Annotated in this window: 42 protein-coding genes and 1 riboswitch (2 of these 43 only partly in view); of the genes, 15 read left to right on the top strand and 27 right to left on the bottom strand. The window is 60.1% G+C overall.

The genetic code is table 11. From position 1 onward, the window contains the following. The 3 genes from cpdA to AC4LFW_RS21445 all read right to left on the bottom strand — a co-directional run. Positions 1-548 carry the 5' portion of a 3',5'-cyclic-AMP phosphodiesterase gene (gene cpdA / locus AC4LFW_RS21455; protein ID WP_491821959.1) on the bottom strand. Its footprint begins 268 nt before the window's first position, so 548 of the gene's 816 nt are visible here — the first part of the coding sequence; its start codon is at positions 546-548; the stop codon falls past the left edge of the window. 155 nt (positions 549-703) lie between these two features. Further along, on the bottom strand, positions 704-1,150 hold the full coding sequence (locus AC4LFW_RS21450) for a DUF1249 domain-containing protein (protein ID WP_491821957.1): 447 nt from the start codon (positions 1,148-1,150) through the stop codon (positions 704-706). Beyond that, complete coding sequence (locus tag AC4LFW_RS21445; protein ID WP_491821955.1) at positions 1,147-1,764, bottom strand: NUDIX domain-containing protein; 618 nt, start codon at positions 1,762-1,764, stop codon at positions 1,147-1,149. The genes AC4LFW_RS21450 and AC4LFW_RS21445 overlap by 4 nt, the downstream gene beginning before the upstream one ends. Positions 1,765-1,986: 222 nt before the next feature. Here AC4LFW_RS21445 and AC4LFW_RS21440 point away from each other — a divergent pair, with 222 nt between their 5' ends. Continuing rightward, complete coding sequence (locus AC4LFW_RS21440; protein ID WP_491821953.1) at positions 1,987-2,712, top strand: RsiV family protein; 726 nt, start codon at positions 1,987-1,989, stop codon at positions 2,710-2,712. Between the two features lies 1 nt (position 2,713). On the opposite strand, the gene AC4LFW_RS21435 is transcribed toward AC4LFW_RS21440, so the two are convergent. From AC4LFW_RS21435 to AC4LFW_RS21425, 3 genes are all read right to left on the bottom strand, one after another. Further along, positions 2,714-4,726 carry a polysaccharide biosynthesis protein gene (locus AC4LFW_RS21435; RefSeq protein ID WP_491821951.1) on the bottom strand — a complete coding sequence of 671 codons (2,013 nt, stop codon included), beginning with the start codon at positions 4,724-4,726 and terminating at the stop codon, positions 2,714-2,716. A gap of 648 nt (positions 4,727-5,374) precedes the next feature. Beyond that, a complete protein-coding gene (locus AC4LFW_RS21430) occupies positions 5,375-6,397 on the bottom strand; it encodes an MraY family glycosyltransferase (protein WP_491821949.1) in 1,023 nt (340 codons plus the stop codon). Then, entirely contained in the window at positions 6,394-7,359 is a 966-nt protein-coding gene (locus tag AC4LFW_RS21425; protein ID WP_491821947.1) for a UDP-glucose 4-epimerase family protein, read from the bottom strand. Before AC4LFW_RS21425 ends, AC4LFW_RS21430 begins: the two co-directional genes overlap by 4 nt. 251 nt (positions 7,360-7,610) lie before the next feature. Between AC4LFW_RS21425 and AC4LFW_RS21420 the strand changes: the two genes are divergently transcribed. Next, positions 7,611-7,934 carry a hypothetical protein gene (locus tag AC4LFW_RS21420; RefSeq protein WP_491821945.1) on the top strand — a complete coding sequence of 108 codons (324 nt, stop codon included), beginning with the start codon at positions 7,611-7,613 and terminating at the stop codon, positions 7,932-7,934. Positions 7,935-8,056: 122 nt separating this feature from the next. Here AC4LFW_RS21420 and AC4LFW_RS21415 read toward each other — a convergent pair whose 3' ends face one another. Next, positions 8,057-9,475 (bottom strand): mannose-1-phosphate guanylyltransferase/mannose-6-phosphate isomerase, encoded by a 1,419-nt coding sequence (locus AC4LFW_RS21415; RefSeq protein ID WP_491821943.1) that lies wholly within the window; start codon positions 9,473-9,475, stop codon positions 8,057-8,059. A gap of 189 nt (positions 9,476-9,664) precedes the next feature. Here AC4LFW_RS21415 and AC4LFW_RS21410 point away from each other — a divergent pair, with 189 nt between their 5' ends. Genes AC4LFW_RS21410 through AC4LFW_RS21390 form a run of 5 tightly spaced genes read left to right on the top strand, consistent with a single transcriptional unit; the run spans position 9,665 to position 15,563 of the window. Then, a complete protein-coding gene (locus AC4LFW_RS21410; protein WP_491821941.1) occupies positions 9,665-10,897 on the top strand; it encodes an ABC transporter ATP-binding protein in 1,233 nt (410 codons plus the stop codon). Continuing rightward, entirely contained in the window at positions 10,884-12,323 is a 1,440-nt protein-coding gene (locus AC4LFW_RS21405) for a class I SAM-dependent methyltransferase (protein WP_491821939.1), read from the top strand. The genes AC4LFW_RS21410 and AC4LFW_RS21405 overlap by 14 nt, the downstream gene beginning before the upstream one ends. Continuing rightward, on the top strand, positions 12,320-13,420 hold the full coding sequence (locus AC4LFW_RS21400; protein ID WP_491821937.1) for a glycosyltransferase: 1,101 nt from the start codon (positions 12,320-12,322) through the stop codon (positions 13,418-13,420). The genes AC4LFW_RS21405 and AC4LFW_RS21400 overlap by 4 nt, the downstream gene beginning before the upstream one ends. A gap of 14 nt (positions 13,421-13,434) precedes the next feature. After that, on the top strand, positions 13,435-14,373 hold the full coding sequence (locus tag AC4LFW_RS21395; RefSeq protein WP_491822225.1) for a GDP-mannose 4,6-dehydratase: 939 nt from the start codon (positions 13,435-13,437) through the stop codon (positions 14,371-14,373). Beyond that, the gene (locus AC4LFW_RS21390; protein WP_491821935.1) at positions 14,370-15,563 is read left to right on the top strand and encodes a glycosyltransferase family 4 protein; all 1,194 of its coding nucleotides are present in this window, start codon (positions 14,370-14,372) and stop codon (positions 15,561-15,563) included. The genes AC4LFW_RS21395 and AC4LFW_RS21390 overlap by 4 nt, the downstream gene beginning before the upstream one ends. Positions 15,564-15,598: 35 nt before the next feature. Here the strand turns inward: AC4LFW_RS21390 and AC4LFW_RS21385 are convergent, their stop codons facing one another. The 7 genes from AC4LFW_RS21385 to AC4LFW_RS21355 all read right to left on the bottom strand — a co-directional run bounded on the left by AC4LFW_RS21385 (position 15,599) and on the right by AC4LFW_RS21355 (position 23,587). Further along, complete coding sequence (locus AC4LFW_RS21385) at positions 15,599-16,405, bottom strand: hypothetical protein (protein ID WP_491821933.1); 807 nt, start codon at positions 16,403-16,405, stop codon at positions 15,599-15,601. A gap of 197 nt (positions 16,406-16,602) precedes the next feature. Next, positions 16,603-17,745: an MBOAT family O-acyltransferase gene (locus AC4LFW_RS21380; protein ID WP_491821931.1), complete on the bottom strand. Its 1,143-nt coding sequence runs from the start codon at positions 17,743-17,745 to the stop codon at positions 16,603-16,605. 367 nt (positions 17,746-18,112) lie between these two features. Then, the gene (locus AC4LFW_RS21375; protein ID WP_491821929.1) at positions 18,113-18,889 is read right to left on the bottom strand and encodes an ABC transporter permease; all 777 of its coding nucleotides are present in this window, start codon (positions 18,887-18,889) and stop codon (positions 18,113-18,115) included. Positions 18,890-19,085: 196 nt separating this feature from the next. Further along, positions 19,086-20,378, bottom strand: coding sequence for a DUF4214 domain-containing protein (locus AC4LFW_RS21370; RefSeq protein WP_491821927.1), 1,293 nt, complete (start codon positions 20,376-20,378; stop codon positions 19,086-19,088). 214 nt (positions 20,379-20,592) lie between these two features. After that, positions 20,593-22,275, bottom strand: a complete 1,683-nt coding sequence (locus AC4LFW_RS21365; RefSeq protein WP_491821925.1) for a DUF6311 domain-containing protein — start codon at positions 22,273-22,275, stop codon at positions 20,593-20,595. Between the two features lie 56 nt (positions 22,276-22,331). Beyond that, entirely contained in the window at positions 22,332-22,670 is a 339-nt protein-coding gene (locus tag AC4LFW_RS21360; protein ID WP_491821923.1) for a DMT family transporter, read from the bottom strand. After that, complete coding sequence (locus AC4LFW_RS21355; RefSeq protein ID WP_491821921.1) at positions 22,649-23,587, bottom strand: glycosyltransferase family 2 protein; 939 nt, start codon at positions 23,585-23,587, stop codon at positions 22,649-22,651. Before AC4LFW_RS21355 ends, AC4LFW_RS21360 begins: the two co-directional genes overlap by 22 nt. A gap of 522 nt (positions 23,588-24,109) precedes the next feature. Here AC4LFW_RS21355 and AC4LFW_RS21350 point away from each other — a divergent pair. Then, positions 24,110-24,886, top strand: a complete 777-nt coding sequence (locus AC4LFW_RS21350) for a SapC family protein (protein WP_491821919.1) — start codon at positions 24,110-24,112, stop codon at positions 24,884-24,886. A 474-nt stretch (positions 24,887-25,360) separates the two neighbouring features. After that, positions 25,361-26,059, top strand: coding sequence for a transposase (locus AC4LFW_RS21345; RefSeq protein ID WP_491821917.1), 699 nt, complete (start codon positions 25,361-25,363; stop codon positions 26,057-26,059). Positions 26,060-27,274: 1,215 nt separating this feature from the next. On the opposite strand, the gene AC4LFW_RS21340 is transcribed toward AC4LFW_RS21345, so the two are convergent. The 7 genes from AC4LFW_RS21340 to AC4LFW_RS21310 all read right to left on the bottom strand — a co-directional run bounded on the left by AC4LFW_RS21340 (position 27,275) and on the right by AC4LFW_RS21310 (position 41,126). Then, the gene (locus tag AC4LFW_RS21340) at positions 27,275-29,161 is read right to left on the bottom strand and encodes a DUF4214 domain-containing protein (RefSeq protein ID WP_491821915.1); all 1,887 of its coding nucleotides are present in this window, start codon (positions 29,159-29,161) and stop codon (positions 27,275-27,277) included. Positions 29,162-29,728: 567 nt separating this feature from the next. Continuing rightward, positions 29,729-31,357: a hypothetical protein gene (locus AC4LFW_RS21335; protein ID WP_491821913.1), complete on the bottom strand. Its 1,629-nt coding sequence runs from the start codon at positions 31,355-31,357 to the stop codon at positions 29,729-29,731. 655 nt (positions 31,358-32,012) lie between these two features. Then, positions 32,013-35,369, bottom strand: a complete 3,357-nt coding sequence (locus tag AC4LFW_RS21330) for a glycosyltransferase family 4 protein (RefSeq protein WP_491821911.1) — start codon at positions 35,367-35,369, stop codon at positions 32,013-32,015. Between the two features lie 258 nt (positions 35,370-35,627). Beyond that, a complete protein-coding gene (gene gmd, locus AC4LFW_RS21325; protein ID WP_491821909.1) occupies positions 35,628-36,674 on the bottom strand; it encodes a GDP-mannose 4,6-dehydratase in 1,047 nt (348 codons plus the stop codon). After that, positions 36,671-38,044, bottom strand: coding sequence for a TolC family outer membrane protein (locus AC4LFW_RS21320; RefSeq protein ID WP_491822223.1), 1,374 nt, complete (start codon positions 38,042-38,044; stop codon positions 36,671-36,673). The genes gmd and AC4LFW_RS21320 overlap by 4 nt, the downstream gene beginning before the upstream one ends. Before the next feature lie 12 nt (positions 38,045-38,056). Further along, entirely contained in the window at positions 38,057-39,379 is a 1,323-nt protein-coding gene (locus AC4LFW_RS21315) for an HlyD family type I secretion periplasmic adaptor subunit (protein WP_491821907.1), read from the bottom strand. A gap of 13 nt (positions 39,380-39,392) precedes the next feature. Next, entirely contained in the window at positions 39,393-41,126 is a 1,734-nt protein-coding gene (locus AC4LFW_RS21310; protein WP_491821905.1) for a type I secretion system permease/ATPase, read from the bottom strand. A gap of 238 nt (positions 41,127-41,364) precedes the next feature. On the opposite strand from AC4LFW_RS21310, the gene AC4LFW_RS21305 reads away from it, so the two are divergent. After that, positions 41,365-42,504: a glycosyltransferase family 4 protein gene (locus tag AC4LFW_RS21305; RefSeq protein ID WP_491821903.1), complete on the top strand. Its 1,140-nt coding sequence runs from the start codon at positions 41,365-41,367 to the stop codon at positions 42,502-42,504. A gap of 578 nt (positions 42,505-43,082) precedes the next feature. Here AC4LFW_RS21305 and AC4LFW_RS21300 read toward each other — a convergent pair. The 4 genes from AC4LFW_RS21300 to thiC all read right to left on the bottom strand — a co-directional run bounded on the left by AC4LFW_RS21300 (position 43,083) and on the right by thiC (position 49,347). After that, positions 43,083-43,541, bottom strand: a complete 459-nt coding sequence (locus AC4LFW_RS21300; RefSeq protein WP_491821901.1) for an REP-associated tyrosine transposase — start codon at positions 43,539-43,541, stop codon at positions 43,083-43,085. A 321-nt stretch (positions 43,542-43,862) separates the two neighbouring features. Beyond that, the gene (locus AC4LFW_RS21295) at positions 43,863-45,287 is read right to left on the bottom strand and encodes an MBL fold metallo-hydrolase (RefSeq protein ID WP_491821899.1); all 1,425 of its coding nucleotides are present in this window, start codon (positions 45,285-45,287) and stop codon (positions 43,863-43,865) included. A gap of 641 nt (positions 45,288-45,928) precedes the next feature. Next, positions 45,929-47,224, bottom strand: a complete 1,296-nt coding sequence (gene cytX / locus AC4LFW_RS21290) for a putative hydroxymethylpyrimidine transporter CytX (protein WP_491821897.1) — start codon at positions 47,222-47,224, stop codon at positions 45,929-45,931. A 242-nt stretch (positions 47,225-47,466) separates the two neighbouring features. Further along, complete coding sequence (gene thiC / locus AC4LFW_RS21285; protein WP_491821895.1) at positions 47,467-49,347, bottom strand: phosphomethylpyrimidine synthase ThiC; 1,881 nt, start codon at positions 49,345-49,347, stop codon at positions 47,467-47,469. Between the two features lie 103 nt (positions 49,348-49,450). Next, positions 49,451-49,556, bottom strand: a riboswitch (TPP riboswitch). A 194-nt stretch (positions 49,557-49,750) separates the two neighbouring features. Between thiC and AC4LFW_RS21280 the strand changes: the two genes are divergently transcribed. After that, a complete protein-coding gene (locus tag AC4LFW_RS21280) occupies positions 49,751-51,202 on the top strand; it encodes a TolC family outer membrane protein (protein ID WP_491821893.1) in 1,452 nt (483 codons plus the stop codon). 750 nt (positions 51,203-51,952) lie between these two features. Here AC4LFW_RS21280 and waaA read toward each other — a convergent pair. Beyond that, positions 51,953-53,224 (bottom strand): lipid IV(A) 3-deoxy-D-manno-octulosonic acid transferase, encoded by a 1,272-nt coding sequence (gene waaA, locus AC4LFW_RS21275; RefSeq protein ID WP_491821891.1) that lies wholly within the window; start codon positions 53,222-53,224, stop codon positions 51,953-51,955. 144 nt (positions 53,225-53,368) lie between these two features. On the opposite strand from waaA, the gene AC4LFW_RS21270 reads away from it, so the two are divergent. The 4 genes from AC4LFW_RS21270 (at position 53,369) to AC4LFW_RS21255 (ending at position 56,679) form a co-directional block, all read left to right on the top strand. Then, positions 53,369-53,701 (top strand): DMT family transporter, encoded by a 333-nt coding sequence (locus tag AC4LFW_RS21270; protein WP_491821889.1) that lies wholly within the window; start codon positions 53,369-53,371, stop codon positions 53,699-53,701. A 67-nt stretch (positions 53,702-53,768) separates the two neighbouring features. Then, positions 53,769-54,941, top strand: coding sequence for an NAD(P)/FAD-dependent oxidoreductase (locus tag AC4LFW_RS21265; RefSeq protein ID WP_491821887.1), 1,173 nt, complete (start codon positions 53,769-53,771; stop codon positions 54,939-54,941). Beyond that, entirely contained in the window at positions 54,941-55,753 is an 813-nt protein-coding gene (locus tag AC4LFW_RS21260; protein WP_491821886.1) for an aldo/keto reductase, read from the top strand. Before AC4LFW_RS21265 ends, AC4LFW_RS21260 begins: the two co-directional genes overlap by 1 nt. Positions 55,754-55,791: 38 nt before the next feature. Continuing rightward, positions 55,792-56,679 carry a metal ABC transporter ATPase gene (locus AC4LFW_RS21255; protein WP_491821884.1) on the top strand — a complete coding sequence of 296 codons (888 nt, stop codon included), beginning with the start codon at positions 55,792-55,794 and terminating at the stop codon, positions 56,677-56,679. 53 nt (positions 56,680-56,732) lie between these two features. Here the strand turns inward: AC4LFW_RS21255 and hldE are convergent, their stop codons facing one another. Beyond that, a protein-coding gene (gene hldE, locus AC4LFW_RS21250) for a bifunctional D-glycero-beta-D-manno-heptose-7-phosphate kinase/D-glycero-beta-D-manno-heptose 1-phosphate adenylyltransferase HldE (protein WP_491821882.1) crosses the window boundary here: on the bottom strand, positions 56,733-57,671 show its 3' portion. The gene runs 483 nt beyond the window's last position; 939 of the gene's 1,422 nt are visible here — the last part of the coding sequence; its start codon lies off the right edge, out of view; the stop codon is at positions 56,733-56,735.

The raw sequence follows: 57,671 nt of genomic DNA, 5'->3' as shown, positions 1-57,671 counted from the left end.
AAAAGCTCATCGCGATTGCGCAGCCCGATACCATCCATCCAGCGGCTGCCAATCGTGACAGGGTGATGGTGCAGGCAGATCAGATGGTGACGCTCAGGCGCTTCAAGCAGGGCGCGCTCCAACAGCTGCAGCTGATCCTGGCGCAGCATGCCGAACACCGAACCAGGTACCAGCGTATCGAGCATGACGACCCGCCATGCGCCGATATCCAGAACTGGTGACATCAGTGCGGTTTCACGGGTGGCCTCCTGCATGGCCGCCAGCTCATCATGGTTGCCTGGGCACCAGCGAACCGGCGCCTCGATACGCTCGGACAGCTGTCGAAAGCGTTCGTAGGACCTGAGCGAACCATCTTGGGAAAGGTCACCTGTGGCCAACACCAGGTCGATGCGAGGCTGCTCGTCAAGAACCAGGTCGACCACCCGCTGCAGGCTCCCGGCCGTATCCATGCCCAGCAGCTTTCCGCCCGCCTCGGCAAACAGATGGCTATCAGTCAGCTGTACGAGCAGGACCGAGTCGTTTTCAGCAGTGAAGGGCGCAGCAGCCAAGACCCGTCTCCTTTGGCGAAATCGCGCGGCAATTATGGTGGCTGGCCCATGCAGGGGTAAACCGCGCGATGCGGGCCTGCATCACAGAACAAAGCGGCTAGCCTACTGGCGCGCATCGGGTCTAATGCGACTGCTTGAAGCAGAGGAGCGTGGTCCTACAGAACCGACTCCAGCTCGTACCCGCAGGCGAGACAGTGCCCGAGCCATTCTCCGAGAAACAGGTTGAGCTGGTTCTTCTCGTCAGGCTGGTGCATCTGCGCGTTGGGGTAGCTGTAGATGCCACGGATGCGCCGCGCATTCTCAGCGCTGATTACTTCGGCCATCCGGGCATCGTGGTACACACGAACGTCCATCTTCGGCACCGGCAACCAGGGCAGGCAATGTTCCTGCCGGACCTGCACCGTCGTGGTGTAGGGGCAGCTCTCGGTCACAGTCAGCACCAGCACACCCAGCAACCGATCGCCCTGGCTCATGGCGATGCGGCGCGTATCGGGATCGTTGCGCATGTCAGGCAGCAGACGCATCAGCCGTACGTAGTTCGCCTCGCAGGCCGCCTGCAATTCCAGCAGATCGACACGATATCGTTCGCGGACTCGCCTCATGTCCATGCCTCCCTGATTTCGTCACGGTTCAAGGCCAGCCACTGCAACGCAATGATGGTAGCTGCATTGTCGATTCGACCGTCGCGCAACGCCTGCAGTGCGTCGCCCAGTGACCACACCGCCGCGCGAATATCCTCACCCTCCTCTTCCAGTCCGAATACGCCACCGGCGTTGAGGCTGCTGCAACGCCCTACATAAAGATGGATGCGCTCGGTGCTGCCGCCAGGCGAGGGGTAATAGGCCGATACGGGCCACAGCTCGCCAAGTTCGAGGCCAGCCTCCTCGACCGATTCACGGCGGGCAACCTCCTCGGGCTGCTCGTCCTTGTCGATCAACCCGGCCACCGTTTCCACCAGCCAGGGGTTATCACCCCGCGCCATGGCGCCCACACGAAACTGCTCGACCAATACCACCTCGTCACGTTGCGGGTCGTACGGCAACACGCAGACGGCATCATGGCGCACAAACAGCTCGCGCTCGATCTCAGCCCCCATGCCACCCCTGAACAGGCGATGACGAAGACGGAAACGGTCAAGGTTGTAGAACCCACTAAAGCAGCGCTCGCGCTGGATGATCTCGACATCGCCTGCGCCGGCTTTGAAAATATCGTTCATGAACACAACTCACATCTGGTTTGTCCCGCACCTGCCGGCCACGGGTAAGGCTGCAACCGTCACAGTGTGAGCGGTTTCTCTGTTGCCATCCTAGCGCGCCATTTGTTCAGGCGCAGCCCTTTGCAGACCACTCGCATGGGGAACTGTCTGTGGGACGACGCTCGAACTTCGTCCGGCTCACATACTCGAACCCGCACCAAGCGACCACAGGAGCGCCATGCATTGACGTCGATCCGCAACGCCATCGCCTTAGCAGCATTCACTCTGCTGATTGCCGGCTGCCAACACTTCGGCAGCGAGCGGCCTGTGGAGGTTCGACAGATTCTCAGTGAGCAACGCCAGGCAGGCTGCCCTGCACTGGACGATAGCTGCCCACTGGTGAATATCGATACTCAGCTGTTCGAAAACGAGCCCGCCCTGAACGCACTGATCGACAGGCGACTACGCGAGATGACGGTCAACAGCCCGGATGCGCAGATTCCGGCAGCCCTCGAGAACTATCAGCAGAGGTTCCTGCAGGACGCAGAACCCGGATGGACCAGCTACCTGCAGGCCAAGCTGCGCGAACAGCACGGGCCGCTGCTGGTGGTCGAGCTGTCGAGCTACCTTTACACCGGTGGCGCACACGGCATGCCCGGGCGCGGCTTCATCAACTATGACCGTGAGCACGACCGTGAGCTGAAGCTCGCCGACGTGCTGTTGCCGGGCAAGGAAGGCGCCTTCTGGCGCGCCGCAGCCAAAGCACATCAACAATGGCTGCTGGACAACGAGCATGACGCCAGTTTCAGCCGACAGTGGCCATTCCAACGGACCTCCAACATAGCCTTCCTGCGCGACAAGGTCCTGCTCAAATATGACGTCTACAGCATCGCGCCCTACTCGAGCGGCCACCCGGAGCTGGTGATCCCTTACGAAAAACTGGACAGCATCCTGTCGATACAGGACTGACTCAGTGAGCCCCCTGCCCCTCATCAGGCATCGGCTTGCCTTCACGCTGGCGGTATAACCAGTCGACGATATCCTCACGCGGGGCGTAGCCATCGACGGTCGCCCGCAAAATTCGCCGGATCTGCTCAAAGTCTTCGTCCCGCAGCGCCTGCATGAGACTGGCCATGACCACGCGGAAATCATCCCACGGCAGATGGTGTTCATCTGCCGACATGATCATCGGGTGTTCAGTCGGTGTAACGTTATCGCCGATCAGCAATTCTTCGTAGAGCTTTTCGCCTGGCCGTAAACCGGTGAACTCGATGGCGACATCTCCTTTCGGATTTTTTTCGCTGCGAACCGAAAAGCCGGACAGATGAATCATCTTCTCGGCCAGCTCGACGATCTGCACGGGGGCACCCATGTCCAGCACAAAGACGTCGCCACCCTGCCCCATCGAACCTGCCTGCAGTACAAGCTGCGCCGCTTCGGGAATGGTCATGAAATAGCGGGTGATCTTCGGGTGCGTGACCGTCACCGGCCCGCCCCGACGAATCTGTTCGCGAAACAGCGGTATGACCGAGCCCGACGACCCCAGGACATTACCGAAGCGCACCATGGTGAAACGGGTCTTGTTGAGCTGATTGACCGCATCCGGATGGCCATAGAGTACCGGGGCAGCTTCCCGACTGAGCGCTTGGAGGGCCATCTCGGCGAGTCGCTTGGTGCTGCCCATCACATTGGTAGGACGTACGGCCTTGTCGGTCGAAATCAGCACGAAGTGCCTTACGCCCGCCTGGATGGCCGCCTGGGCACAGTTCAGTGTGCCCAGCACGTTGTTCTCCACCCCTTCGGCGATATTGTGCTCGACCATGGGCACATGCTTGTAGGCAGCTGCGTGATACACCGTGCTGACATTCCATGTATTCATCACCGCCAGCAGGCGGTCCGGATTGCGGACGGACCCCAGGATCGGAACCAGATCGAGCGACAGGGAACGCTCGCTGACGCGCTGTTCCAGTTCGCCATGTATGGCGTAAAGACCGTACTCGCTATGATCGAACAGGATCAGGGTTTTCGGACCGAGGGCCAGTATCTGGCGGCTGAGCTCCGAGCCAATCGATCCTGCCGCTCCCGTCACGAGCACCACATTGCCGCGAATGCAATGCTCGAGCAAGTCATCGCGCGGTGCCACGCTATCGCGGCCTAGCAGGTCGGCAATGTCGACTTCCTGTATGTCTTCGACCTTGACGCGGCCACTCGCCAGGTCCATGAAACCGGGGACTGACCGGATATGCAGGGGGAAATGCTCGAGCGCAGCCAGTATTTCCCGCCGCCTGGCGCGACTGGCCGAAGGGATCGCCAGCAACACCTCGGCCGCACCGGTTTCCTCGATCATCTTGGCGATGTGCCTGGGCTTGTAGACCTTCAGACCGGATATGACCCGATTGGCAATGTCGCCATCGTCGTCGATAAACGCCACCGGCCGCATCGATCGCCCCATTCGGAGGGCTGCGGCCAACTGGTTCCCCGCAGCGCCCGCACCGTAGATGGCAACCCTCGGCAGCCCATCATCACGCGCGAACGGGTTGGTCAACCCGACGCTGTACCAGTCACCCAGCACATACTGGCGAAGCAGCAGGCGCAGGCCGCCCAGCAGGATCAGGCTAAGCCACCAGTAATTGAACACCATCGAGCGGGGGACTAGCGCCGGAGCGTCGCGGTACCAGTACACCGCCAGCGCCAGCAGCAACGAAGACAGGGTTACCGCCTTGGCGATCGTGATCAGCGCGTCGTTACCCAGGTAACGCATGACCGCACGGTACATGCCAATGCGTATAAACAGCGGGATGGCCAACAACGGCGCTGCGGCAAACAGCCAGGCGTGCCCCCCCAGAGGATCGACCGGCTCGTAGGAACCAAGCCGCACGACAAATGCCAGCCACAGGGCCAGCCACACCAATACCACATCGGCCAATACCTGCAGCAACCGCTTGTACCGCCTCGGCAGCCCTAACAGATAATCACGTAGCATCCATCAACCTGCCTGATCGTTTAATTCATCCATAGAAACGGGCCCGCCCGCAGGGTAAAAATCTGCCATCCTCCGCGGGCGTGGCCCGCTCCTACAAACCCGTCCCACCGTAGGAGCGGGCCATGCCCGCGAACATTGCAGGACTTCACACCACCTTCGCGGGCGTGGCCCGCTCCTACAAAACCCACCCACCGTAGGAGCGGGCCATGCCCGCGGACATCGCACGGCCTCACATCCACCTTCGCGGGCGCGGCCCGCTCCTACAAAACCCACCCACCGTAGGAGCGGGCCATGCCCGCGAACACTGCAGGACTTCACATCACCTTTGCGGGCGCGGCCCGCTCCTACAAAACCCACCTACCGTAGGAGCGGGCCATGCCGGCGAACATTGCAGGACTTCACATCACCTTCGCGGGCGCGGCCCGCTCCTACAAAGCACCATCCGCCGTAGGAGCGGGCCATGCCCGCGAACACTGCAGGACTTCACATCACCTTCGCGGGCGCGGCCCGCTCCTACAAAGCACCACCCACCGTAGGAGCGGGCCATGCCCGCGAACATTGCAGGACTTCACACTACCTTCGCGGGCGCGGCCCGCTCCTACAAAGCACCATCCGCCGTAGGAGCGGGCCATGCCCGCGAAAAGCGCCTCAAACACGCTCCGCCGCACCTGCCCGGAGCCAGAGGCACAACCCCATCAATGGCAGATAGGAGATTAACAACGCCACGGCCCCATCGACCCGACCGGCTGCCACCCCCAGCGCCCAGGGCAAGAGCCAGCACAGGTCGATAAGCGCGACCGACGAGGTCACCGGAACGTGCCGCCCGAACCGACGCGCAGCGGCCTGATACGCATGGCTGCGATGTGCCTGATAAACTGCTTCGCCACGCAGCAGACGACGCAGCAAGGTGAAAGTTGCATCTACGACAAACACACCGAGCAGAATCAGCCAGCACCAGAGCAAACGGGGCTCATCAAGCGCAGCATTGAGCGCGAGAATACCGATGACGATTCCAAGAAACCCACTGCCGGCATCCCCCATGAATATCCGCGCCCGAGGGAAGTTCCAGCACAAAAAGCCGACCACCGCGCAAGCCAGCAGCACTTCGGGGGCTCCACCTGCGGCCGAGAGATCGCCGGACACGACCGCATAACAGAGCACGCTGCCCAGGCACGCACAGATGGCTTGAACCGCTGCAATGCCATCAATGCCATCCATGAAATTGTAGAGGTTGAGCAGCCAGACCAGAAACAGCAGCGCCAGGGCATCTCCAGGCCATCCCAGGTCGAACGCCACACCAAATACAACGACACCAGGCAGCCCGCCGAGCCAGAACAGTGCCCAGGCTGCCGCGACAAAGTGACCAAGCAAGCGCCAGCGCGCAGCAATGTGACCATGGTCATCAGCGAACCCGAGCGCCGCTACGCCGCCCCCCGCGCCAAGCAGGGCGATCGCCATGACCTCGCCCACCGCCCCCCACCAGCACATGGCAAGGAGCAAGCCCAGAAACACAGCGACAATCGCCATGCCGCCTCCCCTTGGGGTAGGCACCGTATGCGAACTGCGACTATTGGGCGTATCGAGCAAGCTGCGCTTCAGCGCATAGCCACGCAAAGCGCCGGTCAATACAAAGGAAGACAAGGCGGCAAGCGCAAACGTCAGCCAGATCACGGAACCTGCCGCCGTTGGTAGTCCGTTGCGGTAACGCGCAAAGCTTCATCCACGCCAACCGGCGGGCACCACCCCAGCAACCTGCGCGTCTTGCCGATATCGACCTGAAGCGAACCACAAAGACGCGCAAAGGCGGCACGCTTGCCAAGCAACCCGGCGCCTCTTTCCAGAACGGCGAGAGGCACAGGCAGTAGCCGCACGGGCTTGCCCAGCGCCGAAGCCAGGCGACGCAGGAGATCGGAGGTAGAGAGATCCTCGCCATCACCGGCGAGCAAGACTTCGTTCGCGGCAGCCGGGTGGTCGATACAGGTCACGATAAGGTCGACCAGATTATCCAGCGCAACGAGACTCCGCTGATTGTCTACAGCACCAAGTGGCAACGGGATACCGGCGGCTAACCAGCGCATCATCTCGAGGAAATTGCCCTTCACTCCAGGCCCGTACACCAGCGGCGTGCGAATGATGACGACCTGCAGCCCAGTCTCGTCAGCAAGCGCCCGCAACCCGATTTCAGCCTCAAGTTTGGTTAATGCATAGGGGTCAGCGGGCTGCGGCGTATCGTCGGCGGTGAACGGTCTGCCAGGCGTTGTGGATTCGCCGTTGACCTTTATCGAACTGATGAAGATGAACCGCCGCGCACCGGAAGCGACGGCACTGCGTGCCAGCGCCAGCGTCCCCTCGACATTGACCTTGCGAAACTCCGCGAGAGGATCTGCAGCCTTGTCCGTCATGACGTGTACCCGCGCGGCACAATGAATGACGGTGTCGACACCCTCGATCTGCGTGCCCGCCGCAAAGGTTCGATTGAGCGAAACGGGTACGGGCACCACGCCGACCGGCAGAATCGAGTCCACACGACGTATCCAGGCCAGAACCTGCAGATCAGGGCGGGTAACGAGACGCTTCAGCAACGCACCCCCTACGAAGCCGGTCCCGCCAGTGACAAGAATCTTCTGTTTCACGCTCAAGTCTCTTCGACATACGCAGCTGTCCATAGCTGCCTGGCGGCGAATTCTACGCATTACCAACCCGGCGTGCTCGGTTTCGATCGCACGACACCAGCTTTCGGCGCCGGGACTGCCATGGCAATCCGATCAGGAATGCTTCAAGGCCAACCGATGCGACAGCCCGACGCAATCAAATTGCCATCACTACCTTTTCAGCCAAGGCACCGTCATTCAAACTGTTTCCTTTCCATGGAAGGCACTCCCTCATGACCCAGGAATCAAGCGAAAGGCGCCAGCTTTACGCCCTTCGTTCGCATATCGACACCTTGCTAGCAGCTGGCGCATCACTCGAAGGGCGCGACCCGGTTCGCCTGTCCCTTGACGGCCAGATCCTGATCGTTCGCCACGGCATGCTGGTCAGCGAAAACAGCTATTTGGACATCATCGAGACCCTTTCAAACACAGAATGGCCCAGCGAAAACCAGCGCAACCAGGCCATCGAAATGTGCCTTCATCACCTGGTTCAAGCGATCGACCAAGCCGAACTGACGCTACGCTGCTGGGAGCGCGAGGAGGCGCTGGCCGACTGATCACGCCTGCAACGACGGCACGTCATGCCGTCGGCGGACCAGCCCATTTTTTTTCAGACCCTGCTGGAGGGAGGCCCGCCGGAACACTGCGAGAGGCCTCCTGACTGCTCATCAGGCCGCGATCACGGCTTCACCCGCCCATAACGGTCCTCGAAGCGGACGATGTCATCTTCCCCAAGATACGCCCCGGACTGAACCTCGATAAGCTCCAGCGGCACCTTGCCGGGGTTGGAAAGCGAATGCCTGGTTCCAAGCGGGATGTACGTGGACTGGTTTTCTGAAAGGATCAGTTCCTTGTCACCGCATACAACCCTGGCTGTCCCGGACACCACGATCCAGTGCTCGGCCCGATGGTAGTGCAGCTGCAGCGACAAGCACTCGCCAGGCAGCACCGTGATGCGCTTGACCTGATAGCGATCACCCTTGTCTACCGTGTCGTAATGACCCCAAGGCCTGCTGACGAGAGGATGAGCGACGAACTCGTCACGCTGCTCGGCCTGCAAGCGCTGGACTATCTTCTTGACCTGCTGGCACTGGTCCTTACGCGTCACCAGCACCGCATCCTTGGTTTCGATAACCACCAGCCCCTCGACACCCACCGTCGTGACCAGGCGGTGATGCGACTGTACGAGACTGTTGTGGGTATCGACGGTCATGACATCACCCTGAAGGCTGTTGCCATCCTGGTCCTGCTCGCTCACATCAAGAATCGCGGCCCAGCTACCCAGATCGTTCCAGCCCGCATCCAGCGGCACCACCACTCCAGCATCGGTGTGCTCCATGACCGCATAGTCGACTGACTCGTCAGCGCAAAGTGCGAATTGCTCGGCCGGAACATGCAAGAAGTAGTGGTCTTCCTGCGCGTGCTTCAATGCAACGCGGCATGCCTCGAGAATATCGGGGCGCAACCGCTGCAGCTCCTCAAGAAACCTGGAAGCGCGAAACATGAACATGCCGCTGTTCCAGAGATAGCGGCCGGACTCAAGATATTCATGCGCCAGTTCGGCAGAGGGCTTCTCCTTGAATGCGGCAATGGCGCTACCCGTTTCGCCCAATGGCTCGCCGCACTGGATATAGCCGAAACCGGTCTCCGGGTGAGTCGGCGTAATTCCGAAAGTAACAAGCCGTCCTGCATCTGCATGGACAGCTGCCGAGACGACTGCCGCCTGGAACGCGCACTGATCTGGAATGTGATGATCAGCAGCCAGAATCAGCAGCGTTGGGTCGCCGCCATCCCGTGTCGCCTCGATAGTGGCGAGGGCGATTGCCGGCGCGGTATTCCGTGCCAGCGGCTCGAGAATGATGCGGCCGCTCGGCCGTTTGGCTGCGCGCAGCTGCTCAGCCACCAGAAAACGGTGCTGCTCATTGCTCACTACGATCGGCAAGGCATGGTCCAGACCATCCAGGCGGGCCAAGGTCGTCTGAAACGTGCTTCCCCTGGTTTCGCCATCCAGTGCGAGGAACTGCTTGGGAAAAGCCTGCCGCGACAGTGGCCAAAGTCGCGACCCACTTCCACCAGCCAAGATTACGGGGGTAAACATTCAATTCTCCGAAATGAACCACAGCAAAGCCGCATTTTATCCGAAGCTGCGCGACACGAATCAAACAACAGCTGGAAACGCAGAGAGGAAAAAGGACGGCAGTCGCCCTACAACGCCGCATGACACGACTCACCAATGCTGCATACGCTGTAGAATCGCTCATCTATCGCGCTATGCCAGAGCAACGCTATGCTTCAAGTGGAAAATGTTTTCAAAGAATTCAAGCTCTACAATCGTCCGTGGCACCGCCTCAAGGAGATCGCATTCAGACGCAGCTTCCACCGTCGTCACGTTGCTCTGAATGACATCTCCTTCAGTGTAGCCAGCGGTGAGACAGTGGGAATCCTGGGTCGCAATGGTGCAGGCAAGTCCACGCTGCTGAAAATGCTCAACGGCGTACTTTTGCCTGACGCCGGCAGCATTAAGATCACCGGCAGGGTGACGGGCCTGTTAGAGCTGGGCACCGGCTTCGACCCCAACCTCACCGGGGCACAGAACATTGTCGGCAATGGGCTGTTGCTGGGCATGACCCGCCAGCAGATCGAGGAGCGGCGAGAAGCAATCGTCACGTTTTCCGAGCTGGGACAGTTCATTAACGAGCCCATTCGAACCTATTCGTCCGGGATGACCATGCGCCTTGCCTTCGCAATCGCAATCCATGCCGACCCCGACCTGTTTCTTATTGACGAAGCCCTATCCGTGGGCGATGGACACTTCCAGCAGAAATGCATGAGGAGGATAAAGGAGTTCAGAGCTAAAGGGGGTTCGATCGTATTCGTCTCGCATGATTTGAACGCAGTCAAAATGATTTGCGATCGCGCAGTAGTACTCAGCGAGGGTCGCGTAGTTGCCGATACGGAACCTGAGAGCGCGGTGAACATCTACAACCAGCTACTCGCCGGAGATGATGGGGACGACGCCTACACGGCGCGCCCGGACGCATCCGGTTATGGAAACCGTGACGCAAGCATCGAACATATCGAGTTTGGTGGCGAAAACTCACGCAGCGCAATTCTTGCCAGCGGCGACATCGCCTGCATGGAGGTGATAATTAGCGCCAAACGAGAGTTGACTGATGTTTCCCTCGGCCTGATGATCCGCGACCGATTTGGTCAGGACATCTTCGGCACCAATAGCCATTACCTCGGCCTGCCGATTGCACTAAGGGCCGGCGAGCGCAAGCAGATGCGGTACCGCTTTCCCATGCGCCTGGCACCAGGGAAGTACACCGTTACGGTGGCCTTGCATGAAGGGGCCGATCATACAGCTATGTGCTATCACTGGCGCGATAATGCCGTTGGTTTCGAGGTCGCCGGGATCCATGGTGCATTTTTTGGTGGCATCTGTGACCTTTCCCCCTCGATCGAGAACATCCAGCTACCGCCCGCGGTAATTGACGGACCTAACAATGCTCATTCCTAACAACCCAGACATCGACTTCGGCGAACTCAACCGACGCATCGAAGCCGAAGTGCAGCGCTATCAGTCGGATAGCGAAGGGCGCACGCTCCCTCCGTTCAACCCCGCCCCGCCCAACGCTTACAATCAGCCGTATACATGGTCGAATCTGGTCCAGCTTGACGACGAAGCCTTGGTCAAGGCAGCGTTCCCATCGCTGCTGGGACGCCAGGCAAAAGCTTCCGAGGCAGCGGCTTGGCTGGTGCAGCTACGCTCTGGCACGGACCGATTCGAATTTCTTGCCACGTTGCGATATTCAGCCGAAGGCAAGCGCCAAAACGTTCCGGTGCATGGCTTGCGGCGCGCACGGATAAAGAGCGCACTACGGCGTACGCCGGTTCTCGGCAAGTTGTTGGGCAATGCGTATGGCTGGTTAGCAACCGATGCACGCCATCGTTTTTACATGGCCCGCTTCGACCTTCAATCACGTCAGCTAGAACAGCAGAGCAAGTCATTATCGGCAAGCGAAGCTGCGCTTCAGGCGATTATCCGCAGCGCGCAGAAGACCATCGAAACCCAACAGACATCGATCGCTGAGCTCAATGAACTATTGGAAAAGCAGAATAGACGCCAGCTGGAACAGCAAACGGAGCTGCAACGCTACCAGCTAGTCCAACAAGAGCTGCGTGGTCGACTTGCCTATCTGGAGCGCAACAGCAAGCCCGCTAACGTTTCCTCGGATGTTGCTGCCAACGCCTGCGCTGGAAACCCGCCTGATACTGGCGTTCCGGATAGCTTTTACCTCGCTTTCGAGAATCGCTTCCGGGGAGATGCCGAAACGATTCGTTCAAGGCTGGCGTATTACCTGCCGATTGTTGACGATATCGCCGCGCTTGCTGAGCGGTTGCCCCTGGTAGACATCGGCTGTGGCCGAGGCGAGTGGTTGAAGATGCTGCCGGATAGCTGCAAGCGGATCGGCATCGACCTCAACAGCATGAACGTACAAGCCTGCCAAGATCAGGGGCTTGAGGCAGAGGTGGCAGACGGCCTCGCCTGGTTGAGACGCCAGCCAGACGACAGCATCGCTGCCATTACCGCGTTCCACGTAATCGAGCATCTGAGCTTCGAGCAGTTCAATACCCTGCTTGATGAATGCTTGCGGGCGCTGACCCCTGGCGGGCTGATCATTTTCGAAACACCCAATCCCGAAAACCTGGTATCGGCGGCCACTCACTTCTACACAGACCCAACCCATATCCACCCTTTGCCGCCAGCGTTTTCTGAATTCATGCTTGAGTTCAAAGGGTTTACCGCCGTTCAGGTCCACCGACTCAATCCGATACCCAACGAATATGCCTTGATCGAAGACAGCGAAGTTGCTCGCCGCTGCAACGCCCTGTTCTATGGCGCCCAAGACTACGCCGTAACTGCACAGAAGAGTGCAACATGAATAGTGGGCGCATCGATCAGTTTGCTGCATCGGTCGCAGTCGGGGATGGTGTAACCAATAGCCTGACGTTTACCCGCGAGCTTCTGCGCGAGCTTGGCTATGCCTCGGATATATTCAGCTATTGCGTCCCTGACCAGCTCAAAGGGGACATTCTGCCAGCCCAAGCCCTACATGGCAGCGAGACCACCTTGCTGCTATATCACCATTCCATGGGCCATGATTATGGTCAATGGCTGCTATCGCAGCGATGCCCTAAAGCACTCGTCTACCACAACATCACGCCAGCAGAATTCTTTCCCGCCGAAAGCGGCCTGCGGCAATACGCTCAGCTGGGCAGACAACAGCTAGTCGATTGGCGCGACGAGTTCATTGGCGCGATTGCGGTCTCACCGCTCAACCAACGCGAGCTGGAATCTGCAGGCTACGAGGGGGTGAAGACACTCCCGCTATTGGTCGACAGCCGCCGCCTGGAAGGCGAAACCGCTGCGCCTATGTTTATCGAAACGGGTAACGATACCGCCTATTATCTGTGCGTTGGCCGGTTAGCTGAAAACAAGCGACAGCATCTGTTGATCGAGGCGTTCTACCACTTGGTTAAGCTGCAGCAGGCTGAACCGGGCAGATCATTACGGTTATTGTTGGTTGGCGGTACCACCAGCGAGGATTATGCCCGAGGTTTGAGGCATCACATCGAGCAGTTGGGGCTGCAGGAAAAAGTGCTGATGCCGGGCAAGTGCAGCGAAGCGGAACTGCGCTGGCTGTACCAAAACGCCCAACAGTACTGGTGTGCCAGCGCTCATGAAGGCTTTTGTATGCCATTGATCGAGGCACAGCATGCCGGCCTGCCCGTCATAGCCTGCGCCCAATCCAATGTGCCTGAAACGCTCGGAGAAGGAGGTTTACTCCTTGGAAGCGACGAGCCGCTGGAAATCGCCCTGACCGCTCGGTTACTTGACCAGACTCCAGGGTTGCGCGAGCAGATTATCGCAGCCGGGCAGCGCAACGTCGAAAGGTACGAACGCCAACTGCTGAAAGAACAACTAGCGGCCTGGATCGAGCCCCTCATCCCTTCATCGACGCAGAGGCAGTACTCGTGACACTTCGTGTTCTGATGACAGGCGCCAGTGGCTTCGTCGGTAGCATTTTGACCCCTATGCTGCGGAACGAGGGCTACCACGTCACCGCTCTCAGCAACCGACTGCAAACGAACCAGGGGCCGGCAGACGATTACATCAGCTGCAACATGCATGACGCGGCTGCGGTGGCCGCAGCAGTGGAACAGGCACAGCCAAGTCATATTATTCACCTAGCGGCGGTCTCGAACGTGCCCGCTAGCTTTACCGATCCGCTGCAAACCTGGCGGACCAACGTGATGGGCAGCATGCATTTGCTCGAGGCCGTGCGTTTGCATGCACCGAATGCGTTCGTCTTGTTTACCAGTTCCGCCGAGGTGTATGGGGCCAGCTTCAAGCAAGGAATCGCACTCGACGAGCAGAGCCCCTGCCAGCCCATGAACCCGTACTCGGCGAGCAAACTCGCCGCGGAATGCGCCTTTGCTCAGTACTTCCGCCAAGGCATGAACGGCGTCATTGTCCGACCGTTCAACCACATCGGAGCGCAGCAATCAGCTAACTTCGTTACCGCTTCGTTCGCGCGTCAAATCGCATTGATAGAGGCGGGCAAACAGTCGCCGGTGCTAAGCGTAGGCAATATCGAAGCTAGCCGCGACTTTCTGGACGTACGAGACGTATGCGAGGCATATCTACGGCTGATGTCGCTCTCGCCCGAGCGCAATCATCCGAAACTCTTCAATATTGCATCGGGCCGCCCTCGCCAGATCAGTGCAATTCTGTATTCCTTGCTGGACATGACGACCCTCAGCATCCAAGTCGAGACTGACCCACAACGTCTGCGCCCATCTGACATACCCATCGCAATTGGTAATAGCGGCCTATTGCGCAAGGTTACCGGGTGGCAACCGGCTGTTCCGATTGAAGACACACTCGGGGAACTACTGGACTTCTGGCGTAGACAGGTGGAAATGGAATGAACGAGGCCAGCAAAGAATTGCCAGCAAAGTCGGCTAGCGGAGCTAGCATCGGCTTCAGCTGTACAGTTTGGGCGATGGGCCAGCGTGCCGGCCACCTGGACGGCATTGGAATCTATACTCGAGCGCTCTGGCACGCGCTCAAGACAACAACCGAGGACCAGCAGGGCTGGCTCTTGAAACCGTACGCCTTCGGTCGCAGCCAGCCCAAACTGGACTGCGGTGTACCGCAAATGCTGGCGCAGCGTTTCTCGGTATCCACCCTGCTTTCTGCCGCCATACGAAAACCGCTCTCCAGCTCCTCTCAGATGCGGCGCGAGATAGACGTACTCCACGCAACGGACCACCACATCCCCCGGGTCAAGGGGGTTCCGGTTGTTGCAACCGTCATGGACCTGATCCCGCTAATCCACCCCGAGTGGATTCGCCAGGATCTACCTCGCCTGAAGAACTGGCTGTTCATAAGCAGCATTCGCTCCGCCGACCACATCATCACGATATCCGAACACAGCAAGCAGGACCTGATAGCGCATCTAGGCCTCCCACCTGAGCAGATCAGCGTTACCCCCCTTGGCGTGGAGCCCTGTTACTTTGACCGCATCGATCAGGAACAGATAGACGCGACACTGCGCACGCACGACCTACAACCGGGATTCTTTCTGTTCGTCGGCACGCTGCAGCCCCGTAAGAATCTTCGGGGCCTGCTGAAAGCATTCGGTCAACTACCGACTGCAATACGTAAGCAACATAAGCTGGTGGTGGTCGGGCGTGACGGCTGGGGGAACGAGGACTTGCTTCCTGAGCTGAAAGCATTAGAAGCACGTGGCGAAGGCTACTGGCTCGACTACCTGCCAAAACAACAGGTGATGGCGCTTCTACAGAGCGCGGCCGCGTTGGTATTTCCATCGCTTTATGAAGGCTTTGGGCTGCCTGTAATCGAGGCATTTGCCGCTCGCTGTCCCGTCATCGCCTCAAACACTACATCCATTCCAGAAGTCGCCGGTCACGCCGCCTGGTTGATTGACCCCACCGACAGTGCCGATATCGCATCAGCCATGCTGGCGGTCCTGGAAGACCAGGGATTGCGTGAGGAACGTATCGAGGCGGGCCTGAAGAGAGCGAGAACCTTCACCTGGGAAGCCTGTGCAGCCCGCACATTGGATGTCTACAGCAAAGTGTTGCGTCAACGCTAACCGGTCCGGAACCCTCACTCACATGGCGCGCTTCACTAAGGCACTTTGCAGTTCGCGAAGGCTTCCTTCAAGAGTGAGGCGACCCTTGCAGAATGCTGCCTGCGCGCCTCGGCGTTCAGATGATAGTTGGTATCGAAAAAGCGCTCCGGCGGGTACATGAACTGCAATGGCTCGCCACGGTAAATCAGGCCGTGCTCCCCGGCTTGTGCTGCAAGCCCGGCGTAGTAGTCGTATTCGGTCCCGACGTGATACGCCGGGCGGTCAAGCATCGCTGGGGGAATAAATACCGCGCAGCCTCCTTCCCTTTCGATCGAATGCGCAAGCTCAGCCCAGCGATCCCAGTTTGCCTGGTAGTCGCTGGCTTCTGCACCATAACGCTGCACCGCCGAAGCTTCCACGGCCTCGCGCATCCAGATCTCCTGGCGGGCAGCCTCGCTGTTGGTCTGGTCTCCCCGCTGATCCATATGCTGAGGCCCGTATAAGCCTTCGACGCGATAGCCCTTGGGCAGCCCCAGATATCCATCCACAACGCGTGCAAGCGAGGTAAACCAGAACAGCCTTAACAGCTGCAGCGGACTTAGATCCAGGCTACGAATACCCGGATGGCTTAGCCAATAGCTGTTGAACGCGAAGTTCACCCTGTGACGATCGTGATAGAGCGGATATTCTAGAGGAAATACAACCCAGTCTCCCGGCCTGACCGCTTCACGTGTGTAGCGCCGTATGAACTGCGATTGCACACCAGCATTCACACCCAGATTGATCACTGGCCGCTCAAGCGCCTCACTCAGCACCGCCGAATCGAGACCGAACAAAGCCCCGGAACCGGCGACAACCAGCACCCGCGGCCCATCCACAGCATTGGCCAGTGCCAGCTTGAGCGCGTAGCTTTGCGCGACCCACTGGTCAGTCACAACAGGCCGACCCAGTTGACCATAGAGCAGCGCTAACCAACCCACTAGCAGAGCAGAACTGGCGAGCAGCGCACCGCGTATAAAGGCTTTGGGACTTCGTCGGACTAAGGCCATCGACAGCTACGCTAGAAGTTAAAGTACAGAAACGCCCGGTCAGGTTCGCCAGCCATGACCTTAAGCACGACCACGATACCGGCGCCTATCAGCAGACCCCGCCCCCAACTGCCGAGAGCAAGGCACAGGGCACGGCTTCCGGGGGCGGTCAGTACCAGCAATAACAACCCCAGACTCACCCACGGCAAACCCTGGTCGACGCGCATCGACATCAGCTCACGCAAAATGGTCACTGCATCGAACTGCCACATCCAGCGCCAGTCGAGCAAGCCGGCATACATGTGCAGCGCCGTAGCCAGCGATTCGGCTCGAAACGGGATCCAAGCGAGCATAACGGCAACCAGCGTCAAGATCACAGCCGGTGCGCGTGGTATCCGCCACGGCACCAGCCGGGACCATGTATGGCTGAGCACTAGCATAGCGCCATGCAGCCCACCCCATAGAATGAACTGCCAACCGGCCCCATGCCATAAGCCGCCCAGGAGCATGGTCACCATCAGATTGCCATTGGCGCGAAACCGCCCCGCGCGGCTGCCGCCGAGTGGAATATAAAGATAGTCGCGGAGAAAGTGCGACAGTGTAATGTGCCAGCGCCGCCAGAACTCGACGATCGAGGCGCTCTTGTATGGGGAACGGAAGTTGACCGGCAAACGAATACCGAACATCAATCCCAGCCCGAGCGCCATATCGGCGTACCCGGAAAAATCGAAGTACAGCTGAAGGCCGTACGCAAGACCGGCCAGTAACACCTCCGGCCCCGACAACCATTCACCTTGGGCGGCCCGACTGAACAAACCGTCCACAGCCGGCGCCAGCGGGTCCGCAAGCAATACCTTTTTCATCAGCCCGACAATGAGCAGTGCCACTCCCAACTCCCAGGCGAGCGGCCTACGCAGCCAGCCGTGGCTGATCTGCGGAAGCATCGTACGCGCATGTACGATGGGTCCCGCAATCAGCTGTGGGAAGAAACTCACGAAGAAGCCGTAGTGAACCAAGCTGCCTGGTGACGACAAACGCCTGCGGTGCAGGTCAACCTGCCAAGCGATTTGCTGAAACGTGAAGAAGGAAATTCCCAGCGGCAGAACAATATTCCATTCCCGACTCTGCGGCAGGAAGCCAAAAAAGAACCCAGCGTATTTGTAATACCCGAGCACTGCCAGGTTCCCCACTACCGCAACTGTCAGCCAGAACTTGCCGCGATGCGCCGCGACTTTCTGACCGAGCAGATAGTTAGCCAGGACCGAGCCGATCAGCAGCGCAAGATATTGCCAGTTCCAGGCTGCATAGAAGTACAGCGAAGCAAGCAGCAGAACGGCCGGTGCGGCTCTTTCCATGCGAAAGCGACGCAATAGGAGAAAAAGCCCATACACCGTAGGCAGAAACAACAGCAAGAATGCATAAGAGCTAAAAATCATAAGCGCCGGTCTGGCAGTGCTAACCCTGACAAAAGGCGTCGGCGATTGCCGGACTCAAGCCATTGGGCAAGCGGTTCCATGTTCGATCATCGTGCCGAGAGCAGCCTTAGAGAAAGTCGCGGATGTCCCGCTCCAGCCGACGCCCGACCCAGATCGCGCCCACCAGCAGAACGGCGGCAATGATCGCGAGCAGCCCCAGTGCGACCAGGTTTGGCGGCTCGGTACCCAGCAGTGCACTGCGGTAAGCATTGGCCAAGTGGTAAAAGGGGTTCAGTTGCACAAGATGCTGCACGCTGTCCGGCAGGATTCCCGGAACATAGACGATTGGCGTGAGCCAGAACCAGAGCTGCACAACCACACCAACCATTTCTTTGATATCACGCAGAAAAACCGACAGGATGGCGCATACCAAACCCAGCGAAAAGGCTAACAACTGCATGCCTATGAATGTCGGAATCCACCACAGCAAGCGCAGGGAAAAGTCGAAGCCGATGGCCAATAGAAAGACCATAAAGAAGCTGGTTGAAATCAGATATAGCACCGTCTCGCTGAGAATCACGTAGACCGGCAAAGACCAGAGAGATAGACGAACCTTACCGATCAGGTGTGCCTTTTCGTGAAAAACCTGAGTGATTCGAGTGAGTGTTGCCGCAAAGCAATTCCAGGCAAGCAATCCGCTTACAAGGTAAATGCTGTATCCATATGGACCGAGATCCTGTCCCATGCCGCCAATGCGCATCCCCATAATGCGCGAGAAGACCAATGTAAAAATCAGGATGTTGATCAGCGGGAGGATAAAAGTCCAGGCCGCTCCCAGTACGGACGCAGAATGGCGGTCAACCAGATCCTGGCGGGTAAAGTTGAGTATGAGATTCCAGTTCATGTGCGCGCCGGTAAAAAAACAGGCGGGAAGAATACTCACAACGGCGGGATAAAAAAACCGCGTCTGACACGGCTAGCAACCGAAGCCCTCAGGCGGTGACTTATGTGCTGGGGGCACCCCGGGTCTGCAGAAGCAATCCTGCTCGAAAATGATCCGTTTGAAGCCGCCATGGCTCGAATGCGCCGTGTGTTTCACATCAACCCAGCCAGATTCCCTGGTCCAATGCACCGCTCACCTTGATCTGATTCTCCAGACTCTCGGAAAAGGAAGCCAGCATACCGGGGGCACTCATGCCTGCGGCCATCTCGCTCAACCAATAGCCGTAACCGGCCGAGTCAGGCGCGCGGTCCAGCACGTTAAGGTAGTAGCCCGTGATAAGCACCTCACTGCTCGGCTGACTGCCATATAGCGACTGGAATTCGGTGCTCTGGGTGAATGAATGCGCCACACCCTGCAGCGTCATGCCCGCGTCCATGTTATTAATCCAGTACTTGAGCCCAGCCAAATCCGGCTGACGATCGAAAGCCGCCTGGTAAAGGCGATACGCGCTTCCTGCGACCTGCCCCGCCCCTATATCGATGGCAAGCGTGCCATCCAAGAAGGACAGCCGTTCGATGCCGGTCAGATTGTCGACGTCCTGGGCAATGGTTCGGTTGTTAACAACCGCACGGCCCTGCCCCAGCATCACCGTATACTGACTGCGGACTGACGAAAAAACCAGGATGTCCAGACCTGCCCCGCCATCCACCGAATCCGCCGAAGGTGTCGCATAGAGGGTGTCGTTTCCGGCAGAGCCCTTGATTGCTCCGCTAGCCACCCACCCGGCCAACAACCCGTCGTTGGCGCTCATTGCAGCCACCAATTGCTCATAGGTGTAGCCGATGTCCGCCCAGTAGGCTTTCGTATCGGAGCCGCTGGAACGAACACCGATGATGGTTGGAACATCCCCATCAAAAACGAACAGAGGCCCACCGGAGCTGCCTGGTCCCATCAGCTGGTTGGCTCCGCCAGAAGAGGCTTGGTAGATCTGGTAGTAACTGTTGTGCTGCACCAACAATGCGCCGTACATCATGCCGCTGCTACCTTGCGGGTAGCCTATCTGATACGCCAGCTGTGTCGTGTCATAGCCAGGGGCAATCCCGAAATAACCCACCTGGTCGCCAATGGCGTGGTTGAGCCCAATGAGCGCTACGTCCGCCTGTGACTCAGCAAACGTAAGGGTCTGGTTGTCGCCATCGCTAAAGGTCTGCGAAGGGAAACCATTAATGGTCCAGCGAAGGTTGTCCAGCGTGATCAGCGAAGGGCTTTCATAACGGTAAGTGCTGGAATTGTAGTCAGCCCCTACCGCGATGCGGATGTCTCGGGCCCAACCGCCAGCGTCGGGATTATAGATAACGTGGGTCGCGGTCAGCACATCGTTGCGCCCGACCACTGCTCCCGTACCCAGCGCAACACTGCCATCTGGAAACGTAACGTACAGATGGGTCACGGCCCGGTATGGATAGGTACCCAGCTCGGTAATTTCTCGGTTCACGGTTTTCTCGGCATGCGTGCATGCACAACGGCTCGAGACGCGATAGTAACGATCAAGTCTGAACCGGCAAACCGAACCGGTTCACGTTTTGCCAGGCAACGCCGCCTTTCAGACAGCCGGCGGGCCAGCTAAAACCTGCACCTGCGTCACGGATCGCCAGAATACCGAACTAACCCGCCACAGGGACGATGCAGACAACCCCGATCGGCTCTTCGGCACACCATTGTTCGGCGCTTGTGCCCATGGCGGCGCGAATCTGCTCGTTTGAATAGTGCGATCGTTTGAAGACGAAAACTTCCCCAGCCACGCGCGGACGGCTGTCGATTTGGCCTTTCACAGCGCAGTCGCCTGCAACGCGGGCGATGAAGCCCGTATTGAACGGCACCGCATGCAGCGCAGTAAAGTACTGCAGGAACAACGCATCATCCCCCGGTGCCCCACACCCATAGGTAGGCAACAAATAAACGGCGCTTGCCTGTTCGATGCGCCTATCCCACAGGTCATGATCATAGGCAAATACCGGCTCGCGATGAGCCGCCTCGCTCAAGTAGGCGCGATGCGGAGCGGTGTCGGCATACTGGACTGCAACCAAAGCCAGCAGTATTAGACGATACGCAGGGTTCGGGCGCCTGAGAAAGAAACCAAGCGCCATCAACAGCAAGGCATAGCCAACTGGCCAGAAAAAACGCCCAGAGCCTCGGAAGATCCGGGTCAACGGCTCGACCAGCTCAGGTAGCGGGTATCTGAGCACCTCCACGCCGCCGAGATAGATGATATTGGACAGGGAGTAGGCAACCAGCCCCAGCAGCACCAGCGCCATCGGAATGTGCGATCTGATAAAAAGCAGCATACCCCTGGGCTGCGTCACGGCGGCAAAGCCAAGCATCAAAAGCAGCGCCAGTCCCAGATAGTTGTGTCCGTCGATTTGCAGTCCGGTCGCATCGAGCACTGTTCCTTCAGTGGGCAAAAAACCGCTGGGGGCCAGGTGAGTACCGAGCAGGGGCGACAACAGATTCATCGAGGACTCGGTGAAACCATTCTCCGCTGGCGGCAAGCCGCCCGAAACCGACATGAAACCGAGCGCCAGAAAGATCAGCAATAACAGCGGTATCGGGAGCAAGGTCAACGACACCGAGCGTGCCACGCCTGTCCGGGTACGCATGCGCCAGGCGTAGTCCAGCAGAGCAGCTCCATAGAGTGTGTACAGCATGGCCAGCAGGTACAGGTGGATGGCCGCCGACAGCAATAGCAGCAGCACCGCGCGCACGACGAAATACTTCAGCGAAACCCGTGCACCATTGAGCTGGTAGTAGAGCACCAACATAACGATCAACATGCACTGAGCAAGCAACGCCGCATGCGGGATGCGGATCATCAGTGCCGGCATCATCAGCGCAAACAAGGTTCCAGAGCAGAGCGCCGCTGGAGATCGTCCGGCGATCGTAGCGGCTGCCCATGCCCCCGCCATTCCTTGCAGCACATAACAGACGAACACCCAGACACCAAAGTAATGGCTTCCCGCTGGCAGCCATGCATAGATCGGTTTGAAGAGCAGCGCTGCCAACGGAATGCTGTCGGTGAACGCCACCGAGACGCCGTCAGGCGCATTGAGCAGCCGCGTGTGCAACAACGGAAATCGCCATTGATCCTGAGCAAATGCCCACATGCCCGTGATGTGCTGGGTCGGGTCGGTATGGGTGTTGAACCAGAACCCGGCGGTCCCGATAAAGAAATCGAGCGGGAACAAGTGCAAGGTGTAGAACACGGAAACCAGGCAAGCAGCCAGGTAGTAATGTCCGGATCGTAGCGGACGATCAAGCCAGGCTGTAACGGCAGAACTGAAGTGCGGCATCTAGAACGGATCGCGAAAGGGGTAAGGGCCCGTCACAGGCACACGGGGAATGACTGTTAATTCAGAACCAGCGCCATTCCGATGACAATCAGGCCGAGCCCCGCTGATTTAGCGAGCGTAATCGGCTCGCTGAACAAGAGGTAACCCAGCAGGTAAATAAGCATGAAGGTACAGGCAGCCATGAACGGTGCGGCGACCGACAGCGAATTTACCGCATAGATTCTTACCGTCAGCAGAAAGCTCAAGCCGTACAAGGCCACTGCGCCCACCAACCAGGGAGAAAACAGCTGGCCCCACAGCGTTTGGGCCGGCCCCTGCTGCCCGGCGAACTTGATCGATACTTGCGCGCCAACGTTCAGCAGTATCGCCAGCACTACAAGCGTGGGCTGTTGCATTTCGCACTCCGCTTGGCAGGCTTGCATACATATATCGGGCGCGACTTGATCTCGAAATAAATCTTGCCTACGTAGTGGCCGATAATGCCGAGGCTGGTCATGATTGAACCACCGATCAGGATCAGCAGTATATTCACCGTCGTGAAGCCCACCGCGGCGTGACCGGTCAGCTTTTGCAGCAAGGTGATGGCCACCATCAGCACACCGAAGCCAAGCGTGAAGCAGCCTAACCAGGTGACAATCGCCAAGGGGATAGTTGAAAAAGCCGTGACATTATTCAAGGCATAGCGCAGCAGGCCGAACTTGCTCCAGCGACTGACGCCTTCCCGCGCGTCGACATCGAAATGAAGCATCGCACTGTCGATGCCCAGCCAATTGACCAAGCCGCGGAAAAAACGATATCGCTCCGGCAACCCAAGGTATATATCGACAACCTGACGATCGATGAGCTTGAAGTCCGAATGCCCCTCGATATCAAAGCCAGACAATCGTCGGTATAGCGAATAGAAGCCCCGCGCCAGCAAGCCATCGAGCTTCGACGGATCGTTTCGCCGGCGCTTCACCGCTTCCACCACCTGAAACCCCGCCTGCCACTGAGCGATCATCTGTGGAATCAGGGCGGGTGGATGTTGAAGGTCGGCATCCAGCACCACGACCGCTTCCCCCTTCGCATGCTCCAGGCCAGCGAATACGGCAGCTTCCTTGCCGAAATTACGCGTGAACGCCAAAAGACGTACCCGAGGATCGCTCAACGCAAGCCGCTGAACCTCAGCAGCACTCTCGTCTGCCGAACCGTCATCCACCGCAATCAGCTCGAGGTCGTACTGCTCGGCTGCAGCCTCCGTCAATATGTGCTCAAGGTTATGAGCGATACGTGGCCCTTCGTTGTACACCGGCACCACGATGCTGATCAGCACTGATCCGACCTCTGGCTACACCTAAGAATGGGCGGCGATTATGGCATTCGCGCCAGCGGGCGGGCCAGTCTGAATCGCCCCGCTACGTAACGGGGCGCTTGCAAACAAGGTCGACGTAACTGAACAAAAAAGGACGCAGCGGCAAGGGGCATAGCGTAAACGGCGCCATGTGGCTTGGCGCGCCTTCATGGCCAGCCCTGCCCACCATCATGACGCCGGCGTCATGGTGCCAAAGGCGTGCCCGACCAGCGCGCATTGACTCACCGCGAGGTGAGCCGGCGTCAGCGAAACAATCCGGCATGCGGCCGGCTATTGAGCGCTTGTCACCTGCCACACATCGCCAACCTCAAGCCACCCCTTACAAAGCATCAACCCGCATCGAATCATCGGCACGGGCCAGGAGAGGCTCCGTTTCAAGCGGCGGGTTGGCCAAGCGGTGGATCAAGACCTAGCATAGGGGCACCATGCGGCGCTCGCTCCCGCTGAGCGAGCGCCTGTCACTCGCTCCCCGGAGGATCTCAGATGCCACCCCACGTACCTGTCTCGAAACAGCGCTACGGCAACCGACACTGGCAGCGTTTCTCGTCCTACGCATTTGCTGCGACCGATGCACTCGCGCCGCTGGTGCTGGCGGAGTTGCCCAAGGCCACCATGGCATTACCGATCGCTTTTATCGTCCAGAATGGACGTTTCGTTCCCGCAGCTTTGATGGGTTTGCAGCCAGGCGAGAACCTGATGGTATCGATCACCGGGCAGTGGCTGGGGCGTTACATCCCAGCCGCCTATCGCAGCTACCCCTTCCAGCTGCTGGAAGCAGAGGATGGCCAGCACGTCATGTGCATCGATGAAGCCAGTGGACTGATCAGCGAAGGCGCCACGGGAGAGCGTTTTTTTGAAGAAGATGGCCAGCCCAGCAAGGCGATCAGCGAGATTCTGACCTTTCTGCAACAAACCCATGTGAGCAAACAGGCAACCGAAGCGCCCACCGCTGCGCTGCAGAAATTCGAACTGATCCGCCCCTGGCCGCTGACCATCCAGAGCGCATCGGGCGAGCGGCGTTTCGATGGTTTGTTTCAGATCGACGAGAGTGTCTTGAATACTCTACCGGCAGAGGCCCTGGGAGAGCTGCGTGACGCAGGGGCGCTGGTCGTCGCCTATTGCCAGCTGCTCTCAATGCAGAACCTTGGCGAACTGGCCAACCTGGCCAAGGCGCGCAGTGCTGCGACGTCGACCGACTCAAATCACGGCGAGGATTTACGGAGCGAAGGTGAAACCTTCAGTTTTGGCAACCTGAAGTGAAGGCGAACACCGATCATTGCGGTACAGCTTTGGCGTTAGACACAACCACGCAAGGAAACTGACACGGGAACTTTCGCGCCCAGCGACGAACAAAGTTCGGCCATAAGGAACATGGCGGGCTAACCAGGTCGACGGGCCTGGTGCCTTGACCGAGTCGGCACCTCGGGCCAGGCCAAGGCAAGTTGGTGCTGGCCCGCCCTTAACCCCACCCGTCAGCCCGCCTCCCCGAGATCCGGCGAAGGTCGCACCAAGCAGAGCCACACGCGCTGATCCAGCACCCTACCTCGGAAATTTCATCGGCACCCGCCGACCTGAAATTGCCTTGTAGTGGGCTACACCCGGACACTCATTACAAGCACCTGCTTATGTCCACCTATACAGCTGCGGCAGGTCACAGAGTACCCATTCCACTATGGCCATCAAGAGGTTAGTAGCTCAGGCTCCGTGGATTAGTTTCTGATCCACGGAGGGGTTATGCCGCGCCAACCGCGGCTGGAGGTTGTCGGGCTGCCGCACCATGTGGTGCAGCGCGGCGTCGACCGCCAGGCCGTTTTCTTTGACCGCCAATGTTACTTGGCATATCTGCAGCTGCTCAGCGTCTATGCTGCTGACGCGGACGTGAGCGTCCACAGCTGGTGCCTGATGACCAACCATGTCCATCTCTTACTGACTCCGCATGCGCCCGGCAGCCTTAGCCGGCTGATGCAGCGACTCAATCGACTGTACGTGCAAAAGATCAACGCCAGATTCGAACGTACCGGACACCTGTGGGCGGGCCGATTCAAGGCCAGCGTAGTGAGTAACGAGCGCTACCTGCTTAGCTGCATGCGCTATATCGAGCTGAATCCCGTACGAGCCGGAATGGTGACTCACCCAGAAGCCTATCCATGGAGTTCTTGGCACGCCAATGTCGGCACGCGTCGCTCCGTGCTGGTAACGCCGCACCCTGAGTATCTTGCACTCGGCTCCGGTGCCGGCGAGCGCTACACGTGCTATCGGGCACTAGTCCTGCAACACGAAACGGAAGAAATGACTGCTCAGCTGCGCGATGCCACCCAGCAAAACGCGGCTTTCGGCTCACCACGCTTCGCCCGCGAAATCGAGCAGATGCTCGGGCGTGACGTGAGCATCAAACCTAGAGGACGACCCAAGAACTGCGCAAAGACGGAATAAGCTCCGAAAATGTACCTGACCCCTTTTCCATGACCCCTTTTCCATGTTCACTTCAGGACAGCTCTTCTTCCATAAGTACCATGTCCGTACGAACCTTAGTTTTTGAGTAGTTCAATGGCGGATATTCGCAATGGTTCCGAAAGTACCACCACAACAGCTGCCCCTCCGCTTGTAGCAACGAGCTTCCAAATCGTTGAAAGTCACAGACAGATATCGTAATAGGCCCGAACTCTTGAATTATATGCCCATACTTATGAGCATTCGCCTTGGTTGAAATCCATTTATGCCGCATCGCGTACCGCCTGGCGAGGGAAGTGCTCGTCTGGCCTATATAGATAATATCGCTCTCTCCTTTCAAACGCGGAAACGCTCGCTCACTGCGCCATACGTAAACTATTTTCTGTGCTCTATGCGCAGCTTCAGACTGTAAGACCGATTTGAAGGCGTCAGCAGTAAGCCGGTCAATACATCCAGGCAACCTCTCGAACTCGTTAAGCGCGTTGTAGAAAGCAGTCTGATCCATGCTATATCTCTAACATTTGAGTGGAAAATATACCTGCGGAAAGATATCCGGAAAAGCCACCTGGCCCTCTTACCTATGTAAACGTACCCGGCCCGTTTTTTCGTGCCCTGATGGGCCGGCGACATGCCAGAATATCGGCCGCTAGCAAATACCCGGAGAAGGAAGTGTTTGTATACATACTTATCATTGTCGGAATCGTGTTCTTGGGGCTAGCGCTCCGAGTACCTTTCCTGATGCGCAAGGACTATCTCGCAAAGAAGTACTGGAAGTCGCTACCCACCGTAGACGAGTACATGGCTGAAATGCCCAGCGGCAAAGGTCGCGGCATGTGCTGCCTCAAGTGTGGATCCAACCAGATATGGGAGCAGCATTTGATTGGCGGGCAACGCATCCATTATTGCAGGCAATGCAAGACGGACCTGTATGGCACTGCTGGTAAGCAGAAATAAGCACTAAAGATATGCTGCCGGACACCGGGAAAGGATGAACCATCAGCCAAGGAGCAGCAGGTCCATCACAACCGCCAAGCACATCCATGACGCTTTCCGGGTAAAGGGTCTTGACCCCTATTTCGCTTCCCCAAACGTAAAAACCCCGCCTCTTGTGAGAAGCGGGGTTTGTTTTGCAGCCTTGATAAAAGAGCCAGCTACAGAATGTACCTGACCCTTTTCCTCCCAGCGCTACTCGTTCACTTAGGCAATGTTGATCATGCCATTGGCGAAGGAGACGTTGTCGAGAGACTCGACGCCGGTCAGGGTGATGACTGCAACGTTATCGTTATCGGCAATCTCAGCGGCCGAGCCGAAGTCGGCAGTCTCGATTAGGGCCTGAACGCCGGTATCAGTCTGCACGAAGAAGATTTCTTTCGCGCCGTTATTACCACCGGTGATAACGCCAGTATCAGCATCAAAAGTTGCCGAGCTGTTCAGAGTCCAGCCGGAACCGACATAGATGCTGTCGCCTTTGCTAACGCTCAGAGCGAGGTCGTTGGTGCCCGAAACTTGCCCGACGGTCGTTGTGCCCGCAGTGTCTTTGGAACCAAAGAAGAACACCTCAGCGACTGCGTCGTCTCCTAGGCCATCTGCTATTGCAACTGCAGCGTCTGCACCGAACAGAGCGGCAGCAGCTTTATCTGCAGCGGCAGTGAGCGAATTGTAGGTCGCGACTACAGCCTTGATATCGCTCAGCAGTGCATCGGCAGCTTTGGCGTCAGCGAGGGTTTCCTGAGCATCGGCGTTGGCTGCGAACTTCGACAGGTAAGCATTATCGAGTGCGGTTGCTACATCGCCTTCGACCAGTCCTTGTACTTTTTCCTGCGCTTTAGTCAACGCAGTTTGAGCCTTGGCATCGGCCTGGGCCTGAGCAGCCAGCTCGGCTACAGCGCTGAAGCCTTCGAACGAGGAGAAGGCGGAAGTAACGGCAGTCACCTGGGTCGAAGTGGTGCTCTCGGCAGACAGGAAGGCATACAGTTCTTCAGCAGTGATGGTCTTGTCGCCAACAACAGGGCCACTTGAATCAACAGTGTCATCGATCGCGGAGAAGTTGGCTGCCGACAGCTTGCTGGCGGCCTCGGCCCACTTCTCACCCTGAGTAGTCGCGACAGCCTGCAGCTGTGCAGTGCGCAGATTAACCGCATCGAGATCCACTTCTTCCGAGGCGGCTGCCTTGGCGGCGGCGCTTTCGAAATCACGCACGGCAGCCAGGGCACCGGTCACGCCGTTTACCAAAGCGGTACGTGCTGCAGCCAGATCGCTGGCCGCTTCACTGGCAATGGTGGTGAAGATAGCAGTCGACTGGGTGGCGGTTCCGTCTTCCAACATAACGGCGTCGCGCACAGCTTGGGCATTTTCTAGGGCAGTCAGCGCCTCTGCGAAAGAGATCTTCTTGTCCGCGGGGGCGCCAGCCGATCCATCCAACTCCTTCACGTCTGCTTCGAGGTCAGCCTCTTTGTTCAGACCGACCACTTTTTCATTCAGCGCGACCAGCTTGTCGATGTTGCTCTGACTCTTCTCGAAATCTGCTACCTGCTTAGCAGCCACAGCAGCGGCCTGAACCTGAGCAACAGCTTCCGGAACCGCTACGCTCGGCAGTTCGGTCAGCTTGCCAATAGCATCGGAAACAGAAGTAGAAGTGGCGTTCACACCGGCGATAGCAGCAGCGGCATCAGCCAGGGAGAAATTGCTGCCAGCAACCTGAGTGTAGATATTGGAAACCAGAACCTTGTTCGCCACAACCTGGGCATCAGTAGCCGCAGCGCCGCTGATGAAAGCAACCAACAGCTGGTCAGCATTGACCGAAGCACCGCCGCCGGTGGTCCAGTAGGCTAGGCCGGCAGCATCCGGAGCACGCCCGAACAGGTTGTTGTAAATCTCGATGACGGTTTCTTCACGAGTCAGACCGCCGTAGATATCGGCGTATTCGGCTTGCTCGTTAACGAAGTTGGCACGAAGGTTTTCGAGGGTCAGGGTGGGTTGCTCAGCGTTCAGCTCAGCCATCCAGTAGTCCAGGCCGGACTGGTCAGCAGCACGTCCGAGGTACGCAACATAAAGCTCTTGCACTTGTGCAGAAGTAACAGCCATTACTTTAAATCTCCAATTTGAGTCGAATCGACATTCAGGCTTCCAATCCGGAACAGAGCCCGTCGGCCCCGGCCTGTTGCCATGCCCCATCGGGGCACAGCCCCCTCAATGGGAAGTCGGCTTAAGCCGACGCAGCTGAGAAAACGACCAGGCGATCTAAAATCACATTGCCAGCCTTCGCAACTGCGGAGTGAGCATACCGAAGCGGTTCGTGGAATAACAAGTACCTGACGCCAAGAATGATATGGACGCCTTATGGCTTTATTAGCCAAAAACTATGGAACTGGTTGTTAGATGATCAGACCCGACCGGTCGGGATCGCTGCTTTCGAGCGACAACAAAAGGGCTAGAGCCCGCGCCGCGCCTGACCGAATCGACATACACTCGCCCATGCACCGCAACAGCTCGATGTGACCTATTCCGCAACTAGCCAAGCCGACGAGCGGCTGGCTTTTGCAGTGATCAATGCTGGCTTAAGCCATGGCGAGGACACAAAAAAGCCCCACCTCCTTTCGGAGGTGGGGCCCGTTCACGCCACAGGTGCGGCCAATGGCCGCTAGCTGACTGTCAGGCGGCTGGGGCTACCGGCGCGGTACCGATAATCAGATTGCCACCCTGGTTAAGGGTCGAGGCGACACCGGTCAGCTCGATCAGGCCGTCCCCTGCATTCACCGTCGCATCGCTGCTGGTGTAGATGTAGCTGTTGCCGCCATAGGTGAAGTTAGCGGCGTTTTCGCCACTTTCCAGCCCCTGAGCAACCATACTCAGGGCTTCGGCCAAGGAGCCGGAACCGCTGATGTTGCCCAGCTCTATGTTGTTGAAGCTGGCGAGCGTGACATCGGTAAGACCCAACACGTCCTGGGATGTGTTGAAGTCCGTCACCATGACCATGTTCGCCGTCAGCGATGTGTTCGCCGCCTCGATCTGGGCGGCAGTTGCACCAGCACCCAGGTTGAGGTTTTCACCGGCGAGGTTGCCCAACGATGCCACTTCCAGGCGGTCATTGCCCTCACCCAAGGTGATCGACGTCGACCGGGCGTCTGTGGACGCAGCAGTAGCAGCATTGGCGGTCAGGTTGACGGTATCGTTGCCTGCTCCCGCATCCACGGTGAGTGCGCCATTACCGGACACCACCGTCAGTACGTCATTACCCGCTCCACCCATGACGCTGAGGGTGTCGCCTTCACCCACCGCACCCACGGTCAGGGTGTCGTTACCACTGCCGCCCATGACGCTGGTCAGTTCGGTAAAGCCTGCCGCCGAAGCGTCGATGGTCAGATTACCGGTCGAACCGGAGGCATCGATGGTTTCAAGATCGGTCAGGTCGGACAGCGCGACCGTGGTGTTGGAGGTAAGGCCGAGAGTGAGCGATGTGATGTCAGTCTCGGTAGTCGGATCCGCCGGATCATCCGTGGTACCGGCCACAGTGGACAGGGTGAGCGTAGAGCTCGTTGCGCCAGCTGCCCCTACCGACCCCGTGATGGTCACGTCATGCACGTTGCCACCGGCCTGGTTGGCCAGATTCAACGTCACGCCATCGGGTACGTTGGTGAGCGTGATATCGGCCGAAGTGCCATAGAAGTTCGGGTTCAGCGGACCAGTAGCACCCGAGCCGAAGGTAGTGCCGAAGTTGGCCTTTGCCTGGCTCAGCGCGGCATTCGTCGCTGCGTTGATCGAGGCGTATTCGCCAGTACCGCCTACGGTGTAGATCACATCTCCCGCAGCATTGGTGGATTGCTCGATAGCATAGGCATCGGTTGCCTGGGACAGCTGAGCAGTCAGCTCGGTGCCAGAAAGGCTAGAGCCCGCGTACGCCTGGGTGACTGCCTGAGCTACCGCTACCTTGTTGTCAACGATCAGTCGGTCGGTCGGGGACGCTGCGTTCAGAAACGCAGACACCAGCTGATCGGTGTTGACGTTCGAGTCATAGGTCCAGTACGCCACTTCGGCGTCACTGGGCGTACGGCCAAAGACGTTCTGATAGATCTGGGAAACGGTCTGCTGCCGATTCAGCCCGGCATACGCATCGGCGTATTCTGGCTGCTCGTTGACGAAGTTTGAGCGCAGGTTTTCAAGGGTGAGGGTGGCATTTTCGGCATTGAGCTCACTGAGCCAATAATCGAGACCTGCCTGGTCGGCAGCGCGGCCCAGGTAGCCCACGTAGAGTTGTTGAACTTGTTGTGCGGTAACAGCCATTACTTCATCTCCATAGTCGATTCAGATCTACAGGCTTGCACAGAAGCGAGACCCGTCGGCCCCGGCCTGTTTGCAACCCCTGGGGCATAGCCTCCCTGATGGGTTTGCTGGCTTGCGCCTGCTTCAAGAGAGTAACCGCAGAAACGAATTGTTCTATGGGGGCAGTCAATTAACCGACGATCGGTAAGCCGAACGGCTTAATCGTCAATAGAACGGCGCATTTGATCGAGCCTGAGCGCCATGATTAGGTCGCTCGGCATCCGACCGATGTACAGAGCCCATCGATTAGCGATGAGTGCGTGGGTTGGGTTTGATCAATATATATTCGCGGGCATGGCCCGCTCCTACGGGGCGGAGTCCAGGCGAGACATCGAGGCATGGCCTGCGACGCGTTCGCGGGCATGGCTTGCTCCTACGGGGCGGGGTGCAGGCGAGACATCGAGGCATGGCCCTGCGATGCGTTCGAGGGCGTGGCCCGCTCCTACGGGGGCGGAGTGCAGGCGAGATATCGAGGCATGGGCCTGCGACGCGTTCGCGGGCGTGCCCGCTCCTACGGGGCGGAGTGCAGGCGAGACATCGAGGCATGGGCCGCGACGCGTTCGCGGGCGTGGCCCGCTCCTACCGGGAGGGGCCAGGCGAGCAATGTTCAACGCGGTCAGGCCTCGGTAGCAAGGGCAACGAGCAGGTTGCGCAAGCGTGCCGAAACGGTCGACCAGGCATGGGTTCGCAGCCATTGCTTTTGCTTAGCCTCGGGCCGTTGCTGGAGAAACAGGCCTAACCCTTTGGCCAAGGCTTCGCTTGAGGTCCCCGGCAAGAAGGTCACGGCTTCAGCCACGTCTTCGAAGATGTCCAGTGGCGTGCAGAGTACCGGATTGCCGGTACTGAGCCCCCAACGGACCGCAGCGCTGGAGGATTCCTGGGTGTGCTGGTAGGGGAAAACGATGCAATCGGCCATGCCCAGCCAGGCCAACGAGTCGGCATCTTCTAGGTAGTCGCTGACCAGCGTCACGCGCCCGGCCAAGTCGCTCTGTTGTATCCGCACCCGGCAGCTCGCAACGAGCTCAGCCGATGCGGGCACCGGATATTCGGCGTTGACTAGCAGGAGGTGCAGCTGCGGATTCTGGCGCGCCGTTATGGCAAATGCCTCGATCAGCTCCGGCACGCCTTTGTGTGGCAGCAGGAAACCGTAGCTCGCTATCACCGTTTTGCCTTTTAGACCCGCCGCCAGTTGCTCAGGGCCAGGCGCAGGCGGGGGCGTGTCGATCACGCCGTGAGGGAACAGCAGCAGATTGTCCGGCAGACCGAAGTCCAGCAAGCGATTGAGGTCGCCAACGCTATGCACGAGCAGACGGGCGCAGCCGGCCAGGGACTCGCGCAAGTCACGCAAGCTCTTCAGCACTTTTCCATGGCGGACATCAGCGGTGGAATGGAAGGTCACCAACGTGCGCATTCCGCGTGCGTGAGCCCAGTCCAACAGGCCAGCAAACGCCTGCAACGAGAAAAAAGAGAAGTTGAATTGAATCAGCAAGGTGTCCACGCCGGCACGCTCGATCGCAGTCTTCAGGCGCTGCAAATCATCGCGATCACCGGTCGTCCAGCAGCGTTCGACATGCGGCTCGTCAGCTGAAAAAAGCTGGGCGTCGTCATTGGCGAAAACATGGCATTCGGTACCGAATGCCGGCTCGATCAGCTTGCGACTATAGGTCGCAATCCCGCAGGCGCTGTTCCACGAGCTAATGCAACCGAGTCGTGGGGCTGGCTTGAGCAGCGCCTGGTGGCTCGCCTCAAGAATCGCGCGCTCGCTGGCCGAAGCGACCTGCGCCCAGCAGAACCGATCACGAATCAACGTCTCGGCCGCTGTTACCCGGGTAGCCGTCATGGCTGGCAAGGCCTTGTCTTTCCACGCGGCGTGAAAGCCGGACAACAGACTGGCCAGGTGATCAGCATCGGGCTCGAACCAGACGGAAGGTCCGGCCTGCAAGTGCGTGCGAGCACGGGCATAGCGATAGTCGATAAGCCAGGCGGTTTTCGGCGTGCAGAAGTCCCGTTGGCCGCCGTTTCCGGTCGTGATGACCGGACACCGATGCAGCATGGCTTCCGCCATTGGCAGGCCGAATCCCTCCCCACGGGACGGTGCCACGAGCACATCGGCTAGCTCATATAGCGCCCGTATTGCAGCGTCAGGCAGATCGGCATTGATCAGCTCAACTTCTGGCGCGTCGGGATACTCGGCTCGCCATTTTTTCAGATCCTGTCCGATGTCATGGTGCGGGTTGGGAAAGGTCTTGATGATCAACACCACGGCGTCCTGCGCGGTGAACGCTGCGGCATAAGCGCGCAGCAAGACGTCAACGCCCTTGCGTGGAAAACACGACGAGACGTGTAGCAGCTTGAGCCGATCGGTACTGGCCTTGGGTATCGCAGGGAGCAGGCCCGGATCCGGTTCGACCCGCAGAATATGGTCGGCACCCAGTCCAACTGTGGCCAGAGGCGCGGTCACGCCGTTATCGACCAGCGTTCGGGTGACCCAGCTGGACATGCTGGTGACCAGATGCAGCTGGTGATTGAAATCATGACAATACTGTTCGGGCAGGCAGGATTCTTCCCACCCATAGCAGGACAGGACATTCATTGCGCCCTGCATGTCCGTCACGCGGGGCGGATAGAGCAGACGCAGGACATTTCGAGCGGGCAGGTCCTTGCGCGCGTGCATGGCCTGGCAGTCCGGGTTTGCAGCCAGGAAGTGACCGTCCACCGTTACCGGCCCTGGCCCCTCTGTGCCCCGAAGGGCGACCTGTTTACCCGTCTCACTCAACGCGCGAGCCAGTTCACGATTGACCAATGCGAGGCTGTAGCTGCTGTCGAACGGGCCCTCTATGCGGTAATCGACAGCCCTGACTGGCACCTGCTGAGCCGGGAAGCTATGCGCGGGCAAAACAATTTGAAATGGCGTGAGGTAGTCGCGCAGGCGGTCATAGAGGCTCTGGTAGCTGAAGGCAGCCAGCCGCGCGTCTCCGCGCCGGCAGAGGTAGCTGCGCAACGCCGGGTTTTCAATCAGCTGTCCGATCGCCGCAGCGCATGCTTGCGGCTCGCAGCTGTCGAGCAAGAGTCCAGCGCTGTCGAGCGTGTGGGCGATATTGCTGTTCGCTGCGTTGTAGGCAATAACCGGGAGGCCATGGACCATGGCTTCGATCAATGGCATACCGAAGCCTTCATGGCGGCTCATGGAGACGAACAGGTCGCTGCGACCGTACAGCTCAACTAGAGTCGTGTCGTCTACCTTGCCCGTCAGCGTAACGAAATCGGCCACGCCCAGCTCATCGATGCGCGCCTGTATCTGCTGGGCGTACTCAGGCACTGTGAAACCGCCAACAATATACAGATGAAGCGGGACGCGAGCCTGCCGCAATAACTGCGCGAACGTTTCGACCAGCGCGAGCTGGTTTTTGTGAGGCATTACGCGGCCGACAAACAGCAACGTGAAAGGGCGCGGACTGTCGTAGGCCTTGACCGAGCCGGGAGCCAGGCGCTCCAGATCCACCAACAACGGAATCTCGACCGACCTCGATGGCTCGTAACCCCGCTGCAACAGTTCTTCAAGATTCTGCCGAGAGTCGGCGATGCTGCCAGTGAGCCAATCCTTCCAATTGGCGACCTGCTCCCAACCATGGGCAAGCATGGGTTGGATGGGGTGCTCGGGTGGGAAGAGTTCGCTCGGCGTGATGTTGTGGAACACCATGAACTTGGCTTCAGGAAGCTGCCGAAGCCAATCCTCATGGCTATTGCTAATACCATGATGGATCAGCAGCGCATCGGCATCGCCGGGTACATACTGTTCCATCGGCAGGACGTCCCCAAGCAACGAGTCGGCGATGCCAGCGCAGTAAATATCTGAACGAACCCCAGCTAAACGAAGCAGCTTGCGCGTCAGCAGCATGCCGTTGGTGATGCCGTCACCTGGTGTGCAATCGATAGCGAATTGGTGAATAGTCGGAGGGGATAGAGCGTGCATTGACTTGCCTGTGATCGTTCGAAAATGTGCTGCAGGCGCTGGGTGGGATTGGCTCTCTAGCCTGACCATCGCGCCCGCCTCGACCGTAGCGATTAGCCTTCGGTGCGGGACCCGTTCGCGGCCATGGGCGATCCTACAGGGGAAGCGGGCCACTGGCAGCCGAATCCAACGCCAACCCGCGTGGGAGCGGGCCATGCCCACGGGCCAATCCCAACTACCGAGGCGGCCTGTTTGCGGCCATGGGCCGCTCCTACAGGGTTAGAACGACTTACCGCTTTGAACACGCTTGAGGTCAGCATCCACCATCAACTGACAGAGCTGCTCAAGGGTGGTCTTCGGCTCCCAGCCCAACGCCTGCTTCGCTTTCTCGGGGTTACCGATAAGCAGATCCACCTCTGCCGGCCGATAGAAGCGCGGATTGACTTGCACAACCGTCTTGCCAGTCTGGCTGTCGATCCCCCGCTCGGTTTCGGCACTACCCTGCCAGTCAAGCTGGATATCCACAGCCTTGAACGCCAGCGAGACAAAATCGCGAACGGTTTCGGTGCGATTGGTAGCCAGCACGAAGGTGTCAGGCGAATCGACCTGCAGCATGCGCCACATGCCCTCGACGTATTCCTTGGCAAAACCCCAGTCGCGCTTGGCGTCGAGGTTGCCCAGCTCCAGCACTGGCTGCATCCCTAGAGCAATACGAGCTGCCGCGTCGGTGATCTTACGCGTCACGAACTCTTTACCACGCAACGGAGACTCGTGGTTGAAGAGAATGCCGCTAGTGCCGAAAATCCCATAGGACTCACGGTAGTTGATGGTCATCCAGTGCGCGTAGAGCTTGGCCACGCCATAGGGGCTACGCGGGTAGAACGGTGTCACCTCGGTCTGGGGGATCTGCTGGACCTCACCGAACATCTCCGAGGTCGAAGCCTGATAGAAGCGGATCTTTGGATTAACAATACGGATCGCCTCAAGCAGGTTGACCGCGCCAAGACCGGTAATCTCTGCGGTTGTGATCGGCTGATTGAACGACACGCCAACAAAACTTTGCGCAGCGAGGTTATAGACCTCGTCAGGCTGTGCTTCTTCCATCAGGCGGATGCTCGCGCCCAGGTCCGTCAGGTCATGCTCAACCAGCTCAAGATTCGTATGGCCTAAAGCGCCCACCTCTTCCAGGCGCCAGAAGTTGACCGAACTGGTCCGGCGGTAGGTGCCGAACACTTTGTAGCCCTTTTCCAGCAGCAACTGAGTGAGGTACGCACCGTCCTGACCCGTGATGCCGGTGACGATTGCGGTCTTGCTGTTCATGCTCATTCCGTTGTTTTCCGTTCCAAGGCTCGTGCATCTTCGCTGCGAGCCAACCACACGTTGACGTTTTCGACGCTCTGCTCGGACAACCTGCCGGCCCAACGATTCAATACCAACAGGTTTGTAATGAAGTCGTACTGAGCTTTCAGCAAATCGCGGCGAGCCGCATATTCGTTCTGCACGCTGGTCAGCACATCAACCGCATTGACTACGCCGTACTGAAACCCTTTCTCGGCGGCCGCGCTGGATTTTTCCGCAGATTCGAGCGCATTACGTGTGGCACGTATGCGGTCCACGCTGGATTGCGCCGTGAGGTAGGCACCGGTGGTTTCCTTGACAACCTGTCGGCGTATGGCTTCCAGCTCCTGCTCGGTTGCGAGGCGTTCGTTATACAGGGCCCTGACCCGCGCGGAGGTCGATCCACCGCTGTACAAGGGTATCTGGACACCAACGCTGGCGACGTAGCTGTCGGAGAGCGGCGCCAGGGTGTTGTCATAACCGACATCGCTGCGTTGAGCACTGAGATTCAGGCTCAACTGGGGGTAATGCCCGCCTTTGCCTTCACGCACAGCAGCCTCGGCCGCCGCAAGCGCACTTTCTCGCGCCTTTAGCGCCGGATTTGTCGCAACGGCACGGTCGATCCATATATCGAGGCTCTCACCTGGTACTTGCAGCGCGACGTCCTCGCGGATACGGCTAAGTTTTTCCGCAACAGTCCTACCAACCAGCTCGGAAAGATCTTCACGGCTGAGCCGGACCTGATTGCGCGCCTCGACTTCCTGAGCAGCCAACGCATCAACTCGGGCCTTGAGATCGAGCACGTCGGTAACCATCGCCAACTTTCGCTCGTACAACGCATTAACACGATCAAGGTTCTTCTGCGTCGCACGGCGTTCGGCCATGACCAGCTCCAGCTCATCGTCGGATGCCAGCGCCACAAAATAGCGCTGCGCGAGATCGACCGTAGCCTCGGCTTGGGCGTCGACCGCTTGAAACTCGCCTTGGCGCGCCAGACTTTTGAACTTCTGATAGTTTTCCCAGGCGGCCTTGTTATAGATGTGCTGAGTCAGGCTGACCACGTAGCGCTCGTTGTTGTATACCTGTTCAGTCGTTCGGTTGTCATACTTGGTGCGATTGAGCGACCCGCTGGCATTGAGCTGTGGCAGAAGACCGCCGAAGGCTTCGCGCTGGCGAGCCTGCCCGCCAACGGCCCGTGCATAAGCAGCAAGGACTCGGGGGTCCTCCAGCCGCGCCTCACGGTAAAGCGACATGAGGTCGGTGACGTAGGACGACGCGCTGACGCTGGGGCTGGAGGGGGCCGTCTCGGGCGCTGCTCGCGATGACGTGGCCAGCGATGCTAGCAAGATGCATAGGATGATTCGCACGTATCAGTCCTCGATCATCGATCGGGCAAATGCATCTGTCGCCGGCTGCATCAGGTATTGGAGCATGGTGCGGTCGCCGGTATTGATCAATACTTCGGCCGGCATGCCAGGCTGCAACTTGAGCGCACCGAGAGAGCGAACCCCTTCTTTAGTGAGACTCACCCGCGCCAGGTAATAAGGCATCCCGGTCTGCTCGTTCATCAGTCGGTCTGCCGAGATCTGCACGACCTTGCCTTCGATTTCAGGCGTGGTGGCGTTTTTGAAAGCGCTGAAGCGGATGTCAGCCTTCTTACCAACGCTGACGCGATCAATATCAATCGGTGAAACCTGAGCTTCGACAATCAGGTCGGAAACTGACGGCACAATGTCCAAAAGCGGCGTTCCGGGACTGACCACACCACCTACGGTATGGATCTTCATGCCGAGAATCATGCCGTCTTCAGGCGCCCGGATGACGATGCGGTTGATCCGGTCTTGAAGTGCAGCTATACGCTCCTGCAGGTCAAACACGCGCGTTTGAACCTCCGCTAGCTGACCCACAACTTCGGAACTGAAATCTTTGTTGAGCTGGACGATCTGCAGCTCGGTTTCGCTGATCTGAAGCTTCGTCCGGGTGATATCGGACTGATGATCTGCGATCTCTGCGCGCAGCATGCCGAGCTTGCGCTCCTGCTCAAGCAGGCGCTGCTTGTCTACATATCCTTCGGACAACAACTCGGTCAGCTCGCCGATTTCGCCGCTGTAGGACTTCTCAAGGCTGCGCTTGGTCGCAATCATCGACTGCAAACCGCTGATCTGCTCGTTCAGCTGACCGATGCGCTTTTGCAGCACGGAGATCTCGCCCAATCGTGAACCACGCCTAGCATTGAATATCTGCGTTTCACTCTGTCGCGCTTCACGAGCCCGCTCGCTGTCGGACTCGAGCATGCGGCTGAAATCAATCGCTTCCAGTCCATCGCGCTCAGCGGCCAGACGAGCCTCCATCGCCTGCGCTGCGACCAGCTGACTGCGCGTCATGCCATATTCGGCACGCAACTGCGTATCGTCGAGGATGATCAGTGGGTCGCCAGCACTAACCATATCACCGTCCCGAGCCAGCAATTCTCTGACGATACCGCCTTCGAGGTGCTGGACCGTCTTGCGGTACGACTGAACCGTAACGACGCCCGGCGCCAACGCGGCGCTCTCCAACGGGGCGAAGGTGGCCCAAGTACCGAATATGCCGAATGTGACAAATACAATAAGAAAGCCGATGAAGCGCGAACGGCGGTCGGAGGTCGGGAGGTCCACGAGACTATCGTTGATCTGAGTGGTCATGCTGGTCATCGATAATTCCTGCTCAAGAGCGAACCGACGCAACGGCAGACTGCGACGCTTGAGGTTGCGCGGCCAACTGTTGCTTATTGAGTTCTGCCATGACCTGATCACGCGGGCCATACATATTGATCGTTCCGCCTGTCATGACCATGAGACGGTCCAGTTGGCTGAGGATGCTGGTGCGATGCGTAATGATAAAAATTGTCGCTCCGGTCGCCTTCAGCTGCTGGATGGCTGTGGCCAAGGCGCGCTCACCCACTTCATCGAGGTTCGAATTCGGCTCATCCAGAATGATCAACCTAGGCGTGCCGTAGATAGCACGGGCCAGCCCGATGCGCTGCCGCTGGCCCCCGGACAGATTGACACCAGCAGTACCGATTACCGTGTCGTAGCCCTCCGGCAGCTGCAGAACCATTTCATGAACGCCGGCTGTTTTGGCCGCCGCGATTACCTTTTCGGAGTCGATGTCACCAAAACGCGCAATGTTATCGCTGATGCTGCCTTCAAACAGTTCGATATCCTGAGGCAGATAACCAACATGCGGACCCAGCTCCTGCTTGTCCCAGTTGTTGATATCCGCACCGTCGAGCCGCACCACGCCATGCTGCGGCGTCCAGACTCCCAGCAATGCACGCGCTAGCGTCGACTTGCCGGAAGCGCTGGGCCCGATGATGCCGACAACCGCCCCGGCTGGAGCGGCAAACGTTATGTTTTTCAGGATAGGATTTTTCGAACCTGGTGCGGCGACTATCAGGTTCTCGACCTGGACGTTACCGTCCGGTGCAGGGAGCGACATGCGCTGCGGTTCTGCCTGCTGCAAATCGAGCATCTCGTTGAGCCGATCGTACTGCGAACGGGCAGCGATGAATCCTTTCCAGCTGCCGATTATCAGGTCGATCGGCGCCAGTGCGCGCCCCAGCAGAATCGAGCCGGCGATCATGAGGCCTGGGGTGATCTCGTGCTGCACCGCCAGATAGGCACCAACACCAAGAATGAGCGACTGGATCAGCATGCGGAACGATTTCGAGAGCGACGTGATGAGCCCGCCGTTATCACTGGCCTCCGACTGTAACACCAGCACTTTGCGCTGACGCTGACCCCAGCGCCCCATCAGGGTCTGCAGCATGCCCATGGACTCGATGACTTCGGCATTACGCAGCGTCTTGTTGGTATGCAGGTTTGCGGCGATGTTCTGCTTGTTGGCCTCTGCGATCGATTTGCCAGTCAGGCGCTCGTTCGCGACGGCAAGGCACAGCAGGACGATTGCGCTTGCGATGGCGATCCAGCCGAACCAGGGATGAAATAGAAACATCACGCCAATGTAGATTGGCAACCACGGCGCATCGAAAAATGCGAAAAGACCATTACCCGTAAGGAACTGGCGCAAGCCAGTGAGGTCATTAAGAGGCTGGGCCGAGGCATCCATACCGCCGCTATCCAGGGCTCGCTTGAAGCTGGCGCGGTAAACGTCACGGCTAAGCAGGACATCGAGCTTGGTACTGACCCGGACCATGATCCGCGAGCGAACCCATTCGAGCGAACCCATCGTGATCATCAGGACGGTCATGATGATTGTCAGCATGACCAACGTTGAAATGCTGCCGCTGGTCACGACCCGGCCATAGACCTGGAGCATGTAGAACGACGGCACCAGCATCAAGGCGTTTACGAAGAAACTGAAGAAACCCACTGAAATAAAACTGCCCTTGCAGGCCTTCAGTGCGACCTTGAGGGCGTTTTCCTGTGCGTTGCGCATAATTCCAAACTGCCGGGTGCGTGAAAAGCGGCGGAGTGTATCACCGAAGCAGACAACGATGAATGGAGCCGGACTGGATGCGACGAATAGCCGTTGTTGCCGGGCCTGAGCACCGCGGGTAGAGTCCACGCCCTTCGCTGAAATACCTGTTCGAGACGCCTGCATCTCGCCTCCCTTGACCCATGCACGAGTGACGGCCGAGCGGGCAGACAGCATCCAGACGGCCCCCGGGAAAGCAATGCGCGTCCTTCACTTCTTCAAGACCTACCTGCCCGACACCACGGGCGGAATCGAGCAAGTCATCTTCCAGCTGTGCGAGGGTGGCCGGGCACAGGGCGTCCAGGCTGAGGTGCTGACCTTGAGTCCCGCCCCCTATCCGGAGCGGATCAGCGTAGCGAACCATGCCGTGAGGCGGGCGAAACAGGACCTGTTCATCGCCTCGACCGGTTTCTCTGTGAAGGCGTTCAGCATGTTTTCCGAGATGGCCGCCGAGGCCGATCTGGTGCACTTCCATTTCCCCTGGCCGGTGATGGATGTGGTGCACTTCGCTACGCGCCACCGCCGGCCAACGGTGGTGAGCTATCACTCGGATATCGTGAAGCAACGCGCGCTGCTCACCCTGTACCGGCCCCTGATGAAGCGGTTTCTGCAGAGTGTCGATCGGATTCTGGTCGCCTCACCGAATTACCAGGACAGCAGCCCGGTTCTGCGCGAGTACGGGCGCAAGGTCGAGGTTATCCCCTATGGACTGGACCCGGCCGCCTATCCCGCCTGCTCGCCTTCCCGGCTGGCATTCTGGCGCAAGCGGGTCGGCACGAAGTTCTTTCTGTTCGTCGGTGTGCTGCGCTACTACAAGGGTCTGGGCAGTGTACTCGAGGCGCTGCAGGGTACAGCCTACCCGCTGGTGATCGTCGGCTCCGGGCCGCAGGAGACTGAACTGCGAGCACAGGCGGAACGGCTTCAGCTGCGTCACGTTCAGTTCCTCGGTCGGCTCGATGACGAGGACAAGGCGTGCCTGTTGCAGCTCTGCCATGCGATGGTGTTTCCCTCGCATCTGCGCTCCGAAGCGTTCGGGATTTCCCTGCTGGAGGCTTCGATGTACGGCAAGCCGATGATCTCCTGCGAAATTGGTACGGGCACGACGTTCGTCAACCTGGACGGGGTGACGGGCATCGCCGTACCACCCGCGACTCCCCTGGCGTTGAGAGCAGCGATGAAGCGCCTCTGGGACGAGCCGGAAGAAGCCCGGCAGTTTGGCTTGAATGCGCAGACACGCTTCCAGCAGCTTTTTACCGCCGAACGCATGTGCGCCGAAACCGCACGCGTTTACCGAGAGGTCATCGACCGCTCCCCTCCTACAAAGCCTCGCCGACCGTAGGAGCGGGCCATGCCCGCGATAGATGCCGGGCCCGCGCGGCCCGTTTCGCGGCCATGGGCCGCTCCTACAAGGTCACCATGGCGAATGGGGGGCCCAAGAAGGATGCCACCACCGTAGGAGCGGGCCATGCCCGCGATCATCGCAAGACCCCGCCGCCCGTTTCGCGGCCACGGGCCGCTCCTACAAGGTCACCGTGGCGAAATGGGGCCCCAAGAAGGATGCCACCACCGTAGGAGCGGGCCATGCCCGCGATAGATGCCGGGCCCGCGCGGCCTGTTCGCGGCCATGGGCCGCTCCTACAAGGTCACCATGGCGAAATGGGGGGCCCAAGAAGGATGCCACCACCGTAGGAGCGGGCCATGCCCGCGATAGATGCCGGGCCCGCGCGGCACGTTTCGCGGCCATGGGCCGCTCCTACAGGGTCACCATGGCGAAAGGGGGGCCACGAAGGATGCCGCCACCGTAGGAGCGGGCCATGCCCGCGATCGACGCCGGGCCCGCGCGGCCCGTTTCCCGGCCATGGGCCGCTCCTACAAGGCCACCATGGCGAATGGGGGCCGTGAATGTTGCTTTCCGATTCAAAGCCAGACTGCGTCCCACAGGGGGTAATCACCCACGCGGGTCACCAGGCCGGCCCGCAAAGGATTGGCCACAATGTAGCGCGCCATGGCTCGAAGGTCATCGTCATGCCGAACCGCGCGGTCATGGTAGCCCTGCTGCCAGAGCGGGGACGGTAACGCAGCCACCTGGTTGATCCGCCTCCCGCTTTGGGATTTCACGTCACGCAGCAAGGCATCCAATGCCCCGTCATTCAGACGGAACAGCCAATGCAGATGGTCGGGCATGACAACCCAGGCCAGGGACTCCACCCTGCGCTGCAGTTCAGCCTGCCGCATGACATTCGCCAGCACCCGACCCAGCTGCCAATCGGCAAATACCGGACGCCGATCACGCACCACGGTCGTCACCAGATAGATTCGTCCGGCTTCCGAAACCCGCCCTTTTCGGAGCGCGTGCCCCCGCGCAACGTTCTTCATATATCGGCCTCCTTGCCGGTTCCATTTGTAGGAGCGGGCCATGCCCGCGATCAACGCTAGACCCGCGCGGGCCCATTTCGCGGCCATGGGCCGCTCCTACAGGGTCACCATGGCGAATGGGGGCCCACGAAGGATGCCGCCACCGTATGCCCGCGATCAACGCAAGCCCCCCGCCCCCCGTTTCGCGGCCATGGGCCGCTCCTACAGGGTCACCATGGCGAACGGAGGTCCCGCGAAGGAGCCGCCACCGTAGGAGCGGGCCATGCCCGCGATAGCAACCTCGCCCACGTGCCGAACGGGCCGTGCTTGCAATACCCATTCCTATGGCAGATGAATGTGGCCATTCGCGCCCTTTCGCCGGTATTCGTGCTCCAGCGCCTGGCGCAATGCCTCCTTTGCCTGAGTCCCGCCATGGACCAAGCGGATTTCGCCGGGCCAGTGACGCATACCGGTAATGAACCTGACCAGACCTCGCTGATCGGCATGTGCCGAATAGCCGCCTAGTGTATGGACACCTGCACGAATACCGACTCGCTGGCCATCAAGCTCAACGTAGCCGCCACGCGGCCCGAACCGCTGGATGGCCGCACCCGGGGTTCCCTGCGCCTGATAGCCGACGAATACGACGTTGTGTCGCCTGTCGCCAAGCAATGCCTTGAGGTAGTTGACGATGCGACCGCCGCTGCACATCCCGCCACCGGCGATCACGACGGCAGGCCGCCCGGTCTGGGCGAGATGGTTGACTGTCCGCTGATGGTCGGCGTGCCTGTCTATCGTGATCAGTTGATCGAATGCCAGGGGCCTGCGCCCTTCTCGCACGCGCTTCATTGCCTCGGCATCCCAGAAGGGCTTGAGCTGGCGGTAGGCTTCGGTAAACCGACCGGCAAGCGGTGAGTCCAGGATGATGGGAAGCGTCGGCCAGGCAGCATTACCCGCCGCAGCGGACCGGCCAGCGTTGACACAGCGATGGATGATGTCTTCCAGTTCGTAGAGCAGCTCCTGGGTCCGGCCTATGCTGAACGCCGGAATCAATACCGTGCCGTTGTCAGCCAGCGCCTTTTCGATCACCGCTTGCAGCCGCTGGCGCCGGTCGGCACGGCTCTGGTGAAGGCGATTGCCGTAAGTGCTTTCCAGCACGACGATGTCGGCTCGCCAGGTCGGCCGTGGCGATGGCAATAAGGGCGCATGGGGCGCCCCCAGATCGCCTGAGAAGACAATGCGCTTTCTTTCGCCTGTGATGCGGTTATGTACATCGACCTCGACATAGGCAGAGCCGAGGATGTGCCCTGCGCGTTGCAGACGAACCCGTGCCAGCAGCGACGAGTCATCGCTGAGCGTGAACCAGACCTTGTAAGGCAGCGCGATGATCCGCCGCTCGATCAGTTTCAGGTAACGCTCGACTTTGGCCTGGTCCCGGCTGATGCCAAGCCTGAATGCATCTTCGAGGACGATGGGCAGCAGACGGGCGGAGGCCTCGGTGCAGAGTATCGGCCCGGCGAAGCCTGCCGCCAGCAGGTAGGGTATGCGCCCGACATGGTCAATGTGTACGTGGGTAGCCACCAGTGCCCTGATACCATCCAGCGGAAACTCGATGTCTAACCGGCCGGCCCCGGCAGCGCCCTGGGCGGAGGTTTCTGCGCCCTGAAACAACCCGCAATCGATCAGCAGGCTGTTGTGCTCGTTCATGCGCAGCTGGTGGCAGGAGCCGGTGACGCCATCACGCGCGCCATGATGAATTATGTCCATGAGCTGTTCCTTCAGCAGTGGGTCCCGCCGAAAGATACCGCATCAGCCGTCAGCAAAAATCAGCCAGGTCACATAGCGAAAAGCAGAGGCGCCAAGCCGAAGCCGTTCGTGGGAATGAACCAGAACACCCGGCCCACCGTAGGAGCGGGCCATGCCCGCGATCAACGTTAGACCCGTGCGGCCCGTTCGCGGCCATGGGCCGCTCCTACAAGGTCACCATGGGTACGGGGTCCCGCGAAGGATGCCGCCTACCGTAGGAGCGGGCCGTGCCCGCGATCAATGTTAGACCCGTGCGGCCCGTTCGCGGCCATGGGCCGCTCCTACAAGGTCACCATGGCGGACGGGGTGACGCGAAGGATGCCGCCACCATAGGAGCGGGCCATGCCCGCGATCAACGTTAGACCCGTGCGGCCCGTTCGCGGCCATGGGCCGCTCCTACAGGGTCACCATGGCGAATGGGGACCCGCGAAGGATGCCGCCTACCGTAGGAGCGGGCCATGCCCGCGATCAACGCAAGACCCGCGCGGGCCCGTTTCGCGGCCATGGGCCGCTCCTACAGGGTCACCATGGCGAATGGGGACCCGCGAAGGATGCCGCCACCGTAGGAGCGGGCCATGCCCGCGATCAATGCCATCCTGGCTTTATTCGGAAAAAGCCATACGCGCCGTAGCGCGACTGCTGCGGCTGAACAGCCAGAGCAAGGCACCCGACAGGAACAACGCCGGCAGACTGGCCCCGATCTCGGGCCATAGGCGTGTCAGCAGGTGATAGGTGATCGTCCCACAGGCCCAGGCCAGCAGGGTTTCCCAGCGCAGCGCCGCGGGTGCTGGCTGCAGGTGGCCGCGGCGCCTGAGCAGGAAATGGTCCACCAGCACCACACCGAACAGCGGAGCGAAGACCGAGCCGATCAGCAGCAGGAAATTCTGGTATTCGGCGAGCGGCGCGAACCAGGCGATCAGGGTGCACAGCGCGCCGATCGCCAACGCAAGTTGCTCGACCTTGAGCGGCAGCACGATGCCGACCGAGACCGCGGCCGAATGGACATCGGCAAAGGCGTTTTCCGATTCATCGAGCAGGATCAGCAGCAGTGGAATGCCCAGTCCTGCGCCTGCCAGCGCCAGCAGCAGTGCGTTCACTTCGCCGCTCTCGGCAAAGGCCAGGGTGTAGGCAACGCCGAGGCTCATCAGCCAGACATTGCCAAGGAAAAAACCAAGCACGGTGCCGCCGAAGACACGACCGGCCGCTTTGCCGAACCGCGAATAATCGGCAATCAGTGGCAGCCAGGACAACGGCATGGCGATGGCAATATCGAAGCCCAGGGCAAAGGGCAGCGAGCCGTCGCCCTGGCGCGACCACAACGCCCGAAGATCGGCTTTATCGAAGAGGTTCCAGGTCAGCCAGGCGCAAGCACCCAGCAGCAGCCAGATGCCCCACTTGCGCAGGATTTGCCGGACGAAGGTCAGCGGGCCGGTGATTGCCAGCAGCGTGACGAGCGCGCCGAAGAAGAGTGTCCAGAGCGTCGGGCTGGTCAGCCAGCTTTGCTCGCCGAACGCGCGGACCGCCAGCAGGCTCGCCGCGTCGCGCATGACGATGATTTCAAAGGCGCCCCAGCCCACCAGCTGCACCAGGTTGAGCAAGGCCGGCAGCACCGCGCCTCGGTCACCCAGCGTGCGCTTCATGTTGGCCATCGAGGACAGGCCGGTATCGCTGCCGATCACCGCGACGGCGCCCAGCAACACCACGCCCACCGCGGTGCCGCTGACGATGGCCAGTAAGGCGCCGCTCATGCCCAGCCCCGGCGCCAGCAAGGCACCGAGCTGCAGCACCATGAGGCCCACGCCAAGGGAAAACCACAGCGAAAACAGATCCCGCCCGCCGAACACACGGTGTTCGGCGGGAATGCTCTGGTGAGGGGAGTAGCGGCCGGGTATGTTCACATTGTTGTCTCGGAGGGGTTGTTGTGAAACCTGGCAGAGCCAGGGTTAGGAGTTTCGCGGTAACGACGGAAGCGCCTGCGGCGATTCCATCCTACGGAGCCTGCATGTAAATCGCGGGCATGGCCCGCTCCTACGGGGATAGTGGCGTAGGGTGGATCACGCTTCATCGATCCGCCGATCGAGGTCACGGTGGATGTAAAAAGCGACATCCACCCTACGACGAAGACGCCGTTCTTCCACCGCTACACCTGCTTGTAGATCACCGAGCCTTCCTCCTTGAAGCGGGAGGATTGCTCGGCGAAGCCGGCCTCGATCGCCCTCTGCTCATCGGTCAGGCCGTTCTCGGCGGCGTATTCGCGCACCTCCTGGGTGATCTTCATCGAGCAGAACTTCGGCCCGCACATGGAGCAGAAATGCGCGACCTTGGCCGAATCCTTTGGCAGGGTTTCGTCATGGAATGCCCGCGCTGTGTCTGGATCGAGGCCGAGGTTGAACTGGTCTTCCCAGCGGAATTCGAAGCGCGCCTTACTCAGGGCATTGTCACGAATCTGCGCACCCGGATGGCCCTTGGCAAGATCCGCCGCGTGCGCGGCAATCTTGTAGGTGATGATGCCGGTCTTGACGTCATCTTTGTTCGGCAGGCCCAGGTGCTCCTTTGGCGTGACGTAGCAGAGCATGGCGCAACCGAACCAGCCGATCATGGCCGCGCCGATGCCGCTGGTGATGTGGTCGTAGCCGGGCGCGATGTCGGTGGTCAGCGGGCCGAGGGTATAGAACGGCGCCTCGTCGCAGCACTCGAGCTGCTTGTCCATGTTCTCCTTGATCATTTGCATCGGCACGTGACCAGGGCCTTCGATCATGCACTGAACGTCGTGCTTCCAGGCGATCTTGGTCAGTTCACCGAGGGTTTCTAGCTCGCCGAACTGCGCCGCATCGTTGGCATCGGCGATCGAGCCCGGACGCAGGCCATCGCCCAGCGAGAAGCTGACGTCGTAGGCCTTCATGATTTCGCAGATTTCCTCGAAGTGGGTGTAGAGGAAATTCTCCTGGTGATGCGCTAGGCACCACTTGGCCATGATCGAGCCGCCGCGGCTGACGATGCCGGTGACCCGCTTGGCGGTTAGCGGCACGTAACGCAACAGCACGCCGGCGTGGATAGTGAAGTAATCGACGCCCTGCTCGGCCTGTTCGATGAGCGTGTCGCGGAACAGCTCCCAGGTCAGGTCCTCGGCGATGCCGTTGACCTTCTCCAGCGCCTGGTAGACCGGCACGGTGCCGATCGGCACCGGCGAGTTGCGGATGATCCACTCACGGGTTTCGTGGATGTGCTTGCCGGTGGACAGGTCCATCACGGTGTCCGAGCCCCAGCGAATCCCCCAGGTCAGCTTGGCAACTTCTTCCTCGATGGAGGAACCGAGCGCCGAGTTGCCGATATTGCCGTTGATCTTCACCAGGAAGTTGCGGCCGATGATCATCGGCTCCAGCTCCGTGTGGTTGATGTTGGCCGGGATGATGGCGCGACCGCGGGCCACTTCGTCACGGACGAACTCTGGGGTGATCTCCTTCGGGATCGAAGCCCCGAAGCTCTGCCCGGCATGCTGTTCGGTGAGCAGGCCAGCCGCACGCGCTTCCTGCAGCTTCATATTTTCGCGAATGGCGACAAATTCCATCTCGGGCGTAATGATGCCCTGACGCGCGTAGTGCATCTGGCTGACGTTCTTGCCGGGCTTGGCGCGGCGAGGGTTGCGCACGTGAGCGAAGCGCATCCTGGTTAGCTCGGCATCGGCCAGGCGCTGCTGGCCGAACTGCGAGGTGAGACCGTCGAGCAGTTCGGTGTCGCCACGGTCATCGATCCAGGCCGAGCGCACGTCAGCCAGGCCTTTACGCACATCGATGGTCACGTTCGGATCGGTGTAGGGACCGGAGGTGTCATACACCAGCACCGGCGCGTTGATCTCGCCACCAAAGTCAGTGGGTGTCACGTCCAGGCTGATCTCGCGCATCGGCACGCGGATGTCCGGGCGCGAGCCCTGCACATAGATTTTCTGGGAACGCGGGAAGGGCTGGATCGACCCCTGGTCGACCTGGGCCGATTCACTCAGGTTTTGTTGTTCTGCACGCATCAGGCTGGCTCCTCGAGAGTTGTCGGAGCGAACCTGAAAAACACAGCGGGAAAAAGGCATCGGGGCGCGCCGGGACTGGCGCCGAGAGAGCTCTCCGAACGGCTGGCGAGCACATCTTGTTCCCTACGCAGGCCTTAACCTGATCAGGTTCAACGGGATCCGGATTATCCGATCTCAGCCTTTCACTCAAGGCACCCCGACAAGAACGGGACCGAGTCTAATCAAGAGCGAACGGGATTGCCATGCCGGCGATATGCACTTCGACTGCCGGCTCACGGCTCGTGTGGACAGCAGGCGGCCCGATTGCCGCTATCAAGGACCCGAACGTCCTGTTCATCTGCCTTGACCGCCCGAAAGACCGGGCATAGCCTTGCCCATCACTTCGCTTCAGGGAAAGACGCACATGCTGCGCAGACTCATGTTGGCTCTCGCCGTGACCGCCGCCTCGTCGGGGCTGAGCAGGGCCGAGACAGCACCTCCCCTTTCCGCGCGTACCGACCTGATCAGCGTCTACCAGCAGGCCGTTTCAAACAACGCCGACCTCGCCGCAGCGCGCGCGCAGTTCAAGGCAATCCAGGAAGTCGTGCCACAGGCCCGTGCCGGTCTGCTGCCGAACCTCAGCGGTGGTGCGGAGCTCAGCAATACGCGCACCGACGTCTATACGTCCATGGGGTCCCGCTCACTGTCACGCAGCGGTAGCGTCTACCAGGCGACTCTCAGCCAACCGATCTTCCGCGCTGATCGCTGGTTTCAATTGCAAGCGGCCGAAGCCATCAGTGAACAGGCAGCATTGGAATACTCGATTGCCGAGCAGGACCTGATCCGCCTGACCGCTCAAGCCTATTTCGCCGTGCTGCGTGCGCAGGACAACCTCGCCGCCGCCAAGGCCGAGGAATCGGCTTTCCAGCGGCAGCTCGATCAGGCCGATGAGCGCTTCGAGGTTGGGCTTTCGGACCGCACCGATGTGCTTGAAGCCCAGGCTGGCTTCGATACCGCACGCGCCAATCGCCTGCTCGCCCAGCGCCGAGTCGACGATGCGTTCCAGGCGTTGTTCACCCTGACCAACCGCGAATATCTGGCACTCGAAGGCATCGAACACAGCCTGCCGATATTGCCGCCGATCCCCAACGACGCCAGTGCCTGGGTCAATACCGCGACCCAGCAGAACCTTGACCTGCTGGCCAGCAACCAGGCCGTCAACGCTGCCGAGGAAACCCTGCGGCAGCGGCGCGCCGGTCATGCGCCGACACTCGACGCCGTGGCGCGCTACAGCAAGGGCGATAACGACAGCCTGGGATTTACCAATACGGGCAGCGAAACCGTTACCGGCATCCCGCGCTACACCGGAGAGGTCGAGCAGCGCAGCATTGGCCTGCAGCTGAACATCCCGCTTTACAGTGGCGGGCTGACCAGCTCCAGGAGCCGTGAAGCCTTCCACCAGCTGACCCAAACCGAGCAGCAGCGAGAAAGCCTGCGCCGCCAGGTGGTCGAATCCACCCGCAACCTGTACCGCGCCGTGAACACCGATGTCGAGCAGGTGCAGGCACGGAGGCAATCAATCGTCTCCAACCAGAGCGCTCTGGAAGCCACCGACATCGGCTACCAGGTGGGAACGCGCAATATCGTCGACGTGCTCGACACCCAGCGCCGCCTGTTTGCGGCGGTACGCGACTACAACAATGCGCGCTATGACTACATCCTCGACAGCCTGCGCCTGAAGCAGGCCGCTGGCACGCTCAACCCGGGCGACCTGGAGGATCTGCAGCGTTACCTGAAAGCCGACTACGATCCGGACACCGATTTCCTGCCGCCGGACCTTTCGCAAAGCATCGGTCGGCCGGTGCGTATCGATTAGCCGGCTTCGAGTATCCGGACCCCTCTCACTGACCACCACCCCTTCGCGGGCATGGCCCGCTCCTACGGAGGCCAGGCTTGTGGCCGTGGGATGTTTATCGTGGGCGGGCCCGTACGGCATGACCTTGTAGGAGCGGCCCATGGCCGCGAATGGGCCCACCTTCGGGGTTTATCAGCCTCGCGGGCATGGCCCGCTCCTACGGAGGCGAGGCTTGTGGTCGCGCAGTGGGGTGTTCAGCGCCGGCGTGACCCGTACGGCATGACCTTGTAGGAGCGGCCCATGGCCGCGAATGGGCCACCTTCGGGGTTTATCAGCCTTCGCGGGCATGGCCCGCTCCTACGGAGGCGAGGCTTGTGGCCGTGGGATGTTTATCGTGGGCGGGCCCGTACGGCATGACCTTGTAGGAGCGGCCCATGGCCGCGAATGGGCCCACCTTCGGGGTTTATCAGCCTCGCGGGCATGGCCCGCTCCTACGGAGGCGGGGCTTGTGGTCTCGCAGTGGGGTGTTTATCGCCGGCGTGGCCCCTACGGCATGACCTTGTAGGAGCGGCCCATGGCCGCGAATGGGCCCACCTTCAGGGTTTATCAGCCTCGCGGGCATGGCCCGCTCCTACGGAGGCGAGGCTTGTGGCCGTGGGATATTCATCGTGGGCGGGCCCCTACGGCATGACCTTGTAGGAGCGGCCCATGACCGCGAATGGGGTTATCTTGGCGGCTTATCTGGTGTTGCGTGCATGTTCCCAGGCGTGGTCAGTTCCGGAGCAGGCGCCCGAGCCCCGCCAGCAATCGCTCCAACGCACCCTGGTTGTTTTGCAGCACACCCAGCCCCGCAATTCGCGCCCGTTCTGCCTGCTCGGGATCGTTCCAGAATCTCTTGATCGAAGCGGCCAGCTCGGGCGCGCTGCCGATTTCGACGAGCGCACCGGCATCACGCAGCTGCGCGGCGATGTCGAGGAAGTTGAACAGGTGCGGCCCCGTCAGCACAGGCTTGCCCAACGCGGCCGGTTCAAGCAGGTTGTGCCCGCCCGTTGGCACCAGGCTACCGCCGACGAAAGCGACATCGGCCAGCGCAAACAGAAACAGCAACTCGCCCATGGTGTCGCCAAGCATCACCTGGGTATCGGCGCGCGGCGGCTCCTCGAGAGACCGGCGAACCGTGCTGAAACCCTGTTTACAGCAAAGCTCGTGCACGGAGCGAAAGCGCTCGGGATGACGTGGCACAAGGATCAGCAAGGCGTCAGGGTGCTCTGCCAACAGCAGCCGATGGGCCGCCAGCAGAATCTCGTCTTCACCGGTGTGAGTACTTGCGCCGATCCAGACGGGCCTCGTCTCTGCGCCCCATTGCTGGCGCAACTGTGCCGCGCGAGCAGGCAGTGCCGGATCAACCGTGAGGTCGAACTTGATCGAACCGGTTACCTGCACGCTGGCTTCACTCGCGCCCAGCTCCCTGAAGCGCAGGGCCTCGGCCTCGGTCTGAGCCGCAATCAGGCTCAGCTCGGCCAGCATCGGTGCGGTCAAGCGGGCAAACCGCGCATAGCCTCGCGCCGATCGTTCGGACAGCCTTGCGTTGGCCAGCGCGACCGGGATACCACGCCGGGCGCATTGATGGATATGGTTGGGCCAAAGCTCGGTCTCCATGACCACGGCCAGCTCTGGTTGCAGCCGGTCGAGAAAGCGCGATGCCGCCCAGGGCAGATCATAGGGCAGGTAGCAGTGCTGGACCCTGTCACCAAACAGCGCCTTGATACGCTCGGAGCCGGTCGGGGTCATGCAGGTCACGGTGATTGGCAAGTCCGGATGGCGAGCCCTGAGCTCACGGATCATCGGCGCCGCCGCGATACTCTCTCCGACCGAGACCGCGTGCACCCAGATGCCACCTGACTGGAATGCGGGCAGCCGCAGGGCGAAACGCTCGCCGATTCGCCTGGAATACGCCGGCGCACGCCGAGCACGCCAGAGCAGGCGAACCAGGATTAGAGGCAGGGCAAGATGAAACAGCAGCGTATAGAGGGCACGGTTCATGGGCGCGGAGCTTAGCAAAGGCGCCGACGCAACGGCCACCGCGAAGCTTGTTGTGAGTTTCCGCGGCCCTGCGTAGAACTTGCCCAGCCCACCGAAGCCGAATGACCGCGGCTTTCCATACGAAAGGCACCAACCGGAGTCCCTATGACTGGCTATATCTACCTCGCCATCGCCATTACCGCCGAGGTGATCGCTACCACATCGATGAAAGCGCTGGCAGGCTTCAGCCGACCGCTGCCGCTGCTCCTGGTGGTGGTTGGCTACAGCGTCTCGTTCTGGATGCTCAGCCTGGTGGTCAAGACGATCCCGGTGGGGATCGCCTATGCCGTCTGGGCCGGTCTCGGCATCGTGCTGGTGAGCATCGCGGCCGCGCTGATCTATGGGCAGAAACTCGATTTGCCTGCGGTGCTCGGCATGGGGCTGATCATTGCCGGCGTGGCCGTGATCCAACTGTTTTCCGGCACGACAGGGCATTAACCGTATCGAATGATAGTGGCAGGCAAGGGGTTATACTGCCCGCCTGATTTCACAACGAGGCCTGTCCATGTCCGATTCCCTGAGCACCGATGTCCTGATCGTAGGCGGTGGTGTTGCCGGCCTGTGGCTGAACGCTCGCCTGCGCCGACTAGGCTATTCGACGCTGCTGGTGGACAAGGGGGTGCTCGGTGGGGGGCAGAGCGTAAAGTCGCAGGGCATCATCCACGGCGGCACCAAGTACGCCCTGAGCGGCGCCTTGACCGGCGCATCGGAAGCCATCGCCGATATGCCGCGGCGCTGGCGCGAAGCGCTCGAGGGCAACGGCGAGTTGGACTTAACGGGCGTACGGCTGTTGTCCGACGCACATTACCTCTGGTCTCCCGGCACCCTGACCGGCAATCTCACCAGCTTTTTCGCCAGCAAGGCGGTGCGTTCACGGGTCGGCCAGGTCAAGGGCGGCGACCTGCCGCCGGCGCTGCAAGACCCGCGCTTCAAGGGCAAGGTGTATCGGCTCAGCGAACTGGTGCTGGACGTGCCCAGCCTGATCCAGCGCCTTGCGGAACTCGCCGGGCCCGGCCTCCTGAAAGCCGACCGCATCGAGCCACTGCTGGAAGACGGGGAACTGTCCGGCCTGCTCATCGATGGTCGGTCAGTGCGGGCACAACGCATCGTGCTGACCGCTGGCGCGGGCAACGCCGAGCTGCTGAGCGCACTGGGGCTCGTCCAACCGGCGATGCAGAAACGTCCCCTGCACATGGTCATCGTCAAGGCGCCTACGCTGAAGCCCCTCTACGCGCACTGCCTTGGCGGCGGTTCCAAACCTCGCATCACCGTGACCAGCCACCCAGCTGGAGACGGTGGATGGGTGTGGTACCTGGGGGGTGATCTCGCTGAAGCGAGCGGCGTTGCCCGTGACGAGGCCGGGCAGATTGCTGCAGCCCAGCGTGAGCTGGCCGAGTTGGTACCCTGGATCGATCTCTCCGAGGCGAAGTGGGCAACGCTTCGCATTGATCGGGCCGAACCGGCTCAATCGGCCCTCGCCAGGCCGGACAATGCCTTTCTTGCCGAACAGGGCCGCCTGCTGGTCGGTTGGCCCACCAAACTGGCGCTGTCGCCTGATTTCGCCGACCGTGTCGAAGCTGCGCTGGTGCGCGACGCCATCCATCCGCAACCGCAACCGCCCCTGCCCGAACTGCCCCGCCCAGCAATCACAGGCCCCTTCTGGGAAGGATTGTTCTGATGGAGACGACACTGCACGACCTGTACCGCCCGCTTGGCAGCACCGGGCTGTGGGTTTCGCCGCTGGGCCTGGGAACGGTCAAGCTGGGCCGCGACCAGGGCGTGAAATACCCCAACGGCTTCCGTATTCCGGATGATGCGCAGGCACGGGCGCTGCTGCGGCTGGCCCGCGACCTGGGGATCAACCTGATCGATACGGCGCCCGCCTATGGCGTCAGCGAGCAGCGGCTTGGGCCTTTGCTGCAGGGCCAGCGCGATCACTGGGTAGTGGTGAGCAAGGTTGGCGAGGAATTCGTCGACGGTCAGTCGCAGTTCGATTTCTCTCCCGCACACACGCGGCGGTCCGTCGAGCGCAGCCTGCAGCGGCTTCAGACCGATCGTATCGATCTGGTCCTTGTGCATTCGGATGGGCGAGACGTGGAGATCCTGCAGCATAGCGGCGCTTATGACACCCTCGCCGAGCTCAAGCGCGAAGGGAAGATCCTCGGCTACGGCCTGTCCGGCAAGACCGTCGAAGGCGGCTTGCTTGCACTTGAGAGGGGCGATTGCGCGATGGTGACCTACAACCTCAACGAACAGACCGAACGCCCGGTACTCGACTACGCTCAGAAACACGCCAAGGGCATCCTGGTGAAGAAGGCGCTGGCCAGCGGCCATGCTTGCCTGACCGCAGGCGATGACCCTGTGCGGGCCAGCTTCGAGCTGCTGTTCGCCCACCCTGGGGTCGGCGCAGCCATCGTTGGCACCATCAACCCGCAACACTTGTCAGATAACGTGCGAACCGCCGCATCCGTTTTATCCCCACAACAATAAGTACGGCCACTCGGCCGCCTTCTGCCAGGAGTAGCCGAATGCCGCGCGTGCTGATCCGCAAGAATCCGACCGTTTTCAAGACCTTGCCGCTGCTCGTCGAAGCAAGCCCGGAAGGCCTGCGCTACCAGAGCCTCGGGCGCCCGCTGAATTTCACCGAGATGCTCGAACGTCGCCGTCCGGTAGCCGTCGAGGACCCCGCCCGCTTCAGCCTGGAACTGGCGAACCTCGGTGTTTCGGTACGCCTGACACTCAGTTGGCAAGGCCAGGACTACTGGGTGCTGGTGCGCCAGCAACGCCATGACCGCGGTGATGTGGTGCTCAAGCTGATCTCCGGCTACGTACCGGCCCATGAACTCAGCCTGCCCTTGCTGACAGCCATCCAGGAGGTCGCCGAAGAGTGCCTGCTGGAAACGCCCGAAGGCTGGCTGGCAGGTCGTTTCGGCGATACCTGGCTGCCAGCACCCTATCTGAGCAGCCTGCGCTATCGGGAGGCGGTGTGCTTCAACCTGGCCTCCCTGCCCGGCTCGGCCCGGCCGATCCAGTGCGGCCAGATGACGTTGATAGAGCAGCCCCGGGCCTATGTCCACCTTCCGACCGCATCCCTGCAGTTGGTTTACGACATGCGCCTCGAACTACCAAAGGAAACCCGCGAACTCAGCCTGTTTCATGTGGATGAGCGGCTGGAAGACGGCAAACTGGTCGCCGAATTGTCGCGCAGCCGCCCCGACCTCTATCTGGTTCCGCTGCAAGGGGGTCGACCAACCCCCGCACTGTTCACCTTGCGCAAGGGCCAGCCGGTGCCCGCCAGCACACGCGGCCTGTGGCTCTCGGAAAGTTTTGCCGCGCAGCAAGACTGGGTCATGCGAGAGGAGCGGATCAGCTGGCGCGACTGGATCAGGACCATCACGGTTGCAGCGTCTGGCTGAAGTCACGTCTATTTCGCCCGATCAGAACCGCCCGGACGCCATTGCGACGAGCGCTACCGCTGGCGGATCTTTTCGACGATGGCCGTGGTGGAGCTGTTCTCGACGAGCCCCAGGACGCGGACCTCGCCGCCGTAGGCAGTGACCAGGTCCGCACCGACGACCTGATCGACCCCGTAATCCCCGCCCTTGACCAGTATGTCCGGCCTGACCTCGGCGAGCAGCTTTTCCGGCGTGTCTTCGGCAAAGCAGACCACCCAGTCCACCGCACCCAGCCCGGCCAGCACCGCCATGCGTCGATCGACCGAATTGATCGGCCGACCCGGCCCTTTCAGGCGACTCACCGAGCCATCGTCATTGACCGCGACGATCAGGCGATCACCCTGCGCGCGCGCCTGCTCCAGGTAGGTCACATGCCCGGCATGCAGGATGTCGAAACAGCCATTGGTAAAGACAATCTTTTCGCCATCGGCACGGGCATCCTCGATAGCGGTAAGCAGCTGCTCGAGGGTCATCACGCCCCGCTCGGAGCCCTCTTCACGTTGCACCGCACGCCGCAGTTCGGGCGCGCTGATGCAGGCAGTACCCAGCTTGCCGACCACGATACCAGCGGCCAGGTTGGCCAACGCCACCGCTTGCGGAAGCTCTTCGCCGGCGGCAAGCGCGGCGGCAAGGGTTGAGATGACGGTGTCGCCGGCGCCAGTTACGTCAAATACCTCGCGCGCTCGCGCTGGCAGGTGCAACGGGGAATGCTCGGGACGCAGCAGCGTCATGCCATGCTCGCCTCGGGTGACCAGCAAGGCGCCCAGCTCGAGTTCTTGCATAAGCGCGGCGCCTTTCGAGACCAGCTCCGCCTCGTCCGCACAATGGCCGACAATAGCCTCGAACTCTCCCAGATTCGGCGTGATCACCGACGCGCCTCGATAAATCTCGAAGTTCTTGCCCTTGGGATCGGCCAGTACTGGAATGCCGCGCTGGCGAGCCGCCTGGATCAG

The sequence above is a fragment of the Stutzerimonas sp. C6.4V genome (genome assembly GCF_058536345.1).
Note: the sequence above shows the minus strand (reverse complement) of the source record. Positions and strands in the feature narration are given on the sequence as shown.

What these genes read in the sequence shown, in the direction of transcription:
- AC4LFW_RS21450 (WP_491821957.1), bottom strand. Translation starts at nt 1,150, where the DNA reads ATGAGGCGAGTCCGCGAACGATATCGTGTCGATCTGCTGGAATTGCAG.
- AC4LFW_RS21445 (WP_491821955.1), bottom strand. Translation starts at nt 1,764, where the DNA reads ATGAACGATATTTTCAAAGCCGGCGCAGGCGATGTCGAGATCATCCAG.
- AC4LFW_RS21435 (WP_491821951.1), bottom strand. Translation starts at nt 4,726, where the DNA reads ATGCTACGTGATTATCTGTTAGGGCTGCCGAGGCGGTACAAGCGGTTG.
- AC4LFW_RS21420 (WP_491821945.1), top strand. Translation starts at nt 7,611, where the DNA reads ATGACCCAGGAATCAAGCGAAAGGCGCCAGCTTTACGCCCTTCGTTCG.
- AC4LFW_RS21415 (WP_491821943.1), bottom strand. Translation starts at nt 9,475, where the DNA reads ATGTTTACCCCCGTAATCTTGGCTGGTGGAAGTGGGTCGCGACTTTGG.
- AC4LFW_RS21410 (WP_491821941.1), top strand. Translation starts at nt 9,665, where the DNA reads ATGCTTCAAGTGGAAAATGTTTTCAAAGAATTCAAGCTCTACAATCGT.
- AC4LFW_RS21405 (WP_491821939.1), top strand. Translation starts at nt 10,884, where the DNA reads ATGCTCATTCCTAACAACCCAGACATCGACTTCGGCGAACTCAACCGA.
- AC4LFW_RS21400 (WP_491821937.1), top strand. Translation starts at nt 12,320, where the DNA reads ATGAATAGTGGGCGCATCGATCAGTTTGCTGCATCGGTCGCAGTCGGG.
- AC4LFW_RS21395 (WP_491822225.1), top strand. Translation starts at nt 13,435, where the DNA reads ATGACAGGCGCCAGTGGCTTCGTCGGTAGCATTTTGACCCCTATGCTG.
- AC4LFW_RS21390 (WP_491821935.1), top strand. Translation starts at nt 14,370, where the DNA reads ATGAACGAGGCCAGCAAAGAATTGCCAGCAAAGTCGGCTAGCGGAGCT.
- AC4LFW_RS21375 (WP_491821929.1), bottom strand. Translation starts at nt 18,889, where the DNA reads ATGAACTGGAATCTCATACTCAACTTTACCCGCCAGGATCTGGTTGAC.
- AC4LFW_RS21365 (WP_491821925.1), bottom strand. Translation starts at nt 22,275, where the DNA reads ATGCCGCACTTCAGTTCTGCCGTTACAGCCTGGCTTGATCGTCCGCTA.
- AC4LFW_RS21360 (WP_491821923.1), bottom strand. Translation starts at nt 22,670, where the DNA reads ATGCAACAGCCCACGCTTGTAGTGCTGGCGATACTGCTGAACGTTGGC.
- AC4LFW_RS21350 (WP_491821919.1), top strand. Translation starts at nt 24,110, where the DNA reads ATGCCACCCCACGTACCTGTCTCGAAACAGCGCTACGGCAACCGACAC.
- AC4LFW_RS21345 (WP_491821917.1), top strand. Translation starts at nt 25,361, where the DNA reads ATGCCGCGCCAACCGCGGCTGGAGGTTGTCGGGCTGCCGCACCATGTG.
- AC4LFW_RS21340 (WP_491821915.1), bottom strand. Translation starts at nt 29,161, where the DNA reads ATGGCTGTTACTTCTGCACAAGTGCAAGAGCTTTATGTTGCGTACCTC.
- AC4LFW_RS21335 (WP_491821913.1), bottom strand. Translation starts at nt 31,357, where the DNA reads ATGGCTGTTACCGCACAACAAGTTCAACAACTCTACGTGGGCTACCTG.
- AC4LFW_RS21330 (WP_491821911.1), bottom strand. Translation starts at nt 35,369, where the DNA reads ATGCACGCTCTATCCCCTCCGACTATTCACCAATTCGCTATCGATTGC.
- gmd (WP_491821909.1), bottom strand. Translation starts at nt 36,674, where the DNA reads ATGAGCATGAACAGCAAGACCGCAATCGTCACCGGCATCACGGGTCAG.
- AC4LFW_RS21315 (WP_491821907.1), bottom strand. Translation starts at nt 39,379, where the DNA reads ATGACCAGCATGACCACTCAGATCAACGATAGTCTCGTGGACCTCCCG.
- AC4LFW_RS21310 (WP_491821905.1), bottom strand. Translation starts at nt 41,126, where the DNA reads ATGCGCAACGCACAGGAAAACGCCCTCAAGGTCGCACTGAAGGCCTGC.
- AC4LFW_RS21305 (WP_491821903.1), top strand. Translation starts at nt 41,365, where the DNA reads ATGCGCGTCCTTCACTTCTTCAAGACCTACCTGCCCGACACCACGGGC.
- AC4LFW_RS21300 (WP_491821901.1), bottom strand. Translation starts at nt 43,541, where the DNA reads ATGAAGAACGTTGCGCGGGGGCACGCGCTCCGAAAAGGGCGGGTTTCG.
- AC4LFW_RS21295 (WP_491821899.1), bottom strand. Translation starts at nt 45,287, where the DNA reads ATGGACATAATTCATCATGGCGCGCGTGATGGCGTCACCGGCTCCTGC.
- thiC (WP_491821895.1), bottom strand. Translation starts at nt 49,347, where the DNA reads ATGCGTGCAGAACAACAAAACCTGAGTGAATCGGCCCAGGTCGACCAG.
- AC4LFW_RS21280 (WP_491821893.1), top strand. Translation starts at nt 49,751, where the DNA reads ATGCTGCGCAGACTCATGTTGGCTCTCGCCGTGACCGCCGCCTCGTCG.
- waaA (WP_491821891.1), bottom strand. Translation starts at nt 53,224, where the DNA reads ATGAACCGTGCCCTCTATACGCTGCTGTTTCATCTTGCCCTGCCTCTA.
- AC4LFW_RS21270 (WP_491821889.1), top strand. Translation starts at nt 53,369, where the DNA reads ATGACTGGCTATATCTACCTCGCCATCGCCATTACCGCCGAGGTGATC.
- AC4LFW_RS21265 (WP_491821887.1), top strand. Translation starts at nt 53,769, where the DNA reads ATGTCCGATTCCCTGAGCACCGATGTCCTGATCGTAGGCGGTGGTGTT.
- AC4LFW_RS21260 (WP_491821886.1), top strand. Translation starts at nt 54,941, where the DNA reads ATGGAGACGACACTGCACGACCTGTACCGCCCGCTTGGCAGCACCGGG.
- AC4LFW_RS21255 (WP_491821884.1), top strand. Translation starts at nt 55,792, where the DNA reads ATGCCGCGCGTGCTGATCCGCAAGAATCCGACCGTTTTCAAGACCTTG.